The organism is Janibacter alkaliphilus, assembly GCF_013408565.1.
GTDB classification, from domain to species: domain Bacteria; phylum Actinomycetota; class Actinomycetes; order Actinomycetales; family Dermatophilaceae; genus Janibacter; species Janibacter alkaliphilus.
Window position 1 is genome coordinate 1621533 of sequence record NZ_JACBZX010000001.1, and the last position, 56482, is coordinate 1678014.

The following is a 56482-nucleotide window of genomic DNA, read 5'->3' on the forward strand; positions in this document are numbered from 1 at the left end:
GCGACGGCGACCTCGGCGCCACCGTCGACGGCACCGTCGTCATCGACGAGCCGGCCCGCTTCATCCAGGGGTCGCTGCTCGTCCTCGGGCTGCTCGGCCTGCTGGTCATGGCCGAGACCCTGGGCGGCGACAGCTCGGACGGCTTCACCCCGATGGGCGCGGCCAGCCCCGGCTCCGGCCTGGAGCAGATGGCCGCCCGGCAGGGCTTCGCCACCACCGAGGTCTTCCCGCTGGCCCTCTTCAGCCTCGGCGGCATGATGCTCTTCCCCGCCGCCGGCGACCTGCTGACGATGTTCGTCGCGCTCGAGGTGCTCTCGCTGCCGCTCTACCTGCTGTGCGGGCTGGCCCGGCGTCGCCGGCTGCTCTCCCAGGAGGCGGCGCTGAAGTACTTCCTGCTCGGCGCCTTCAGCTCGGCCTTCTTCCTCTTCGGTGCGGCGCTGCTCTACGGCTATGCCGGCTCGGTGCAGCTCGAGGCGATCGCCGAGGCCAGCCGCACCTCCACCGGCGAGATGGAGTCGCTGCTGCTGCCGGGCGTCGGGATGCTCCTGGTCGGGCTGCTCTTCAAGGTCGGCGCGGTGCCCTTCCACGGCTGGACCCCGGACGTCTACCAGGGCGCACCGACCCCGGTGACCGCCTTCATGGCGGCCTGCACCAAGGCGGCCGCCTTCGGGGCGCTGCTCCGGCTGGTCTACGTCGGGCTGGAGACCACCCGCTGGGAGTGGCGCGGCGCGGTCATCGCCGTGGCGGCGCTGACCATGGTCGTCGGTGCCGTGCTCTCGGTGACCCAGACCGACGTCAAGCGGCTGCTGGCCTACAGCTCGGTGGCGCACGCCGGCTTCATCCTCGTCGGGCTGCTGGCCTTCGACCAGAGCGCCGTGCAGGGGGTGCTCTTCTACCTCGTGGCCTACGGCGCGACGACCATCGCCGCCTTCGCCATCGTCAACCTCGTCCGGGAGCGGGGCGCCGAGGCCACCCACCTGTCGCAGTGGGCCGGGCTGGGGCGTACCCACCCGTGGATCGCGGCGGCGTTCGGCTTCCTGCTGCTCGCCTTCGCCGGGATCCCGCTGACCTCCGGCTTCACCGCGAAGGTGGCGGTCTTCGCCCCGGCGGTGGCGCACGGCGGGCTGGCCGGGACCCTGCTCGTGGTGCTCGGTGTGCTGGCCAGCGCGGTCACCGCCTTCGTCTACGTGCGGCTCATCGTGCTGATGTTCTTCACCGAGCCCAGCGGCGAGGTCACGGTCGCCTCCCCGGCGACGATGTCGCTGGTGGCGATCATGCTCGGCACGCTGATCACCCTCGCGCTGGGCGTCTTCCCCGGGCCGCTGCTCGAGCTGGCCCAGTCCTCGTCGATCTTCGTCGTCCCGTGACCGGGGGAGACGCGCGCACCGGTGGCAGCGACGGCGACGACCGCCCCGGGGCGATGAGCGGCGCGAGCGCGCCGACGACGCTGCCGCTGCCCGAGGTGAGCCCGCAGCTCGCGGCGCGGCTGACCGACGGCCTGGAGCGGGTCGAGCGGCTCATCGTCGAGCGCAGCCGGCACGAGGACGCCTTCATCGAGGAGGCCAACCTGCACCTGGCCCGGGCCGGCGGCAAGCGCTTCCGCCCGATGCTCACCCTGCTCGCCGCCGAGCTCGGCGACGGCATCGACGACGCGGTGGTCGCCGCCGCTGCCGGGGTCGAGCTGACCCACCTGGCCAGCCTCTACCACGACGACGTCATGGACCAGGCCGAGCTGCGCCGCGGCGCTCCCAGCGCCAACGCCCGCTACGACAACTCCACGGCCATCCTCGTCGGCGACCTGCTCTTCGGCACCGCGTCGGACATCATCGCCGACCTCGGCCCGGAGGCGGTGAAGATCCAGGCGCAGACCTTCATCCGGCTCTGCTCCGGGCAGATCCGCGACGACCGGCCCTGCCCGCCGGAGCAGGACCCGCGGGCCTACTACCGCGGGGTGCTCGCCGACAAGACCGGGGTGCTCGTGGCCACCGCCGCCCGCTACGGGGCGATGTTCGGCGGCTGCTCGGCGGCCACCGTCGCCCAGGTCACCGAGTTCGGCGAGCGGCTCGGGGTCGCCTTCCAGCTGGCCGACGACCTCATCGACGTCGTCAGCGACCGGGACGAGCTGGGCAAGGAGCCGGGCACCGACCTGCGCGAGGGCAAGCGCACCCTGCCGGTGCTCGGTGCGCTCGCCTCCGACGACCCGGCCGACGCCGAGCTGCAGCGGCTGCTGACCAGCGACCTCGACGACGACGGTGTGCAGCGGGCGCTGCAGCTGCTGCGCCCGCACCCGGCGGTGGCTGCCGCCCGCGAGGAGACGGTCGCGGTCGGCCGCGAGGCGATCGACGCGCTGGCCGAGGTGCCCGACAGCGACGCCAAGCGGGCCCTCGTCGCGCTCATGGAGAGCGTCGTGCACCGGGCGAGCTGACCCGGACACCTCAGATCACCTGCGAACGGCCTCGGCCCGCCCCCGATGACGAGGGCGGGCCGAGGCCGTTCTGCCAGGTCGTGCAGCCCGGCGGTGCTGCCGGGCCGTGCCGATCGGGTCAGCGCTGGCTCTGGTCGCCCTGACGACGACCGCGGCCGTGACCGCGTCGCCGGTCGCGCGTGCGCTTGCGGCGGTCCGGACGCACCTCGACGACACCCGGCCGCGGGCACGGGTCGCCCTTGTACGGGAAGAGGCTGGCCGGAGAGGCGTAGGTCGCCGCGTCCGACTCGCCCGGGTGCTGGATCGCGGCCAGCACGCTGCGCTGGTCGAAGGTGATCAGCGGCCCGCAGCACTCGGCGTAGGCCGGCACCGAGAGGAAGCGCTGCAGGTGCCCCTTCTCGCGGCCCTCCAGCGGCATGAGGTACATCCCGTCGGCGTCGCCGAGGGCGTTGCCGTCGGTGGCGATCCAGAGGTTGCCCTCGCCGTCGAAGGCGACGTTGTCCGGGCAGCTGATCGAGGACACCTCGGAGCGGTCGTAGCCGTTGAAGTAGGTGCCCGGGTCGTCCGGGTCGCCGGCGATGAGCACGAGCTTCCAGGAGAAGGTCGAGCGCACGTGCTCGCCGCGGGTCGGGGTGATCTCCAGGACGTGCCCGTGCCGGTTGTCCGGGCGCGGGTTGGCCTCGTCGATCTCGGCCGCGGTGCGTCGGCTGTTGTTCGTCAGCGCGGCGTAGACCCGGCCGTTGACCGGGTTGACCTCGACGTCCTCGGGGCGGTCCATCTTCGTCGGCCCGACCTTGTCGGCGGCCAGCCGGGTGTGCACGAGCACCTCCTCGACGTTCATCCCCGGGACCTTGCTGCGGTTGTCGACGACCAGCGGGATCCACTCCCCGGTGCCGTCGTTGACCCGGTCCTGCGCGCCGTCCCCGGTGAAGCGGGCGACGTAGAGGTCGCCGGAGGAGAGCAGCTGCTTGTTGTGCCGCCGGGCCCGCCAGCTGTTGCCCTTGCGGTAGCGGCGGTGCGAGACGAACTTGTACATGTAGTCGAAGCGCTCGTCGTCACCCATGTAGGCGACCACGCTGCCGTCGTCGTCGACGGTGACGTTCGCCCCTTCGTGCTTGAAGCGACCCATCGCGGTGTGCTTGACCGGGGTCGAGTGCGGGTCCAGGGGGTCGATCTCGACGACCCAGCCGAGCCGGTTGGCCTCGTTCGGCTCCTGACCGAGGTCGAAACGCGGGTCGATCCGCTCCCAGCCGCGGCCGGTGCTCCCGGCGATGCCGTAGCGCTCCCAGGCCGCGGTCTGCTCCGCGGTGCCGGTGCCCGGCTCCACGAAGTACTGGTTGAAGTTCTCCTCGCCGGAGAGCACGGTGCCCCAGGGGGTCGTCCCGCCGGCGCAGTTGTTCAGGGTGCCCAGCGAGGACGTCCCGTCCGGGTCGGCGCTCGTCCTCAGCAGGTCGGACCCGGCGCCCGGCCCGTCGAAGGTGAAGCGGGTGCCGGTGTGGATGCGCCGGTTCAGCCGGGCCCCCTGGACGTAGGTCCAGCCGCTGGTGCCGTTGCGGCGGCGGACCTCGACGACGGACATGCCGTGCGCGGCCTGGATGATCTCCAGCTGGTCGTCGGTGAGCGAGTCCGGGCCGGTGTAGCCCTCGAACATGAGGTTGTCGTTGGTGTACTCGTGGTTGACGACGAGCACCGCCCGGTGGGGGTTGCGGGTCGGCAGCAGGCCGACGTAGTCGCAGTTGTAGCCGAACTGCCGGCGCTGCGCGGAGGCGCTCTGCCGGTCGACGTCGAAGCGGGGGGTGCCCCGGAAGAGCGGGTCGCCCCAGGCGATGATCGCGTGCCAGGAGAAGCCGTCGGGCACGTCCAGCTCGTCGGTCCCGGCCGGCTGTGGTTCGATCGCGGTGAAGCCGAAGGGGGCCTTGGCCCGCGGGCGACGCCGGCGGCCCTCCAGCTCCTCGGCGGCGGCCGCTGCCGAGCCCTGCCGGCCACCGGTGGTCGCCGCGGCGGCGCTCTCCGGGAGCAGGGTGGCGCCGGTGCCGAGCACGGCGGCGGTGAGGCCGGTGGTGACGACGGCGCGGCGGGTGGCGCTGGCGGCGACGACGTCACCGAAGTAGGGGTTGTCGCTGCGGTTGGGCACCGGCTGGGCGCAGGCGTTGCCGCAGCGGAACTCGCAGGTGGCGGCCTGGCGGCCAGAGGTGTGCTGCAGCGGGGTCAGGGGGATCTGGCGCGGGGGCATGCGTCTCCTCGTGGTTCGTCGTCGCCCGGCTCGAGGGGCGGGAACGCCTAGGGAACCTAGGCGGCGACGGAGACGAGGGGGTGCCGCGAGGGCGACGTCCAGGTGACCTGCCGGTGGCCTCGTCGGGCCCGGATGGTCAAGGAGCGGTCAAGACGGAGCCCGGCCGGGCTCCCGCGGTGCCGGCAGCCCTGGTCCGGCCGATGGGTCAGGGCGGTGGCCAGGCCGGCGGGTCATGCCGGCTCGGCGACGACGACGAAGTTGGCCTTGCGATGCCCGTCCTCACGGAAACCCAGGGTGTCGTCACAGGTCACCAGGACCACCCGGCGGGTGCTGCCGTTGTCGCCCCAGACGTCGGGGTCGGACTGCAGGTCGGTCTTGTCGACCACCTCGGCCCGGGTGATGGCGAAGGTGAGCCGGTCGCCGGAGGAGTAGGTGAGCGTCACGGTGTCGCCGGTGGAGACCCCTTCGAGCGCGGCGAAGCGGTCCGGGCCGTCCTGGTTGACCACGTGCCCGGCGATCACCGAGGTGCCGGTCGCGCCGGGGCTGACCCGGTCGTAGCCGGTGAACCAGATGACCTGGTCGGGCAGCGGGTTGACCTTGCCGCCGCGCAGCCCCTGGGCGACGAGGTCGGTCTGCAGCCCGACCGCCGGGATGCTCAGGTCGGTGGCGACGGCTCCGTCGTCCACCGCGTCCCGGGCCTGCTGCTCCTCGCTGGCGGGCACCGGCTCCGCCGGGCTGGAGGTGATGTCGACCTCGGGATCGGCCCCGCTCGTGGTGGCGGTGCTGCTCGAGGAGCTGCTGGACGAGGCGGTGTTGCTGGTCGGCGTCCTGTTGCTGGTGCCGCTGCCGGTGCCGGTGCCGGTGCCGGAGGGGCTGCCGGCCTGGCCGCCCGTCGGCGCGTCGGCCTCGTCGGCGCACCCGGCGAGCAGCAGGGCGCCGACGCCCAGCGAGGCTGACAGGAGCTGGCGTCGCCCGAGCCCCCGCACGACGGTGACGTCGGCGGGGGCTCGGCGAGGCCGCGAGAGTCGCGTCATCTCAGGAGTCTGACGAGCTCGGGTCAGACGATGTCCGTCTCGACGACCGGGCCGCTGACACCGCTGTCGTCGGAGCCGGTGCCGGAGCCGCTGCCGGCCGCGCCGTCGTCGGTGGCGTCGCCGGAACCGGCCCCGCCGTCGTCGGTCGCGTCGTCACCGGTCGCGTCGTCACCGGTGGTGTCGTCGCCGGTGGTGTCGTCGCCGGTGGCGTCGTCGCCGGTGGCGTCATCCGTCGTGTCGTCGGTGGCGTCATCCGTCGTGTCGTCCGTGGTGTCGTCGTCCGTGGTGTCATCGGGCGTGTCCGCGCCGAGAGCGACGGTGGAGCTCAGCGGGTCCAGGGCCTCACCCTCGGGGTAGAAGCCGTTGCCGTTGTAGGAGAAGACGGTCACGCCCTCCTCGGCGAGCGTGGTGGACAGGTCGGTGACCGTGGCCTCGTCGCCGGAGACGGAGAAGGCCCCGCCGGACACGTCGGCGATGTTGACCTCGCTCGTCGCGCCGTCGGCGTCGGTGTAGGTCACGTCGAGCGTGCCGGTGCCGTCCGCGCCGAGGGTCAGCTGCGGGTCGGCGATGGTGAAGTCGAGCTCACCGTCGTGACCGTAGAAGGCCACCGAGCCGGAGTAGTCGACCTCGCCGGAGCCGTCGTCCTCGACGGTGCCGGTGGCGCTGGTGAACTCGAACTCGCCGCTGCTGAGCTGGCTGGCGCCACTGCCGGTGGTGATCTCGCCGTTGGCGATCGGACCGGCGATGTAGCTGCGGAAGGACTGCTTCACGCCCCAGGTCAGGGTGCCGTCCGAGGCGGTGGCGTCCGCGGCGGCGTTCGCCTGGGTCGCGGCGCCGACCGGGACGGCCAGCGCGGCGGCGGCGACGGCCGCCAGGGTGAGGGTCGTGGTGCGGGACCGGGTGGGGGCTGCGGTGGGCGTCACGGTATGTCTCCTGTCGAAGATTAGGCGTGCCTAACCTAAGTGAAGAGTGTCCGGTCGATCAACACCCGTCCAGGGCGGAGCGCGTCACACCGGCTCGGTCGGCTCCAGCGCCGCGGCCCGTCGGTCGGCGCGCAGCCGGCGCGCGGTGCGCACCGAGTCCAGGCTGAGCAGCGCCAGGGCCACCCAGACGATGGCGAAGCCGGTCCAGCGCTCCGGTGACATGTGCTCCTCCAGCACGGTGACCGCGACCAGCAGCTGCAGCACCGGGGTGATGAACTGGATCAGCCCGATGGTCACCAGCGGGATGCGTCGGGCGGCCTCGGCGAAGAGCAGCAGCGGGATCGCGGTGACCACCCCGGCCAGCACGAGCAGCGCCGGGTGCAGCGGCGCGTCCACGGTGAAGGTGCCGGCGCCCGTGAGGGTGAGCCAGAGCAGGATGCCCAGCGCCGCCGGCAGCAGCGCGGCGCTCTCCGCGGCCAGCGAGTGCAGGGCCGGGAGCGAGGCGCCGAGCTTCTTCTTCGTCAGCCCGTAGAGGCCGAAGGAGCCGGCCAGCACCAGCGCGATCCACGGCAGCCCGCTGCCGGCGACGGTGAGGTAGCCGGCGGCCACCGCCCCGATGGCCACGGCCGCCCACTGCAGCGGTCGCAGCCCCTCGCGCAGCACGACCACCCCGAGCGCGACGGTGATCAGCGGGTTGAGGAAGTAGCCGAGGGCCGCCTCGTTGGTCCGTCCGGTGAGGACGGCGAAGACGTAGACGCCCCAGTTGATCGCGATGAGGTAGCCCGCCACCCCGACCCCGAGGGGCAGCCGTGGGCGGCGCAGCGAGCGGACCAGCGTGCCCAGCTCGTCCCGCCACAGCAGCACGCCGAGGCAGACGACGAAGGTCCAGGTGATCCGGTGGGCCAGCACCTCCCAGGCGCCGGACGGCTGCAGCGCGGTGAAGTACAGCGGGAAGAGCCCCCACAGCCCGTAGGCCAGCCAGCCCGCGGCCAGGCCGCGGCGGTCGGTCATCGACGGGGTCACACCCGGAATCTAGACCCCCGGACCCTCGACCCTCGGGCCGGGGGTGGGCGGTCTGGGTAGCCTCGCACCGTGACCACGTGGGACGAGGCGACGCGCGACCTGGACGCGCCGCTGGCGGTGCTCGACCTCGACGCCTTGGAGGTGAACGCCGCCGACCTGGAGCGCCGCGCCTCAGGGACGCCGATCCGGCTGGCCAGCAAGTCGGTACGGGTGCGCGAGATCGTCGACCGGGTGCTCGCCCGCCCCGGCTGGCGCGGGGTGATGAGCTACGCGCTGGCCGAGGCGCTGTGGCTGGTCGAGCACGGCCACGACGACGTCTTCGTCGCCTACCCCGACCTGGGGCGCGCCGCGCTGGCCCGGCTGGCCGCCGACGAGACGGCGCTGCACCGGATCACCCTGGCGATCGACTCGCTGGAGCACGTCGCGGCGCTGGCCGACCGGGTGCCAGGCGGGACCCCGTTGCGGGTGGCCGTCGACGTCGACGCCTCGCTCCGGCTCGGGCCGGTCCACCTCGGGGTGCGCCGTTCCCCGGTGCGCACCCCGGCCCAGGCCGCCGCCGTCGCCCGGGCCGCGCAGCGCGCCGGCTTCGCCGTCGTCGGGATGATGGCCTACGACGCGCAGATCGCCGGTGTCCCGGACAGCTCCCGCGCGGTGCGGCTGGTCAAGGCGTGCTCGGACGCCTCGCTGCGCCGGCGCCGCTCCCGGGTGCGGGCCGCCCTCGAGGACGTCGTCGGCACGCTCGCCTTCGTCAACGGCGGTGGCACGGGCAGCCTGGAGATCACCGGCGCCGACGCCGCGCTCACCGAGCTCGCCGCCGGGTCCGGGCTGATCGGCCCGACCCTCTTCGACGGCTACGACGCCTTCACCCCGCGGCCGGCCCTGGCCTTCGCCCTGCCGGTGGTGCGCCGACCCGCGGCGGACATCGTCACCGTCTTCTCCGGCGGCTACATCGCCTCCGGCCCGGCCGGCGACAGCCGGGTGCCCTCGGTGCACGCCCCCGAGGGTCTGCGGATGCTCGGCGCCGAGGGCGCCGGGGAGGTGCAGACCCCGCTGCGCGGGCCCGCCGCCGCCTCGTTGCGGCTGGGCGACCGGGTGTGGTTCCGGCACGCGAAGGCGGGGGAGCTCGCCGAGCGGTTCGACCGGTACCACCTGGTGCGCGGCGGCGAGCTGGTCGGCGAGGTGCCGACCTACCGCGGCGAAGGGCGGTGCTTCGGATGAGCCGCTCCTCGTCCACCGCCGGGGCGCGGCCGGGCGCCGCAGGCACCGGTGGCGCCACCTGGCGCAACTGGGCCGGCAGCGTCCGGGCAGCCCCGAGCGCGGTGCTGATCCCGCGCAGCGACGACGAGCTCGCGGCCGCCCTGGCCGCGGCGGCCGCGCGGGGCGGACGGGTCCGTCCGGTCGGGGCCGGGCACTCCTTCAGCCCGGTGGCGCAGCCGGTCGACGCCCAGCTGCGGCTGACCACCTCACCGGCCTGACCGAGGTCGACCGCGGCCGGTCCCGGGTGCGGGTGCGCGCCGGCACCCCGCTGCACGCGCTCACCCGGGCGCTGGCCGAGCACGGGCTGGCGCTGCCCAACCTCGGTGACATCGACCGGCAGACCGTCGCCGGGGCCACCGCCACCGGCACCCATGGCACCGGCGCGGCCCTGCCCGGGCTGTCCGCCGGCATCACCGGGCTGCGGCTGGCCACCCCGGACGGTCGGCTGCGCTGGATCGACGAGGTGCAGCCCGACCTGCTGGCCGCCGCTCAGGTCTCCCTCGGTGCGCTCGGGGTGGTGACCGAGCTCGAGCTGGCGGTGGTGCCCACCTTCGTCCTCCGCGCCACCGAAGGACCGGACCGGCTGGACCGGGCGCTCGCCGACCTCGACGAGCTGGCGGCGAGCCACCGGCACGTCGAGCTCTACTGGTTCCCGCACACCGACCGGGTGCAGGTGAAGATCAACGACCCGTTGGCCCCGGACGAGGCCCCGGAGCCGCTGCCCCGGTGGCGCTACCTGCTGGACGACGAGCTGCTGAGCAACGGTGTCTTCGGCGCGCTCAACGCGGGCCTGTCCCGGGCGCAGCTGCTGATCCCGAGCGTCAACCAGCTCAGCGCGCGGGCGCTCACGGCGCGGACCTACACCGGGCCGAGCCACGAGGTCTTCTGCGCCCCGCGCCGGGTCCGCTTCCACGAGAGCGAGTGGGCGGTGCCCCGGGAGGCGCTCGGCGAGGCCCTGACCCGGCTGCGCCGCTGGATCGAGACCTCGGGGGAGCGGGTCTCCTTCCCGGTCGAGATCCGGCTGGCCGCGGCCGATGACGCCTGGCTCTCCACCGGCTACCAGCGGGAGAACGCCTACCTCGCCTGCCACCACCACGTCGCCCGCGACCCGGCGCGCTACCTCGGTGCCGTGCAGCAGATCATGGCCCCGCTGCAGGGTCGCCCGCACTGGGGCAAGGTGCACACCCTCACCGCGGACGAGCTGGCCGAGCGCTACCCCCGGCACGGTGACGTGGTGGCGCTGCGCGACCGGCTCGATCCCGACCGGGTGCTGAGCAACCCCTACCTCGAGCGCGTGCTCGGCCCCTGAGCGTCCTCGCACCGCGGGTGGAGGTGACACTCAGGTGGAGGTGATGCGGCGGGTGGAGGTGATGGGACGCGCCCTGGCGCGTGCAGATACCTCCACCGCGTGGACGAGCTGCCCCGGTGGAGGTGATGGGACGCGCCCTGGCGCGTCGGGTTACCTCCACCGCGTGGGCGAGCTCCTCGTCCGACGGGGGCGGAGCCCTCAGTCCTCGACGGTCCAGGTGTCGTGCCCGGCCAGCAGCGACTGCAGGTCCGCGTCGGTGGCCGGCCCGCCGGCGGTCTCGACGCTGGCCTCGACCTGGGCGCGCACCTGGTCGTCGTAGGTCGGCTGGTCGACGCTGCGGAAGACGCCCATCGGCACGTAGGTCATGTCGTGCGAGTCCAGCCGGCTCAGCCCGAAGGCCTGGCTGGGGTCCGGGGCCGCCGGGTCGTGCACGACCACCTGCTGCTCCAGCCCGCCGGAGCGCACCTCGGCCTCGGGCAGGAACGTCAGCGAGGAGCCGGTGCGCACCAGCAGCCGCCGCTCGCCGGTGCCCTCGTCGGTCTCCTCGCCGCCGATGGCCACCGGCTCGCCGTCGGTGAGGTGGACCAGCCGCGCCTTCTGCTGCTCGGCGTCCTTGATGAGCCGGAAGGCGCCGTCGTTGAAGATCGGGCAGTTCTGGTAGATCTCCACCAGCGAGGTGCCGCGGTGCTCGGCGGCCGCCTGCAGCACCGAGGTGAGGTGCTTGCGGTCGGAGTCCATGGTCCGCGCGACGAAGGTCGCCTCCGCGCCCAGCGCCAGCGAGACCGGGTTGAAGGGGGCGTCCAGGCTGCCCATCGGGCTGGACTTGGTCACCGTGCCCGGCTCCGAGGTGGGGCTGTACTGCCCCTTCGTAAGGCCGTAGATGCGGTTGTTGAAGAGCAGGATCGTCATGTTGACGTTGCGCCGCATCGCGTGGATGAGGTGGTTGCCGCCGATGCTCAGGGCGTCGCCGTCGCCGGTGACCACCCACACCGACAGGTCCTCGCGGCTGGTCGCCAGGCCGGTGGCGATCGCCGGGGCGCGCCCGTGGATGGAGTGCATCCCGTAGGTGTCGAGGTAGTACGGGAAGCGGCTGGAGCAGCCGATCCCGGAGACGAAGACGATGTTCTCCCGGCGCAGCCGCAGGCTCGGCAGGAAGCTCTGCACCGCGGCCAGCACGGCGTAGTCGCCGCAGCCGGGGCACCAGCGCACCTCCTGGTCGGAGGTGAAGTCACGCTTCTTCTCCTCCGGGGCGTCCTCGGGCAGGGCCGGGACGCCGGCGGTGCCGGGGACGGCAGCGGTGGGGATGCCAAGGTCGATGCTCACTGGACCTCCTCCAGCGCCGAGGTGATGACCTCGGCAAGATCGGCGGTGCGGAAGGGCAGGCCGCGCACGGCGGTGTGGCTGCGCACGTCGACGAGGTACTGCGCGCGCAGCAGCATCGCCAGCTGCCCGAGGTTCATCTCCGGGACGATCACCCGGTCGTAGCCGCGCAGCGCCTCGCCGAGCCCGCGGGGGAAGGGGTTGAGGTGACGCAGGTGGGCGTGGGCGACCGTCCCGCCGGCCCGGCGCACCCGGCGCACGGCGGCCACGCACGGGCCGTAGGTGCTGCCCCAGCCGAGGACGAGCACCTTGGCGTCGCCGGTCGGGTCGTCCACGCTCAGCTCGGGAGCGGTCTCGGCGACCTTGTCCACCTTCGCCTGGCGCAGCCGGACCATGTGGTCGTGGTTGTCCGGGTCGTAGGAGATGTGCCCGGTGCCGTCGGCCTTCTCGATGCCGCCGATCCGGTGCTCCAGGCCCGGGGTGCCGGGGATGGCCCACGGCCGGGCCAGCGTCTCCGGGTCCCGCAGGTACGGCAGGAAGTCCGGCTCGCCCTTCGCGTCGGTGGCGTTGGGCTCGGTGGCCAGCTCGACGGTCAGGTCCGGCAGGTCGGCGACGTCCGGGACCTGCCAGGGCTCGGAGCCGTTGGCCAGGTAGCCGTCGGAGAGCAGGATCACCGGGGTGCGGTAGGTGGTCGCCACCCGCACCGCCTCGATCGCCGCGTCGAAGCAGTCGGCCGGGGTCTGCGGCGCGATCACCGGCACCGGGGACTCGCCGTTGCGGCCGTGGATCGCCTGCAGCAGGTCGGACTGCTCGGTCTTCGTCGGCAGCCCGGTGCTGGGGCCGCCGCGCTGCACGTCGACGATCACCAGCGGCAGCTCGAGGCTGACCGCGAGCCCGATCGTCTCCGCCTTCAGCGCGACGCCCGGACCGGAGGTCGTGGTCAGCCCGATCGCCCCGCCGTAGGCGGCGCCGAGCGCGATGCCGACCCCGGCGATCTCGTCCTCGGCCTGGATCGTGGTCACGCCGTGCCGCTTCTGCGACGACAGCGCGTGCAGGATGTCGCTGGCCGGGGTGATCGGGTAGGAGCCGAGCACCAGCGGGCGGCCGGCCCGGTGCGCCGCGGCGACGAAGCCGAGCGACAGGGCGGTGTTGCCGGTGATGTTGCGGTAGGTGCCGGGCGGGGTCGGGGCCGCGTCCACCTGGTAGGAGACGGCGAAGTCCTCGGTGGTCTCGCCGTAGGCCCAGCCGGCCTTGAGCGCGGCGAGGTTGCCGGCCAGCACCTCCGGCTTGGCGCCGAACTTGGCGGCGAGGAACTCCTCGGTGGAGGTGGTCGGCCGCGAGTACATCCAGGACAGCAGGCCGAGGGCGAACATGTTCTTCGCCCGCTCCTTCTCCTTGCGGCTCAGCCCCTCGAAGTCGGCCAGCGCCTCGACGGTGATGCTGGTCAGCGGCAGCGCGTGCACGTGCCAGCTCTCCAGGGACTCGTCGTGCAGCGGGTTGTCGGCGTAGCCGACCTTCTTGAGGTTGCGGGCGGTGAACTCGTCGGTGTCGACGATGATCGTCGCGCCGCGCGGGGTGTCGGCGAGGTTCGCCTTGAGCGCCGCCGGGTTCATCGCGACGAGCACGTCCGGGGCGTCGCCCGGGGTGAGGATGTCGTGGTCGGCGAAGTGCAGCTGGAAGCTGCTCACCCCGGGCAGGGTGCCCTGGGGCGCGCGGATCTCGGCGGGGAAGTTCGGCAGCGTGGACAGGTCGTTGCCCAGCAGGGCGCTGTCCGCGGTGAACCGGTCACCGGTCAGCTGCATGCCGTCGCCGGAGTCTCCGGCGAACCGGATGATCACCCGGTCACGGCTCTCCACGGTCTTGGTGCTGCTCATACGGGCGGGACCACCCCTGACGGATCGCGGCTCGCCCCCGTCGGTGGGCGGGGGACCTCTCGCCATGGTAGGTGTCCGGACCGATTCAACTCAATTCATGTCGTTATGAGTGAGATAACGCAGAGTTATGCATGAGCATCTGCTTCCCGCCTGGGCCGGTCGGCCGAGGCGGCGGCCCCGGTCACCCGCCTCAGCCGGCAGCTGCCCCGTCGAACGGGGCCCGCTCGTACCATGCCTGCCCGGTGGCGAGGGTCACCCTCAGCCGCTCTCCGGTCGCGAGCGCGGGGAGCAGCGGCAGCAGCAGCTCGATCACCGTGCCGGGCTGGTGGTGGGCGGGCTTGGTCTCCGGGTGCGGGTGGTAGATGAGCCCGGTGTGCTGCTGACCCTCCGGCCCGCCACCGTCCTGGGCCTCGCCAGCGGGAGGGTTCTGGCCAGCGCTGAGGGTCTCGCGGCCGACGGTGCACTCGACGAAGGAGAAGGTCTCGGCGGGGTGGACGTCGGTCCACTCGAGGTCGCGGACCGTCCACCGGGGCTCGTCGAGGACGAGCCGGTGCGGCGCCACGTCGAGGTTGATCGTCGCCAGGTGGTACCCGTGCAGGTCGACCCCGTGCTCGGCGAGCAGCGGCGCCTGCATCGCGATGGTGCCGGCGGGGAAGGGCGAGCTCGTGGAGCGGCCCGAGGCGACCCCGTGGCCGGCGACGACGACTCCGGTCGCCGCCGCCGGCCTGTGGGTCACCGGCCCGTGGGTCACCGGACGAAGGTGGGCGTCAGCGGCGGGTTCCACCACTGGCCCTGGTTCGCCTTCATCGCGCCGATGACGTGGACCACGACGGCGAAGACGAGCGCGGCCGGGTAGGTGATGAACCCGATGAGCACGAACATCAGGGGCACCGAGAGCAGCAGGACGATGCCCGTGATGATCTGCACGTTGAGGCTGTTGGCCGCGTGCGCCCGGACGAAGGGCCCCCGGTCCTTGTAGACGAGGAAGATCACCAGGCTGACGACGAAGCCGGCGGTGCCGGCGCTCAGCGGGAGCAGGATCGCCGGGGCCAGGTGGGCGATCATCCCGAGGTTGCGCTCCTCCTCGGGCGTCACCGACGCTGCTGCAGGGTCGGCGGCGGGTAGCCGCCGGCGGTCGGCTGGTAACCGGGCGGCGGCACGCCCGGCCCGGCGCCGGTGACGGGTTGCTGAGGCCCGGGCTGCGGGCCGCTCGGGCCCCCGGCGCTGGACGGCTGCTGAGGCCCGGGCTGCGGGCCGGCGGACCCTGCCGCGGGGCCTCCGGGCTGGTCGCCTGGCTGCGGCGTTCCCGGCTGCTGGGCGCTCATCTGGGGCGGCGGCACCGGAGTCGTCGGCTCGGCGGAACCGGGCGTCTCGCCGGGGCGAGGGGGAGGCTGCTGGTCGGTCATGTCGAGTACCCCTTCCAGTGGTGAACGACGCATCCATCGTCCCGCGTCCGGTGCGCGATGGCGATAGGGCTCACGCCCGGCCGGAGGTAGGGCCGGCCCCCGGTGATGCGACAGACGGTGCACTCGCATCTCGATGTGGCGTCACCAGAGCGAACGCTGAGATTGCGGCGTGATTTCTGGTCGCGCGGCCCTCGATGGGCCCACGGCCATCACCCGGGCGGAGCTGCCGGTCGCTCTGGTTCGTCACCGAAGGTGATGCTGGCGCGCCCGTCGGGGTGGCGATGCACGCGGTGCCGCATGTCGGTGCGGTCGATCCAGCGGTGGTGGGTGCCGCAGAGCGGGACGGCGTTGTCCAGGTCGGTCCGCCCGTCGGCGTGCCAGGGCTGGAGGTGGTGGATCTCGGACCAGGCGAACGGGCGCTCGCAGCCGTCGGCCGCGCAGGTGCGGTAACGGGTGGCGAGCGCGGCACGCTGGGCGGGTGAGAAGAGCCGTCGTTGGCGGCCCAGGTCGAGCGGGAGGCTGTCGCCGTCGAGGACTGTGGGGATGATCCCGGCCTCGCAGGCGGTGCGGCGGGCCTGGCCGGCGCTGACCGGGTGGTCGGTGTCGGTGGTCGCGGCGCCGGTGCGCTCGCCGGTGAGTGTGGCCAGGTCGAGCGTGACCAGGACGGTGGCGGTGGCCTTGTCGTGCAGGTGGTCGGTGGGCAGGTGGCCGAGCAGCTCGGTGAGGGCGAGGCCGCGGCGGTGCTGCCAGTCGAGCTGGCGCTGCTTCCAGCCCACGTCGCCCGGGCCCTCGTCGCAGGACATGCCGGGGGTGCTGCCGGCGCTGCCGGTGCGGCGCCTCGGCGCGGTCATCGCGTCGATGACCGTGCGCAGCTGGGCACCGGCGAGGGCGGGGACCGTGAAGTGGCCGGTCATGGTGCCGTCGTGGTTGTCCTTGATCCAGAGCTCGGCGCGGTCGTGCGCCGCGTCCTCCTCACGCGTCAGGACCGCATCCTCGTGGGCGTCGACCGCGGCGCGGTCGCCCTCGACGTGCTGCAGCACCCGGCGGGCCACGTGCCGCAGGCGGGCCGGGGTGACGGTCCGCGCGGCTCTCAGCAGCTCGCTCTCGCAGGTGGCTCGCCCGGTGGCGTCGACGCTGGCCGGCAGGTCGTCCAGCGCGCGGGTGATGACCCGGGCGTGCGCGACGGAGATGTCCCCGGCGTCCAGGGCCTGGCCGGTCAGCGTCCGCCCCGGCGTCTCGGGCTCGTCGGTGGTTCCCGCATCGAGCTCGGCGGCCTCTGCCGGCGTCGTGCCGGCCGTGTCGTCGGTCGGCGGTCCGCCCTGGCCGAGCGCTGCCGCGAGGCTCGCGTCGCTCGCCGCCGGCCGACGGTCGCGATGGGTGTGCCGGGACGTCCACGACCCGGCATCGGTGAAACCGCCGCGCTCGGGCACCCCGGCCCGGTCGGCGGCGTCGACCAGCCGCAGGCGCAGCGCGTCGGTGCGCCGACCCAGCCGCTCCACCCGGGTGAGCAGGGCCCTCGCTCTCGCCCCGCTCCACCCTTCGCCCGAGGGGATGCCGGATCCCGGGTGGGGGAGGGACGACCCGCCGGAGGCCAGGCGTGGGTCGTTCATCGCATCCATGGCCGCGCCGAGGGCCGTGTCGCACGCTGCCAGCGCGGCCTCCAGCTGCTCCATCGGATCGGGTGTTGGCGGAGAGATCCGAGGTCCAGGTCGGGACGCCTCGGTCGGCGGCGTTGCACCCGGCGGCGCCGCACCCGTACCTCCCGGGCGGAGCCCGGTCAGCGGAGGGGTGGCGGTCGCTGTCATGGACATACTTTATCGAACATGTGTTCGACAGGCAAGAGGTTGTGCCGGATCTGTGGGCGCACCCGAGCCGTGGTCGCCGGGGCCGTCCGCGGCTAGGTTGGGCCCGTGAGCGGATACGTCGTCCTCGCGGGCGTGCTGGTCGCGAGCCTGCTCGTCGTGCTCGGCGGCGCGCTGGCTCGCCGTGCGCTGGCGCCGGCCGCGCCGACGCCGGCCAAGCTCACCACCTACGAGTCCGGGGTCGACCCGGTCGGCGACCTCTGGTCGCAGACCCGGGTGCGCTACCTCGCCTACGCCTTCCTCTACGTGATCTTCGCCGTCGACGCGGTCTACCTCTTCCCGTGGGCGCTGGTGCTGCGCACCGACCTGGGCCCGGCGAGCCTCGTCGAGGTGGGGATCTTCGTCGGCATCGTCCTCGTCGGGCTGCTGCACGCGGTGCGCCGCGGTCTGCTGAGATGGACGTGATGAACGACCAGCACAGCGACCACGGTCACGACCACCGTCGGCGCGACCACGACCAGCCGCACGCGCACGACGACGAGCACGTCTACGGCACCGCCTACTTCGACGAGGCCGCCGAGACCTGGGACGACGACCCGGCGAAGGTGGAGCGGGCCGAGGCGATCGCCGACCGGATCGCCGCCGAGGTGCCGCTGAGCCGCGACGACCGCGTCATGGACTACGGGGCCGGCACCGGGCTGCTCGGTCGGGCGCTGGCCGACCGGGTCGGTCCGGTGACCCTGGCCGACGCCTCGGCCGGGATGACCGAGGTCAACCAGCGACGGATCGGTGACCAGCCCGGACAGATCAGCGCGCTGCGCCTGGACCTGGCGACCGATCCGGTGCCGCAGGAGCGCTACGACCTCGTGGTCAGCCTGCAGGCGCTGCACCACGTCACCGACGTGCCGCGGGTGCTCGCCGCGCTGCGCGAGATCTGCGAGGGCTGGGTGGCCATCGCCGACCTCGACGCCGAGGACGGCAGCTTCCACGGCGAGGGCTTCCACGGCCCGCACGGCTTCGGCCGGGACGAGATGGCTGCCGCGCTGCGCGAGGCCGGCTTCGGCGACGTCCGGGTGGTCGACGGGACGACGATGACGAAGGAGGTCGACGGCGAGGACCGCGAGTTCGGCCTCTTCCTCGCGCTCGGCCGCGCCGGCTGACCGCTCACCGGCGCTCGCCCGCACCGGCCCACCCTGGTCGGTCCCCCTCGCTAGGGTGACCCGCGTGACGACGGACCTGCCCATGCCCCGAGTCGGGCCGGTCGCCGCGCACGCCCCGAAGCCGATGAAGGTCGTGCTCAGCTGGGGCCGCCGCTACAGCCTCTGGGTCTTCAACTTCGGGCTGGCCTGCTGCGCCATCGAGTTCATCTCCGCCTCGATGGCCAGGCACGACTTCATCCGCCTCGGCGTCATCCCCTTCGCCTCCGGCCCGCGGCAGGCCGACCTCATGGTGGTCAGCGGCACCGTCACCGACAAGATGGCCCCCGCCGTCCGCCGCCTCTACGACCAGATGCCCGAGCCGAAGTACGTCATCTCCTTCGGCGCCTGCTCCAACTCCGGCGGCCCCTACTGGGACTCCTACTCCGTGACGAAGGGGGTCGACCAGCTCATCCCGGTCGACGTCTACGTCCCCGGCTGCCCGCCCCGGCCCGAGGCCCTGCTGCACGGCATCCTCACCCTGCAGCAGCGGATCGCCGACGAGGACACCCAGAGCGACCGTCGCCGCTTCGCCGGGCACCGGGCGGCCGGTGCCGGCGAGGTGCAGCGCGACCTGGTCCGCCCGCCGACCTCCCAGGACGGGGACCGCCGTGGCTGAGCGGCGACTCGACGTCGAGCTCGCCGACTGGGTGAGCGCGGTGGCCGCCGCCCGGGACGAGGGATACACCTTCTTCGACTGGCTCAGCGCGGTGGACGAGACCGACCGTGACCCCGCACCCGGCCTGGACGTCTGGTGCCACCTAGTCGACCCCGCGCCGCGCGACGACCGCGACCAGGCGACGCTGCTGCTGCGCACCACCGTGCCGGAGGGCGCCGCCCTGCCCAGCCTCACCGGGGTCGTCGCCGGGGCAGCCTGGCACGAGCGCGAGACGCACGAGATGTTCGGCCTGGCGATCGACGGCTTCGACGACGGCAGCGGTCGCGGGCTGCGGCCGCTGCTGCTGCCCGAGGGCTTCGAGGGCACCCCGCTGCGCAAGTCTTTCGTGCTCGCCGCCCGGGCCACCAAGCCCTGGCCCGGCGGCAAGGAACCGGGCGAGGGCCACGGCGGTCGCCGCTCGCCGAGCCGGCGCCGGGTCTCTGCGCCGGGCGTGCCCGGACCCGACTGGGGTCCGCACCCCGCCGGGACCGCGCCTACCGACGACCCGGCAGAGCCAGCACAGCCGACACAGCCGACACAGCCGTCAGAGCCGACACAGCCGTCAGAGCCGGGTGAGCCGCGATGAGCCTGACCGAGGTCACCATCCGCTCGCTGGCCGCGGTGCTCGCGGTCCTCGTGCTGCCGCTGCTCGTCGGCCAGACCGAGCACAAGGTCATGGCGCACATGCAGGGCCGGGTGGGCCCGATGTACGCCGGCGGCTTCCACGGCTGGGCCCAGCTGATCGCCGACGGCGTGAAGTTCGTGCAGAAGGAGGACATCACCCCGGCCGCCGCGGACCGTCCGCTCTTCCGCTGGGCCCCCGCCGTCGCCCTCGTGCCCTACATGGTCGCGGTGGCCGTGCTGCCGATCCACCCCGGCCTGGCCGCCGCGGAGGTGCCCGCCTCGCTCGTCTTCGTCCTCGCCGCCGCGGGGGTCGGGGTCCTCGGCACCCTCATGGCTGGCTGGGGCAGCGCCAACAAGTACGCCCTCGTCGGCGCGATGCGCTCGGTCGCCCAGCTGCTCTCCTACGAGCTGCCGCTCATCCTCACTGTCGCCTCGGTGGCGATGGCCGCCGGCACCCTCTCCCTCGGCGGGGTCGTGCAGGCGTGGAGCCCCTGGTGGCTGCTGTGGCAGCTGCCCGGCGCGCTTGTCTTCCTCGTCGCCGCGCTCGCCGAGCTGCAGCGCCCGCCCTTCGACGCCCCGGTCGCCGACAGCGAGGTGGTCATGGGACCGTGGACCGAGTACACCGGGCTGCGCTTCGCCTTCTTCCTGCTCGCCGAGTACGCCGGCATCGTCGTCATGTCCACCCTCTTCGCGGTGCTCTTCCTCGGCGGCTGGCGCGGCCCGGCCGCCGACCACCTGGGCTGGCTGTGGACGCTGGCCAAGGCGGCTCTCGTCGTGCTGCTCATCCTGTGGGCGCGGATGAGCTGGCCGCGGATGCGCGAGGACCAGCTGCAGCGCCTCGCCTGGACCTCGCTGGTGCCGCTCGCCCTGCTGCAGGTCGCGCTCACCGCGGTCGGGGTGGTGGTCACCGCATGACCGAGCGCTTCGTCCCCGGCCTGCTCAAGGGCATGGCCACCACCGCCCGCCAGCTGGCCAGCCCGACGCACACCCACGAGTACCCCGACGTCGCCCCCGACCTGCCTGCGCGCAGCCGCGGCGTCATCGCCCTCGTCGAGCAGAACTGCACCTCGTGCATGCTCTGCGCCCGCGAGTGCCCGGACTGGTGCATCTACATCGACTCCCACAAGGAGGAGACGCCGCCGGAGCGCGAAGGGGGCCGGGCCCGTCAGCACAACGTCCTGGACCGCTTCGCCATCGACTTCTCGCTGTGCATGTACTGCGGGATCTGCATCGAGGTGTGCCCCTTCGACGCGCTCTTCTGGAGCCCCGAGTTCGAGTACGCCGAGACCGACATCCGCGACCTGCTCCACGAGAAGGACCGGCTGGGGGAGTGGGCGGCGCAGGTGCCGCCGCCCCCGCCGCTGGACGAGCGGGCCGCCGAGGCGCCGGAGATCGCTGCTGCGGAGAAGCCGGACCGTCGCCGAGGGCGCCGGTGACCGGCCACGAGATCGCCTTCGCCGCCGCCGGCACGCTGACCGTGGCCGCCGGCGCGCTGGCGGTGACCAGCCGGCAGGTGGTGCACGCCGCGCTCTGGCTGGTCGTCTCCCTCCTCGGCCTGGCCGGCTGCTACCTCGTCCTCGGCGCCGAGCTCGTCGCGCTGGTGCAGGTGCTCGTCTACGTCGGCGCGGTCGTCGTGCTCGTCGTCTTCGCGCTCATGCTCACCCGGGCCCCCACCGCGACCAACGACGACGCCAGCGTCGGCCCGGTGCAACGGATGCTCGCCGCGGCCGTGGCCGCCGGCACCACCAGCCTGCTGCTCAGCGTGCTGCTGCCGGTGGCCCGCCGCCAGCGGATCCGCCAGGCCGGCAGCGAGACCATGGCCGAGCAGATCTTCTCCACCTGGGTGTGGCCCTTCGAGCTCATCTCGGTGCTGCTCATCGCCGCCCTCGTCGCCGCGCTGGCGATCACCCGGGAGCGCTCGTGATCCACAGCGCCGGCCCGTACCTCGTCGCCAGCCTGCTCGTCGGGCTGGGCCTCTACGGCATCCTCACCCGCCGCAACGCGGTGCTGCTGCTCGTCGGCGTCGAGCTCGTCCTGGCCGGTGGCGGGCTGCTGCTGGTCACCGCCGGCGCGCTCGCCCAGGACCCGACCTGGTCGGGGCAGGTGCTCACCCTCTTCGTCATCACCATCGCCGCCGCCGAGGTGGTGCTCGCCCTCGCGGTGATCGTCGCCGCCTACCGCCGCCGCGGCCACGTCGACCTCGCCGCCGAGGCCGCCGACCCGGACCCGACGACCACCGGCCGCACGGACCTCGCACCGCCCGGCCAGGACGGCCGCCGATGACCTGGGCGCTCGTCGGCCTGCCCGCGGTCACCGCGGTGCTCGCCCTGGGCTCCCGACGCTCCGGCCTGGCGTCGCTGGTCGCCCTGCTCGGGGCGCTCGCGACCACCGTCGTCGCCGCCCTCGGGCTGGCCGAGGTGGGGCCGGCGCCCGCGTCGGACCCCTTCGCCGACAACGCCGCCCGCCCGGTGCCGGGGGGCGGCTACCCCTTCGGTGACCTCGACCTGCCGCTGACCACCGCGCTCAGCCCGACCAGCGCCCTGCTGGCACTGCTCGTCGCGGTGATCGTGCTCGCCGTGCAGACCTACGCCGTGTGGTCGCTCGGCGACGACGACCGGCGCCGCTCCTTCCACGCCACGGTCGCTCTCTTCGCCGCGGCCATGCTGCTGCTCGTCGTCTCCTCCGACCTCGTCCTCACCCTCGTCGGGTGGGAGGTCATGGGCTGGTGCTCCTACCTGCTCATCGGGCACTGGAGCCGCCGAGAGGCGCCCCGGCGAGCGGCGCACAAGGCCTTCCTCGTCACCCGGCTGGCCGACGTCGCGCTCGTCCTCGGGGTCACCCTGCTCGTCGCCGAGGCGGGCAGCACCGCTCGGGCCGCGGTGCTGGACACCTGGACCGGGGACGAGGTCTCCCCGGCCCTGCGCTCGACGGCGCTCGTGCTCGTCGTCGTCGGGGTGCTCGGCAAGTCCGCGCAGCTGCCCTTCCAGGACTGGCTGGCCGACGCCATGGCCGGGCCGACCCCGGCCTCGGCGCTGATCCACGCGGCCACCATGGTCGCCGCCGGCACCGTGCTGCTCGCCCAGCTGCTGCCGCTGCTGCTGCTCGCCGAGCCGGCCCGGCTGCTGCTCGCGCTCAGCGCCGGCCTGACCATGGTGCTGGCGGCCCTGCTCGCGCTGCTGCAGCGCGACCTCAAGCGGATGCTCGCCTGGTCCACGGTCAGCCAGGTCTCGCTCATGCTGCTCCCGCTGGCCGCCGCCGGTGCCGGGGTGGCCGCCGGGGCCGCGCTGCTGCACCTCTACGCCCACGCCATCGCCAAGGCGCTGCTCTTCCTCACCCTCGGCTGGCTGGTCGCCACCCGCGGCGGCACAGGCGCCGAGCGTCTCGTCGGTGCGGCCCGGCAGCACCGCGCCGCGCTGGCCGGCTGGGTCCTCGGCCTGGCCTCCATCGCCGGGGTGCCCCTGCTCGTCGGCGGCATCTCGAAGGAGCGGATCGTCGCCTCGGTGCAGGTGAGCGACGCTCCGACCGCCTCCGGCCCGGTGCTCGTGGCCATCCTGCTCAGCGCGGTGCTCACCGCCGCCTACGCCACCCGCGCGCTGCTCGTCGCCACCGCCGACCCCGCCAGCCACGACGGCACCCGGCAGCAGGCGGTGATGCCGCGCGCGGTGGCGCTCGTGCTGCTCGTGCTGACCGCGCTCACCGTCATCGGCGGCTGGGTGCTCGTCGACGACGCGCTGCCCGAGGCCGCCCACGCCGGGCTGCCGCTGATCGCCGGGGTGGTCGTGCTCGTGCTGCTCGGTGCCGCCCTCGGCTGGCTGGTCCACGCCGACCCGCGGGCGCACCGGCTGATCACCGGCCGGGTCGGTGACGTCGCCGCGGCCGGGCTGCACGCCGACCACGCCTACCGGCGGCTCGTGGCCCGACCGGTGCTCGCCCTCTCCGGGCTGGTGCGCTTCCTCGACCGCGAGGTGCTGGAGAGCTACGTGCACGCCGTCGGCTGGGGCGCCCAGGGGACCGCCGGCCTCGGCGAACGCAGCCAGCGCCGCGGGCGACCGGCCACCGGCGTGCTGCTCGTCGGCGCCGGCGCCCTCCTCGTGGTCACCCTGGGGGTGATCTGGTGACCGGCGCACTCATCGCGGCGGCCGTCGGGCTGCCGCTGCTCGTCGGGCTGGTCGCGCTGGCCACCCCCGAGGCACGGCACGCCCGGCTCACCCTCGTCGCGGCGCTCACCGCGCTGACCAGCCTCGGGCTGCTCGCGCTCGCCTGGGCCACCGGTGACGTGCTCGACGTGCCTTGGCTGCCCGCGCTCGGGCTGCGCCTGCACCTCGCCCTCGACGGGATCAGCGGACCGCTGGCGGTCCTGGCTGCCGCGGTCACCGCCGGAGCGGCGCTGGCCGCCCGGCGGCGCCCGGTCGACGGGGGGCGGTCGGCCACCTTCGTCGCCTGCCTGCTCATCACCCTCGGTGGGGCGCTGGCCGCCTTCGCCGCCCGGGACGCGCTGCTCTTCGTCGTCGCCTTCGAGACCGTGCTCGTGCCGGTGTGGGTGCTCATCACCCGCTTCGGCGACGCCCGCGACCCGGCGGCCCGGCGCGAGGCCGGGATGCGCTTCGTCCTCTACACGGGGCTCGGCTCGACGCTGCTGCTGCTCGGCGTGCTCGCGCTGATCGCCGCCGCCGGGACAGCCGACCTGGGGGTGCTCGCCGCCCGCAGCGGCGACCTCGACCGGACCACGCAGACTGTGGTCGCGGTCCTGCTCACCGCCGGGCTCGCGGTGAAGGTGCCGCTCTGGCCGCTGCACTCCTGGCTGCCGGCCGCGCACACCACCGCCCCGACCGCGGGATCGGTGCTGCTCGCCGCGGTGCTGCTCAAGCTCGGCACCTACGGGCTGGTGCGGCTCCCCCTGGCCACCGTGCCGGACGGCTTCGCCCGGCTGGCCCCGGTGCTCGCCGTGCTGGCCGTCACCGGGATCGTCTGGGGCGGGCTGGTGTGCCTGCGCGAGCGGGACCTCAAGCGGCTGGTGGCCTGGTCCTCGATCGCGCACATGGGCTTCGTCGTGCTCGGGCTGGCCTCCGGCACCGAGACCGGGGTGGTCGCGGCGCTCTACGGCAACCTGGCGCACGGGGTGATCTCGGCGCTGCTCTTCGTGCTCGTCGGCGGGCTCAAGGCGCGCCGCGGTGACGACGACCTCGCGCTGGCCTGGCCGGCGCTGCGCGAGGTTGCGCCGCGCACCGGGCTGCTGCTCATGGTCGGGCTCGCGGCGAGCCTCGGGCTGCCCGGGCTGGCCGGCTTCTGGGGAGAGATGGGTGCGCTGGTCGCCGCCTGGCGACCCGCACCGGACCGGGCCGAAGGGGTCTTCGTCGGCGCGGTCGTGGTCGCCGCCCTGGGCGCCGCGCTGGCTGCGGCGTACGCGCTGCGGGTGGCGCGGATCGTGTGGTGGGGCGAGCCGGAGGGTGGCGCGTCGGGGGAGGCTCGCGACCGGGTCGCCGCGTCGGAACACCTCCACCCAGGGACCGCCGCGCTCGGTGGAGGTGATGGGGCGCGCTCTGGCGCGTCGGAACACCTCCACCCCCCGCATCACCTCCACCCCGCGCACCGCCTCCTCCCCGACGGCGAGCTGGATCGTGACGAGCTCGTGCCGGCGACGGGGCTCGCGCTCGCCGTGATCGTCCTCGGCGTCGCGCCCGGGCTGGTGCTCGCGGTCACCGACCCGGCCGTGGCCACCCTCATGGGCGGTGGGGCCGGATGACCCCCGAGCTCGACCCCTTCATCGCCGGCCCGGCCCTGGTCCCGGCCGTCGCCGCCGTGCTCGTGCTGCTGCTCGACGCGCTGCTGCCCAGGGCACACCGGCTGCCGCTCATCGTCGGCGCCCTCGCGCTGGCCGGTGGCGCCCTCTCGGCCGTCGCGCTGCGGGTGCGTGCGGCATCCGGCGAGGTGCCGCAGACGCTGTGCTTCGAGGGTGACCGGGCGCTGACAGTGCCGCTGCCGACCGGACCGCAGACCGGCACCTGTCTCATGCAGGTCAGCCCGAGCGACGCGCTGCTGCAGGCGGTGGCGCTGCTGGCGGGACTGGCCGTGCTCGTGCTGCTGCTCGGCGGCCGCGGCCCCGAGCGCAGCGATGGACGCGAGGCTGGTGGCGTCGATGGGGGCCACACGGCTGAAGGGAGCGGCAGCGTCAGCGCCGGGCGGGACCCCGCGGTCGAGGCCGCGCTGCTGTTCGCCGCGGTCGCCGGAGCCGCCGCGCTGCCCGCGGCCGCCGACCTGGCCACCTGGCTGGTCACCCTCGAGCTGGCGACCCTGCCGATCGTCGGCCTCGTCGCCCTGCGCGGCGAGCGGCACGAGGGCGGGGCGATGCCGCTGCTGACCACCTCGCTGACCTCCTTCGCGCTGGCCGTCGTCGGCGCCGGGCTGTGGGTGACGGTGACCGGCAGCCTCCGCCTCGACGCTGCTGCCGCCTGGTCGGCGACCCAGGCCCCCGACGACGCCCGGATCCTCGCCGCGGCCGCCGCCTTCCTCGTGGCGGGTGTCGCCTTCAAGCTCTCGCTCGTCCCCTTCCACGCCTGGACCCCGACCACCTACCCCAGCGCCGGCCCACGCCTCGCGCTGCTGCTGGCCACCGTCTCCACCGTCGCCGCGCTGGCGGCGCTGAGCGCCGTCGTCGAGGCGGCGGCCGCGGTGCTGCCGACGCTGCAGCCGGCCCTGGGCGTGCTGGCCGTCGCCTCCCTGCTCGTCGGCGCCGTGGTGGCGCTGCGGCAGCAGGACCCGGTCCGGCTGCTCGCCTGGTCCGGCATCACCCAGGCCGGGTGGGTGGTCGCCCCGCTCGTCGCCGGTGACACCGCCGCCGCGACCGGCTACCTCGCGGTCTACGCGGTCGCCGCGCTCACCGCCCTCGCCGCGGTGTCGGCCCTCGGCCTGGCCGGTCGGGAGCTGGCGGAGCACCGCGGCCTGGCCCGCCGCGAACCCCTGGTGGCCGGATCGCTCGTGCTCGCCCTGCTCACCTTCGCCGGTCTGCCGCCCGGCATCGCCGGGCTCCTCGCAAAGGTCGCGGCGCTGCGACCGCTGGCGGCCGACGGACTGTGGTGGGTGGCGCTGCCCGCCGTCATCGCCGCGGTGGTCGCGCTGGCGGTCTACCTGCGCTGGGTGGCCTTGCTGCTGGCCCCTGAACGGGAGGAGCGCGAAGGGGAGCCGCAACGCCTGCCGGCGGTGGTCGCCACCTGCGGCGGGGCGCTCCTCGTCGCGGCCACGGTCGCCCCGGCGCTGCTGCTGGGCGTGCTGTGACCGCGTCGGCGCAGGCACCGAGCGGGAAGAGCCGGGCCCGGCAGTACGTTGGACGTAGCGGAACCTGAGCACCTGAGAGGACGTTGACCAGGTATGCACAAGCACTACAACGGGCTGAAGACCGCGGCCCTCTTCGGCGGGATCTGGGCGCTGCTCCTCGGCGTGGGGGCGCTCGTCGGCAACGGCCGCTTCATCTGGCTCTTCGCCCTCTTCGGCCTGGCCACGACCGCCTACACCTACTGGAACTCGGCCAAGCTCTCGATCCGGGCGATGAAGGCGCAGCCGGTCACCCCGCAGGAGCAGCCGGCGATGTACCGGATCGTCGAGGAGCTGAGCCAGAAGGCGAACAAGCCGATGCCGCAGCTCTACGTCTCGCCGACCATGGCGCCGAACGCCTTCGCCACCGGCCGCAACCCGGAGAACGCGGCGGTCTGCTGCACCCAGGGCATCCTCGAGCTGCTCGACGAGCGCGAGCTGCGCGGGGTGCTCGGCCACGAGCTCATGCACGTCTACAACCGCGACATCCTCACCGGCTCGATCGCCGGCGCCATCGCCGGTGTCATCTCCTCGGTCGCCCAGATGGCGCTCTTCTTCGGCGGCAGCAGCGAGGACCGGCCCAACCCGATCGCGCTCATCGCGATGGCGCTGCTGGCGCCCTTCGCCGCGATGATCATCCAGATGGCGATCAGCCGCACCCGGGAGTACGACGCCGACGAGGACGGCGCGAGCCTGACCGGCGACCCGCTGGCGCTGGCCTCGGCGCTGCGCAAGCTCGAGCGCGGCACCCAGCAGGCGCCGCTGCGCCCGACCCCGCAGCTGGAGAACCAGGCGCACATGATGATCGCCAACCCCTTCCGGGCCGGCGACGTCAAGAAGTTCTTCTCCACCCACCCGCCGATGGACGAGCGGGTCGCCCGGCTGGAGCAGATGGCCTACGGCCACCGCCTCGGCTGACGCGTCGGCCCCCTCGCCGGTCACCCCGACCTGCCCCGCCCGCCACTCCGGCGCACCCTGAAGAACCCGGCTACCACGCAGTAGGTGTCGTGATCACAGCACTTACTGCGTGGTAGCTCGCGCTGCAGGGACGTTGCGGGGGGCTGGGGGGCGGCGTATGGGCGGCGAGCGCGGGGCTCGAAGGGAGGATCCGCGCCACCTTTGACACGATGAGGGGCGTGCCCTCCCTCACCCTCGACGAAGCCCGTGACCGCACCGATCTGCTGACCGTCCGCCGGATGGAGGTCGACCTCGACCTCGACCGCGGCGCCGAGCACTTCGGCTCCACGACCCGGATCCACCTGACCGCCTCGCGGGACGGCGAGACCTTCGTCGACGTCGCGCCGGTCACCCTGCACCGGGCGACGCTCGACGGCGTCGAGCTCGACGCGACCAGCCTCGCCGAGCGGCGCCTGCCGGTCAGCCTCACCCCCGGCGAGCACGTCGTCGAGGTCGAGGCGACGATGGCCTACAGCCACGACGGCGAAGGGCTGCACCGCGCCAGCGACCCTGCCGACGGGAGCGACTACGTCTACGGGCACATGTTCCTCGACGCCGGCCCCACCGTCTTCGCCTGCATCGACCAGCCCGACCTCAAGGCCCCCTACGTCGTCACCGCCCGTGCCCCGCAGGACTGGGTGGTCATCGGCAACGGTCGCGCCACCCAGGACGCCGACGGGCTGTGGCGGCTGCGCGAGACCCAGCCGCTGGCCACCTACTACGTCAGCATCTGCGCCGGCCCCTACGTGCAGGTCCGCGAGGAGCACGACGGCATCTCCCTGGGCATGTACGCCCGGGCCAGCCTGCAGGCCGAGCTGGAGCGGCACGCCCCGGAGATGATGGCGGTCACCCGGGCCAGCTTCGACTACTTCCACTCGATCTTCGGGATCCACTACCCCTTCGACGACTACGACCAGGTCTTCGCCCCGGAGTTCAACGCCGGCGCCATGGAGAACCCGGGCTGCGTCGTCATCCGGGACAGCTACCTCTTCCGCGGGGCGGCCAGCGACGACGAGGTGCTCACCAGGGCCAACACGATCAGCCACGAGATGGCGCACATGTGGTTCGGCGACCTGGTGACGCTGCGCTGGTGGGACGACCTGTGGCTCAACGAGTCCTTCGCCGAGTACATGGCGCACCGCTGCCTCGTCGCGGCCACCGGCTACGACCAGGCCTGGGTGGACGCCACCGTCGCCCGCAAGGCGTGGGGCTACAGCGCCGAGCGCTCGCCGAGCACCCACCCGGTCGCCGGCTCCCCGGCCCCGGACGCGAAGTCGGCACTGGCCAACTTCGACGGGATCTCCTACGCGAAGGGGGCAGCCGTCCTGCGCCAGCTCATCGCCTGGATCGGGGACGACGCCTTCCTCGAAGGGATCCGCGACTACCTCGGCGGGCACGCCCACGGCAACGCCACCCTCGCCGACTTCCTCGGCGCGATGCAGCGGGCCAGCAGCGACGAGCTCGACGTGGCCGCGTGGAGCGCCGCCTGGCTGGAGACCTCCGGGGTGGACGTCATCGCCGTCGACCGGCAGGGCACGATCACCCGCACCCCGCCGCAGGACCGGCCCGCCGACCGGCCGCACGCGATGGACGTCGCCACCTACAGCGACGGCGCCCGTACCTCGCGGGTCGAGCTCACCCTGGACAGCCCGAGCGCCCAGGTCGAGGGGCTCGACCTGGCGGCGCCGCTGATCATCCCCAACGCCGGCGACCTCACCTGGGCCACCCCGCAGCTCGACGGCACCACCCTGGACGCGCTGCCCGGCCAGCTGCCGCAGGTCACCGACGCGCAGGCCCGGGCGGTCGTCTGGGTCGGTCTGCGAGACGGGGCGGCGCTCTCCCTCGTCGACCCGCGCCGGCTCGTCGAGCTCGGCGAGGCGGCGCTGCCGGTCGAGGACGACGACTCGATCTTCAGCCGGATCGGGATGCACCTGACGAACCGGGTGATCCGGGTGCTGCTGCCCGAGGACGAGCAGGACGAGGCGCGTGCCCGGATGGCCGCGGTCGGCGAGCAGGTGCTGGCGGAGGCCGAGCCGGGCAGCAGCCGGGCGCTGCACGCGGCGCGGCTCATCGCCCGCACCACCGAGGACGTCGACGGGCGGCTGCGCCCGTGGGCCGACGGGCGTGGGCTGCCGAGCGGGCTGGAGGGAGACCAGGACTTCCGGTGGATCGTGCTCGGCCAGCTGGCCCGCCGCGGGCTGCTCGACGAGGCGGGCATCGACGCGGCGCTGGCCCACGACCGGACGATGACCGGCGCGCTGGGGGCGCTCACCGCCAGGGCGGCCATCCCGACCCCGGAGGCGAAGGAGGCGGCCTGGCGCGAGCTGACCACGAGCCGCGAGCTGAGCAACTACGAGCTGGTGGCGCTGGCCGCCGGCTTCTGGGGACCGGCCGACCGGGACCTTGTGCTGCCCTACGTCGAGCGCTACTTCGCGGACGTGCCGGCCATGTCCGGCTGGATCGGCGAGGACGCCCTCTCCCGGGTGGCGCTCATGGCCTACCCGTCGCGGATCGTCACCCCGGAGACGCTGCGGCTGAGCCGGGCGACCCTGGAGCGGGCCGACCTGCCGCAGGGCGTGCGGCGCTCGATGGTCGACGCCCAGTCCGAGCTCGAGGAGGCGCTGCTCAGCCGGGAACGCTTCGCCCGCTGACCCCCCTTCTCCGCAACTGCCCGGGCAGTTGGCGACTGCCGGTGATTTGCCCGGGCAGTTGCGGAGGGTCGGGCGAGTTTGCCCGGGCAGTTGGCGACTACCGGTGAATTTGCCCGGGCAGTTGCGGACTACCGGTGATTTGCCCGGGCAGTTGCGGAGGGTGGCGCGAATTTGCCCGGGCAGTTGCGGATGGGGGGGAGGGTCAGTCGGCGGTGATGACCATGCGGCCGGTGGTGCCGCCGCTGGCCAGCGCGGTCAGCGCCCGCGGCACCTCTCCGAAGGGGAGCTGCTCGCCGAGCAGCGGCGCGATCTGCCCCACGTCGGCCAGGCGCACCAGGTCCTCGTGGCACTCGCCCACGACCTCCGGCGCGCGGGTGCGGTAGAGGTTGAGGTGCAGCCCGAGGATGCCGTAGTTCTTCACCATCGCGTGGTTGAGCCGGGCCTCGCTGATCCGGCCCCCGGCGAAGCCGACGACGACGATCCGCCCCTCGAAGGCGATGCACCTCGTGCTCTGGTCGTAGGCCGGTCCGCCGACCGAGTCGTAGACGACATCCGCCCCGTGCCCCTCGGTGATCTCCTTGACCCGCGTGACGAGGTCCTCCTCGCGGCGGTCGATGACCACGTCGCAGCCGAGCTCGCGGGCGATCGCCACCTTGTCTGAGCCGCCGACGACCCCGATGACGTGCGCCCCGGCGGCCCGACCGAGCTGGACGGCGGCCGAGCCGACCCCACCGGAGGCGGCGTGCACGAGCAGGTGCTCGCCGGCCTGCAGGTGCGCGCGACGGTGCAGCCCGAGCCAGCCGGTGTGATAGCTCACCAGCAGCGCCGCCGCCGCGGCGTCGTCCAGCCCCTCCGGCGCGGCGAAGGTGGCGACCGCCTCGAGCAGGCATTCCTGCGCGAACCCTCCGTGCGGCAGCGCGGTCGCCCCGAGCACCCGGTCGCCGACCGCGACGTGGTCGACGTCCGGCCCGGTGGCCGTCACTCGTCCGCAGACCTCCAGACCGGGGGAGAAGGGGAGGTCCGGGCGCACCTGGTACTCGCCGCGGCAGAGCAGCACGTCGGCGAAGTTGACCGCCGTCGCCGACACCGCGACCCGCACCTGGCCCGGGCCCGGCTCGGGCACGGCGACGTCCTGGGCCAGGGCGAGCACCTCGTCCGGCTCGCCGTGAGCGGTGACCTGCCAGGCGCGCATCGTCATGAGCGAGAGGCTAGCCGCCGGGGTCGAGGTGATACCCGCCTCGTCCTGCGGCGTGGATCACCTCGACCCGCGCGCGACGGCAGGCGCGTCGTCTCGATCTCACAGATCCGTCGGCCGCGGCGTCCTCAGGGCATGATCGACACCGTGGACACCCCGACCACCCGGCACACCGTCGCCAGCACCACCCTCGGCGACCTGACCCTCGTCCTCGACGGGGACGCGCTGACCGGCATCTACTTCCCCGGCCACTGGACCCGCCCCGAGCGGGCCGAGGCCGGCCGCCAGACCGACCTGGCCGACGACCCGCTGGCCACCGAGGTCCGCGACCAGCTGGTCGCCTACCTCGCCGGCGAGCGGACCACCTTCGACCTGCCGCTGCGCCTGGACGGCCCGGCGCTGCACCAGGCGGTGTGGACCCGCCTGCAGCAGATCCCCTATGGCGAGACGACGACCTACGGCGCGCTCGCCGAGGAGCTCGGTGCCGCGCCGCAGGCCGTCGGTCAGGCGGTCGGGGCCAACCCGGTCTCGGTCGTCGTGCCCTGCCACCGGGTGCTCGGCGCCGACGGCTCGCTCACCGGCTACGCCGGCGGCCTGGAGCGCAAGCGCGCGCTGCTGACCCTCGAGGAGCCGGCGGCCACCGACCGTGGCGCCCTCTTCTGAGGACGCTGATGAGCCTGGCCCCCTTCGAGCAGGTCGTCGACGACCACGGCGCCCGCGTGCTGCGGCTGTGCCGCGGGATGGTGGGCCCGGACGAGGCCGACGACGCGTGGAGCGAGACCTTCCTCAAGGCGCTGCGCGCCTGGCCCGACCTGCCCGACGACCTCGACCCCGAGGCTTGGCTGGTCACCGTGGCCCGACGCACCTGCCTGGACGTGCTGCGCGCCCGCGGCCGCCGGGCCCTGCCCACCGACGAGCTCCCCGAGCGGGCGACCGGGCCGACCGGGCCGACCGAGACCGCCGGGACCAGCGAGAGCCCCGAGACCATCCTGACCAGCGAGAGCGGGGTCTGGGCCCACGTGGCCGCGCTCCCGCGCAAGCAGCGCGAGGTGGTCACCTACCGCTACCTCGGCGGGCTCGGCTACGGCCACATCGTCGAGCTCGTCGGTGGCACCGAGGCGGCGGCCAGACGAGCCGCCGCCGACGGACTGAAGACCTTGCGGCAGAAAGAGATCCGATGAACCAGCAGCACACCGACCCGACCCCGCGTACCGACCTGACCCCGCGCGACGACCTCGCCCCGCGCGACGAGCTCACCCGGCTGCGCGCCGACCTGGCCCGCCGCGCCGAGGCCAGCGGCGACCTCGACATCAGCTACCGCGAGGTGGACGGCCCGCTCGGTCGCCTGCTCGTGGCAGCCACCCCGACGGGCCTGCTGCGGGTCGCCTTCCCCGGCGAAGGGGTGGACGCGGTCCTGACCGACCTCGCCGCCCGGGTGAGCCCACGCATCCTCGCCGGCGGCCGCCGGCTGGACGAGCCCGCCCGCGAGCTGGAGGAGTACCTCGACGGGCGTCGACGCTCCTTCGACCTGCCGCTCGACCTCAGCCTGCTGCACGGCTTCCGCCGCGAGGTGGTGGCCTCGGCGCTGCCGCGGATCCGCTACGGGCAGACCGCCTCCTACGCGCAGGTGGCCGCGCTGGCCGACCGGCCCCGGGCGGTCCGTGCAGTGGGCACCGCGTGCGCGCGCAACCCGCTGCCGCTGGTGCTGCCCTGCCACCGGGTGGTGCGCAGCGACGGCACCCCCGGTGCCTACCGTGGCGGCCCGGAGGCCAAGCGGCAGCTGCTCGACCTGGAGGCGGCCGCGGGGTAGCGCGCCCCGGCCACCGACCGCGACGTCGGCGACGGTCGGCTCAGCGGAAGACCGGCGGCCGCTTCTCGACGAAGGCGCGCACGGCCTCGACGTGGTCCTCGCTGAGCCCGCACTCCTTGTGCCGCTGCACCTCTCGCTCCATGGACTCCTCCAGGCTCAGCCCGGGCGCGTCGACGAGGTTGCGCTTGATGTGGCCCAGCGCCGGCCGCGGCCCGGCCGCCAGTCGCGCGGCGAGGTCGTGCGCGGCACCGGCCAGCTCGTCCTCCGCGACGAGCTGGTTGACCAGGCCCAGCTCGAGGCAGCGCTGCCCGTCCAGCCGTGGGTTGAGCAGCAGCAGCTCACGGGCCACCGCGGGGCCGACCAGCCGGTCCAGCAGCCAGGCCACCCCGTAGTCGCCGGAGAGCCCCACGGTGGCGAAGGCGGTGGCCACGACGGTCCGCGGGGTGCCGATCCGCAGGTCGGCGGCCAGGGCGAGCCCGAGGCCGGCGCCGGCGGCAGCGCCGGGCAGGGCGGCGACGACCGGCTGGGGGAGGGTGTGGATCCGGCTGACCGTCGCCCGCTGCTGGGCGACCTGCAGCGCCACCGCGTCGGGGTCGACCTCGGTGGCGCCGCCCCCTTCGCCCCCGTCCTCGTCGAACTGCTGGACGTCGCCGCCGGCGCAGAAGGCGCGCCCGGCCCCGGTGAGCACGACCGCCCCCACCGTGTCGTCGCCGGCGGCCTGCTCGAGGTGCTCGGCGAGGCCCTCGACCATCTCGCGGGACATGGCGTTGCGCCGCTCCGGACGGTTCAGGGTGATCGTCAGCACCCCGTCGCGCCGGTCGGTCAGGACGTGCTCGGTGGGGCTGGTCGTCTCGCTCACGTCGCTCCCTCGTAAAAGATGAATCTGGGTTCAGGTAGGACGCTAGGTCAGCCGGTGGGGGCGGTCAAGGCCCGGCGGCTCGGCCCGACGAAGCTCAGCGCTCCCAGCGCCGGGATGATCGCGAGCACGAGCAGCGAGCCGGTGGTGCCGATCTGGCTGGTCAGCCCGCCGACGACGGCAGCACCGAGGCTGCCGCCGGCGAGGAAGAAGAGGGTCATCAGCCCCAGCGCCCCGCCGCGGGTGCGGGCCGGGACGGCGTCGGCGATGAGCCCGCTCATCGCCGGCTGGCCCAGGCCGAAGGAGAGCATCAGGGTCAGCGTGGCCAGCACCAGCGGCGGTGCCGAGACCGCGGCGGCGCCGACCGCCGCCAGGCACAGCGCGAGGGTGGAGCCGGTGAGCGCGACGAGCTGGCTGCGCACCAGCCCGAAGCGGGCCAGCATCGGCGAGGTGATCCGGGAGGCGACCAGGCCCAGCACGGCGCTGGGCACGAGGATGAGCCCGATCTGCACCCCGCTCCAGCCCGCGTCGGCCAGCCGGGTGGGGATGGCCACGAGCATGCCGAACCAGGCCGAGCTGAGGCTCACCGCGGTGAAGAGGCTGCGTCGGGCGGTCGGGTGGGTGACCATCGCCGCGGTGATGATGCCCTCCGGCCGCCAGCGCGAGCGCGCCACCGCCCACGGGGCGGCGATCAGCAGCGCGACCAGGCCGGCCACGGCGATCGTCGGCCCGAGGGTGGCGAACTGCAGCGCGAGGATGGCGCCGCTGGCGGCGATCCCGACCAGCGCCGCCCCGGGCAGGTCCAGCCGGGCGTCCGGCTCCGGGGTGCTGGGCAGGGCGCTCCAGACCACCGGCAGCACGAGCAGCGAGGCCACCGGGATGGCCACCACCGGCCGCCAGCCCAGCGGTCCGACGATCATCGCGCCGATCACTGGCCCCAGGGCGTTGACCGTCGCGCCGACCCCGGAGTAGGTGGCCATCGCCCGGTCCCGGCCGGCCCCGGCGAAGCGGGAGTGCACCGCCGCCAGGGTGAGCGCGGGGATCGCCGAGGCGCCCAGGCCCTGCACCACCCGGGCGGCGATGAGCGCCGGCAGCGAGTCCACGGTGGCGCCGACGCTGGCGGCGACCACCATGACGACGAGGCCGGTGACCAGCGGGCGACGGATGCCGTAGATGTCGCCGAGACGTCCCATCACCGCGCTGCCGACGGCCAGGCTGAGCGCGTAGGCGCTCACCACGAGCGCGGCCCGCCCCGGGGTGGCGTCGAGGCTGTCGGCGAGCACCGGCAGCGAGACCGCCACGGCGGCGCTGCCCAGGCCGGTCACCCCGAAGAGGGCGGCCAGCGCCGCGGCCACGCCCTGCCCCGGCGCAGCCGGTGGCGGGTCGGTCGGTGCGCTCACTGAGCCTCGCCCTCGCCTTGAATCTGAATCAGCATTCAAGTATACCTGTCCACGACGAGGTGGGAAGGGTGGTGGGCGATGACGACCACGACGCAGGCCGACGGGAGCAGCTCCCGGGCCGACGCGGTGCTCATCGACTACGGCGGCGTGCTCACGCTGCCGATCAAGGACGCCTTCGCCGACTTCTCCGCCGAGCTCGGCCTGCCGCCGGACACCGCCCTCCGGCTGGTCGCCGAGCACGAGCCCACCCGCCGCGCCCTCGTCGACCACGAGAAGGGGCTGCTCGACGACGCCGGCTTCGAGCACGCCTTCGCCGCCGCCCTCTGCGGCGGGGGAGCCGACGTCCCGGCCGAGGGTCTGCTGACCCGGCTCGGCCAGCGGCTGGACCTCGACGAGGCGATGATCGACTGGGTGCGCGACCTGCGCCGTCGCGGCGTCCCGGTCGCCATGGTCTCCAACTCGCTCGGTCGCGACTGCTACGCCCGGATCGACCAGGACGAGCTCTTCGACGTCTCGGTGATCTCCGCGGAGGTGGGGGTGCGCAAGCCCTCCCGCGAGATCTACCGGATCGCCACCGAGCGCCTCGGGGTGGCCCCCGGCCGCTGCGTGCTCGTCGACGACCTGCAGCACAACCTCGACGGCGCCGCCCGGCTGGACATCCTCGGGGTGCGCCACCGCGACGCCCGGGAGACCATCAGCCAGGTGGAGTCCCTCCTCGCCGGCGCCGCCGTGGCGCCCGGCCCGACCAGCACGACGAAGGAACGGTGACGATGTTCTCGCTGAGTGAGCGCGGTCAGGACTATCGCGAGCGGCTGCTCGCCTTCATGGACGAGCACGTCTACCCCGCGGAGGCCACCTACCGCGAGCAGATGATCGCGTCCGGCAACCCCAACCACCAGCCGCAGGTGCTCGAGGACCTCAAGGCCGAGGCCCGCAGCCGCGGTCTGTGGAACCTCTTCCACCCGCACGCCGAGTGGGGCCCGGGCCTGACCAACCTCGAGTACGCCCACCTCGCCGAGATCACCGGGCGCAGCATCGAGATCGCCCCGGAGGCGATCAACTGCAACGCCCCGGACACCGGCAACATGGAGGTGCTCACCCTCTTCGGCACCGACGAGCACAAGGAGCGCTGGCTGCGCCCGCTGCTCGACGGCGAGATCGCCTCCGCCTTCGCCATGACCGAGCCGGACGTCGCCAGCTCGGACGCCACGAACATCGAGACCTCGATGGTCCGCGACGGCGACGAGTACGTCATCAACGGCCGCAAGTGGTGGACCTCCAACGCGCTGCACCAGAACTGCAAGGTGCTCATCGTCATGGGCAAGACCGACCCGGAGGCGCCCACCCACCGGCAGCAGTCGATGATGGTCGTGCCGCTGGACACCCCCGGCGTGCGCGTCGTGCGCGGCCTGCCGGTCTTCGGCTACCAGGACCGCGAAGGGCACGCCGAGGTCGTCTTCGAGGACGTCAGGGTGCCCAAGGAGGCGCTGCTCTCCGGCGAGGGCGACGGCTTCACGATCAGCCAGGCTCGCCTGGGCCCGGGCCGGATCCACCACTGCATGCGCGCCATCGGTGTGGCCGAGCGGGCGCTGGACCTCATGATCGACCGGGCCCGCTCCCGGGTCACCTTCGGCGAGCCGGTGGCGAACCGGGCGAACGTCCAGGACTGGGTGGCCGAGGCCCGGATCGACATCGAGATGGTCCGGCTGCTCACCCTCAAGACGGCCTACCTCATGGACACGGTCGGCAACCAGCAGGCCCGCACCGAGATCGCGGCGATCAAGGTCGCCGCGCCGAACGTCGCCCTCAAGGTCCTCGACCGGGCGATCCAGGTGCACGGCGGCGGCGGCGTCAGCGACGACTTCCCGCTGGCCCAGTGGTACGCGCACATGCGCACCCTGCGCCTGGCCGACGGGCCGGACGAGGTGCACAAGCGCACCATCGCCCGGCAGGAGTACCGTCGGCGCGACCCGGAGCGGGCCGGCGGCCGCTGAGCCGCCCGCCCCGCCCGTCGCGATCCCGCACCGAGAGGAAGCCGTCCCCATGACCGCAGAGCAGCAGTCCCCGGAGGGCCTGGACGTCGGTCCGGTCACCGACTGGATCGTCGGCCTCGGCATCGGCGCGCAGCCGCCGCTGACCTTCGAGCGGGTCGGGCTGGGCCAGTCCAACCTCACCTTCGCGGTCAGCGACACCGCCGGTCACCGGTGGGTGCTGCGCCGGCCCCCGCTGGGCGAGCTGCTGGCCTCGGCGCACGACGTCGCCCGGGAGCACCGCATCCTCAGCGGCCTGCAGGGCACCGGGGTGCCGATCCCGGACATCCACGGGCTGTGCGAGGACCCGACGGTCACCGACGTGCCGCTGATGCTCATGTCCTGGGTGGACGGGGCGGTGCTGGACAGCCGGGAGGACGCCGAGGCGCTGCCGATGGCCGCGCGCGCCGCGGTCGGCCCGTCGGTGGTCGACGCCCTGGCCCGCATCCATGCCGTCGACCTTGAGGCCACCGGGCTGGCCGACCTGGCCAGCCACAAGCCGTACGCCGCGCGGCAGCTGCGGCGCTGGTCCGGGCAGTGGGAGAAGTCCAAGACCCGCGAGCTGCCCGAGCTGGACCGGCTGACCGCCCGGCTGCACGAGATCGAGCCGGAGCCGGGGGAGATCACCCTCGTGCACGGCGACTGCCATGTGCGCAACGTCATCATCGACCCCGAGGACGCCACCGTGCGGGCCGTGCTCGACTGGGAGCTGTGCACCCTGGGCGACCCGTTGGCCGACATCGGCACCCTGCTCGGCTACTGGCCGCAGCCGGGCGACCCGCCGACGATGCGCTTCGACGCCTCGACGGTCGAGGGCTTCGTCACCCGCGAGGATCTGCTGCGCGAGTACGCCGAGGCCACCGGCCGGGACGTCTCCGCGGTGCCCTTCTGGCACGCCCTGGGCGTGTGGAAGCTGGCCGTGATCATCGAAGGGGTGCGCCGTCGCCAGCTCGACGACGAGCGCAACCTCTCGGCCAGCGGGCACTTCCCTCCGGAGGTGGTCGACGGCCTGGTGGCCTACGCGCACGGCGTCCTCGACGGCCAGCACTAGGCTGGGGCGGATGAGCACCACCTCCGCCGGGCCGACCGATCCCGAGCTGCCCTCCTTCGTCGACCCCGCCCGGGTGGGCACGCAGCCGGCCACCGCCCGGGGCCAGCGCACCCGTGACGCGCTGATCGCGGCCGCCCGCAAGGTCTTCGAGCGGGACGGCTACGTCGAGTCCCGGCTCGTCGACATCGTCGCCGAGGCGCGCTGCTCGATCGGCAGCTTCTACACGTGGTTCGAGGGCAAGGACGAGGTCTTCGCCGCGGTCGTCCAGCAGGCGCAGAACGACATGCTGCACCCGGGGATCGCCCGGGTGGAGTCCACCGACGACCCGGTGGAGATCATCGCCGCCAGCAACCGGGCCTACTTCGCCGCCTACGAGCGCAACGCCCGGCTCAACCAGCTCCTCGACCAGGTCGCCGCGGTCGACCCCTCCTTCCGCTCGCTGCGCCGGGCCCGCTCGCAGGCCTTCGTCGAGCGCAACGCGCGGGCGATCCGTGACCTGCAGGCGCGCGGCCTGGCCGACCAGGGGGTCGACCCGACGGTGGCCGCGATGGCGCTCTCCGGGATGGTCAGCCGCCTGGCGCAGGGCGCCTTCCTCCCGGACGGGCCTTACGTCATCGAGGTGGCCCCGGAGGACCTGGTGTCGGCGGCCACCCGGCTGTGGACCAACGCGCTCGGCCTCACCCAGCCGCAGCTGGGACGCTGATCGGGCCGGTGGCTCCGCAGAACCACCGGCCCGACCCACGCGCTCGCGTTCGCCGCGCGCTCGCGTCGCCGACCGATCAGCGGTTGATGGTCACCCCGCCGTCGACGACGAGGGTCTCGCCGACGACGTAGTCACCGGCCCGCGAGGCGAGGTAGACCGCCGCGCCGGCCATGTCCTCCGGCACCCCGATCCGCCCCGAGGGGATGTCCCCGGCGATCTCGTCGCCGCGGTCGCGGGCGTCCTTGTTCATCGTCGAGGCGAAGGCGCCCGGCGCGATCGCGCTGACCACGATGCCCTCGGGGGCCAGGCGCACCGCCATCCGACGGGTCAGGTGGATCACCCCGGCCTTGCTGGCGTGGTAGCTGTAGGTCTCCAGCGGGTTGACCGAGAGGCCGTCGATGGAGGCGGTGGTGATGACCTTCGACGGCCGGCCGCTGCGCTCCCGGGCGGCCAGCAGCAGCGGCTTGGCCGCCTGGGTGAGGAAGAAGGGGGCCTTGACGTTGAGGTCCATGACCTTGTCCCAGCCGCTCTCCGGGAACTCGTCGAAGGGGGCGCCCCAGGCGGCGCCGGCGTTGTTGACGAGGATGTCCAGGCTGTCCTCGTGCTCCCGGTAGGCGGCCAGCAGCCCGTCGATGCCCTCGCGGGTGGAGACGTCGGCCGGCAGCGAGACGCAGTGCCCGAGCTCGGAGAGCTTCTCGGCCGTGGCGTCGCAGTGCGCGGCCTTGCGGGCGGAGATGTAGACCCGCGCGCCCTGCTGCAGGAAGCCCTCGGCAATCATCCGGCCGATGCCCCGGGAGCCCCCGGTGATCAGCGCGGTGCGCCCCTCGAGGGAGAAGAGCGAGCTCATGTCCATGGGTGTGTGCCTCTCGTCGGGGCCGGCGTCGGGGCCGGCCGGTGGTCGACTCTGACCATCCGGACCTGATGTTGAGGTCGGATTCAGGTTAGGATCATCGTGCCCGAACCCGGTCGTGGGCGCAACGCTGCGCCACGGCCCGACCTCAAGGAGGATCGATGAGCTGGTCGTCGACCCAGGTGACGCTCGCTGCCCGCCCGACGGGATATCCCGACGAGAGCACCTGGGAGGTGGCCACCACCGAGGTGCCCGAGCCCGGTCCCGGCCAGGTCGTGGTGCGGGTGGACCTGCTCTCCCTCGACCCGGCGATGCGCGGCTGGCTCAACGACGTGCGCTCCTACGTGCCCCCGGTCGGGATCGGTGAGGTGATGCGCGCCTTCGGCTCCGGCGAGGTGGTCGCCTCCGCCCACGACGAGATCGCCGTCGGCGACGTCGTCAGCGGCGTCTTCGGGGTCCGCGAGCACGCGCTCGTCGACGGCGCCGAGGTCACCCGGCTGGACACGGACCTCGCCCCGCCGTCCACCTGGCTCGGTGCTCTCGGCATGCCGGGCATGACCGCCTACTTCGGGCTCGAGGACGTCGGCCGCGCCCAGCCCGGCGACACCGTCCTCGTCTCGGCCGCCGCCGGCGCCGTCGGCAGCACCGTGGTGCAGCTGGCGAAGGCGCGTGGCTGCCGGGTGATCGGCATCGCCGGCGGCCCGGAGAAGGTCGCCTGGGTCGAGGAGACCGGTGCCGACGTGGCCATCGACTACAAGGCCGGCGGTCTGCTCAAGCAGATCCGTGCCGCCGCCCCGGACGGGGTCGACGTCTACTTCGACAACGTCGGCGGCGAGGTGCTTGACGCCGCCCTGGCCTCGCTCGCCCGCGGTGCCAGGGTGGTGCTCTGCGGCGCGATCTCCGGCTACAACGACGAGACCCTGCCCGACGGCCCGCGGCGCTACATGTCGCTGCTCGTCTTCCGCGCGTCGATGACCGGCTTCGTCGTCTTCGACTACGAGGACCGCTACCCCGAGGCGGTCGCGGCGATCGGCGAGCTCATCACCAGCGGCCGGATGCAGCCCCGTGAGACCGTGCTGACCGGAGGGATCGAGGCCTTCCCGGAGGCGCTGCTCGGCCTCTACCGCGGCGTGAACACCGGCAAGCTGCTGCTGCAGGTCTCCGGCTGACGCCGCCTGCCCCGACCGACCCCCGAGAGAGGAACCGACACATGCGAGCCGTCCACATCAGCACCCTCGACGGGCCCGAGGCGATCGAGCTGGTCGACCTGCCCGACCCTTCTGCCGAGGGCCTGGTCACCATCGCCGTCAAGGCCGCTGGGGTGGCCTTCCCCGAGCTGCTGCAGACCCGCGGTCTCTACCAGATGAAGCCGGACCTGCCCTTCGTCCCCGGCGCCGAGGTCTCCGGGATCGTCGAGAGCGCCCCCGAGGGCAGCGGCCTGAGCGCCGGTGACCGGGTGGCCGCGCTGCCGCTGCTCGGCGGCTTCGCCGAGAAGGTGCAGGCCAGGCCCGACCTCACCTTCGCGCTGCCGGACGAGGTCTCCTTCGAGGAGGGGGCCTCCTTCCTCTTCAACTACGCCACCGCCTACTTCGCGCTGCTCGAGCGGGGCGGCCTGGCCCAGGGCGAGACCGTGCTCGTGCACGGCGCCGCCGGCGGCATCGGCACCGCCTCGATCCAGGTGGCCAAGGCCTTCGGTGCCGGCCGGGTGATCGCCGTCGTCTCCACCGAGGAGAAGGGGGAGGTCGCCCGGGCGGCCGGGGCCGACGAGGTCGTCCTCGCCGACGGCTTCAAGGACACCGTCGGCAAGTCGGTGGACATCGTCGTCGACCCGGTCGGCGGGGACCGCTTCACCGACTCGCTGCGCACCCTGCGCGAGCACGGCCGGCTGCTGGTCATCGGCTTCACCGCCGGCTCCATCCCCGAGGTCAAGGTCAACCGGCTGCTGCTGAACAACGTCGCCGTGCTCGGGGTCGGCTGGGGCGCCTACGCGATGAGCCGCCCGGGGCACGTCGGCACCGAGTGGGAGGCCATGCTGCCGCACCTGCGCAGCGGTGCGCTGCGCCCGATCGTCGGTGCGGTGCACCCGCTGGCCGAGGCCAGCGCCGCGCTGCAGTCGCTGGAGGGGCGGACGGTCACCGGCAAGGTGGTGCTCACCCCGTGAGCCGGCCGGAGCTGCCGAGCGTCGCCGAGATCGACGAGCTGGCACCGGTGCACCGGCAGGTGGCCGGCCCGGAGTGGGAGGACGGCAACGGGCACGTCAACGTGCGCCACTTCTACGACCTGCACTGTGCCGGGGCCGAGATCGGGCTCACCCGGATCGGTCTGGGCGACGAGTACCGGCAGCAGAGTCGCTGCGGGGTCTTCAGCGTCGAGCAGCACCTGCGCTTCCTCTCCGAGGTGCGCATCGGCGAGGAGGTCAGCGTGCACGTGCGCTGGCTGGGTCGCGGCGCCAAGGTCTTCCACGCGGTCTCCGTCGTGGTGAACCGCAGCACCGGTCGGGTGGCCAACACCCTCGAGCTGCTGGAGGCGCACGTCGACCTCACCACCCGGCGGGCCGCCCCCTTCCCCGCGGACCTCGCCGGGGTGATCGACGCCGAGGTGGCCGAGCACGCCCGGCTGGGCTGGCAGCTGCCGCTCACCGGCCACATGGGCGTGCGCCGCCCGGCCGATCAGCCCGCCGGCTGACCTGCTGGCCCGCCGACCTGGGCGAAACTGCCCGGGCAGTTGCGCAGGAGTGCGAATTGCCCGGGCAGTTGCGCAGGGGAGTGTGATTTGCCCGGGCAGTTGCGCACGGGAGTGTGATTTGCCCGGGCAGTTGCGCCAGGGAGTGTGATTTGCCCGGGCAGTTGCGGGGGGAGAGTGTGATTTGCCCGGGCAGTTGCGGGGGAGAGAGCCGGGCGGACGACGAGCCCGGGGTGTCTCGTCGCCCGTCCGGCGGTTCTGGGGTCAGCCGTTGCTGAAGCGGCCGATCGAGTCGGCCACGACGATCGGCTTCTCGATGCCGTCGGCCTCGACCGTCAGCCGGGTGACGACGTGCACCTGGCCGGGCTTGACCTCGTCGGCGGAGGCGATCTCGGCGCGCAGCCGGATCTGCGAGCCGACCGGCAGCGGGTGGATGAAACGCACCTTGTCGTAGCCGTAGTTGAGGCTGTGCGCGAAGCCGTCGAAGGCCATCAGCTCCTCGAGCAGCGCCGGCGTGCGGGAGAGGCTGTAGAGCCCGTGCGCGATGGTCGTGCCGAAGGGGCTGTCGGCGGCGCGCTCGGGGTCGACGTGGATCCACTGGTGGTCACCGGTGATGTCGGCGAAGCCGTCGATGGTCGCCTGGTCCACCGGGTGCCACCCGGTCGGGCCGAGCTCGACGCCGACGAGCTCCTGGAGGTCGGCGACGGACGTGGGGCGCTGCTTCTCGGCCATGGTGGCTCCTTCGTCGTGGCGCCCGTGGGCACCCGTCGGGGTTCGGTTGCGGCATCTCGTCACCGCGCACGGGTCCCTCCGGCGGGTGTCCAGATGCCGTCGACCGTAGTTGAACTTGAAGGCGGGTTCAAGTAGCGTCGCGAGGGCACGACGCCGACGAAGGAGAACGCACCACATGTCTGTTCAGCGCACCGCGATCGTGTCTGGAGCTGCTCGGGGGATCGGGGCGGCGGTGGCGCGTCGGTTCGCGGCGGACGGTCATCGGGTGGGGGTGCTGGATCTGGATGAGTCGGCGTGCCAGGTGGTGGTGGAGGAGATCACGGCTGCGGGTGGGTCGGCGCTGGCGGTGGGGGCGGATGTCTCGGACGCGGAGCAGGTGGATGCCGCGGTGGCTCGGGTGGCCCAGGAGCTGGGGGCGCCGACGATCCTGGTGAACAATGCGGGGATCATCCGGGACAACTTGTTGTTCAAGATGAGTGTGGAGGACTGGGATGCGGTGATGGGGGTGCATCTGCGGGGGGCGTTCAACCTGTGCAAGGCGGTGCAGGCGTATCAGACGGTGGAGAAGTATGGGCGGGTCGTGAATCTGTCGAGCACGTCGGCGTTGGGGAATCGTGGTCAGGTGAACTACTCGGCGGCGAAGGCGGGGATGCAGGGGTTGACGAAGACGTTGGCGATCGAGCTGGGTCGGTTCGGGGTGACGGCGAACGCGATCGCGCCGGGGTTCATCCAGACGGAGATGACGGCGGCGACGGCGGAGCGTGTGGGGGTGGGGTTCGAGGACTTCATCGCGTATGCGGCCAAGGAGATCCCGGTGCAGCGGGTGGGGCAGCCGGAGGACATCGCGGCGACGGCGTCGTTCTTGTGCAGCGAGGAGGCGGGGTTCGTCTCGGGTCAGGTCATCTACGTGGCCGGCGGACCCAAGGACTGACCCGCCGCCCGCCGCACGGCGGGCGAGCAGGTCGCGTGCAGCAGCAGCCGGCGACAGCGCCGGGCAGGGACTCGAAGGAGAGTGCGGATGGACGTCAACCAGAGCGTGGCGATCGTCACCGGCGCGGCCGGCGGCATCGGTGAGGCGGTGGCCCGGCGGCTGCTGGAGCGTGGCGCGCAGGTGGTGATCACCGACCTGGACCAGGCCCGCGTGGACGCCGCCGTGCAGCGCCTCGAGACGGTCTCGCCGGGCAACGTGCGCGGCGCCGCCGGTGACGCCTCCGCCGAGGCCGACATCGCCGCCGCGATCACCCTGGCCCAGGACGCCTTCGGCCCGGTCGACCTCTACGTCGCCAACGCCGGCATCGGCGACGGCGAGGGCCTCGAGGCCAGCGAGGAGCAGTGGAGCCTGGCCCTGGACGTCAACCTCATGGCGCACGTCCGGGCCGCCCGGGCCCTGGTGCCCGGCTGGGTCGAGCGCGGCCACGGCTACTTCGTCAGCACCGCCTCCGCGGCCGGGCTGCTCACCCAGATCGGCTCGGCCACCTACTCGGTCACCAAGCACGGCGCGGTCGCCTTCGCCGAGTGGCTCTCGGTCACCTACGGCGCCCAGGGCGTCGGGGTCAGCTGCCTGTGCCCGATGGGAGTGGACACCGACATGCTGCGCTCGGGCATGACCTCCCGCGAGGACGACGGTCAGAAGGCGGTCGCCGCGGTCACCGGCGCCGGTGACGTGCTCGAGCCGCTGACCGTGGCCGACGACGTGCTCGCCGCCATCGCCGAGGAGACCTTCCTCATCCTCCCGCACGCCGACGTCCGGGAGTTCCTGCGCCGCAAGGTCGACGACCACGACCGCTGGATCCGCGGCATGCAGCGCTACCAGTCCAGCCTGTCCTGACGCTCGCCCAGACGAGGAGAGACGAGACCATGAGCAACGCCGCCCACCTGGTCCGCGACCACGCCGAGAGCCGGCCCGACGCCCTCGCCCTGCGCGAGGGGGAGCGGGAGTGGAGCTTCGCCGCGCTGCACGCCTCGGTCGGTGACGCCGTCGCCCAGCTGCGCGAGCGTGGCGTCGGGCCCGGCGACCGGGTGCTCATGGTCGTCCCGACGAGCGCCGAGTTCGTCATCGCCTACCACGCGGTGCTCTCGATCGGTGCCACCGCGGTGACCGTCAACCCGCTGTGCACCGCCCGCGAGCTGGGCTACTTCCTCGAGGACTCCGGGGCCACCACCGCCCTCGGCTGGCACGAGAGCGCGCCCCCGGTGCAGCAGGCCGCCGACGAGGCCGGGGTGAGCACCTGGCTGCTGGAGTCCGGCCTCTTCGGCGAGGGCGAGCCGGTCGAGCCGGCCCCCGCCGAGACCGACGCCGCCGCCGTGCTGCTCTACACCTCCGGCACCACCGGACGGCCGAAGGGGGCCGTGCTCACCCACGGCAACCTGCTCTCCTGCGGCGCCGCCCTCGCCGAGTCGCTGCAGCTCGTGCCCGAGGACGCCATGGGCACCGCGCTGCCGCTCTTCCACGTCTTCGGCCAGGCCGCGGTGATGTACTCCGCCTACTCCGTCGGGGCCAGCCTCACCCTGGCCCGGCCCTTCGACCCGGCGACGATGCTCGCCCTCGCCGCCCGGCACCGGCTCACCGCCCTGGCCGGGGTGCCGACGATGTGGAACGCGATGCTGCACGCCGAGACCGAGGTGACCCGCGAGGACCTCGCCGACCTGCGGCTGGCCTGCTCCGGCGGGGCGGCGCTGCCGCTGGAGATCGCCCGCGCCTTCAAGGAGCGCTTCGGCGCCACCGTCCTCGACGGCTACGGCCTCAGCGAGACCACCGGGGCGGCCACCTTCAGCTCGGCCGCCTTCCCGCGCAAGGAGATGAGCGTCGGGCGGGCCCTGCCCGGGCTGGAGCTGGCCATCCTCGGCGACGACCGCGAGCCGCTGCCCCCGGGCGAGACCGGCGAGGTGGCGATCACCGGACCGGTCGTCATGCGCGAGTACTGGAACCGCCCGGAGGCCACCGCCGAGGTGCGCCACGGCCGGTGGTTCCTCACCGGCGACATCGGCCGGATGGACGCCGACGGCGACCTGTGGATCGTCGACCGCAAGAAGGACCTCGTCATCCGCGGCGGCTACAACGTCTACCCCCGCGAGGTCGAGGAGCTGCTCTTCGCCCACCCGGCGATCCGCGAGGCCGCGGTGATCGGCGTCCCCGACGAGCGGCTCGGCGAGGAGCTGGCCGCGGTGGTCGCCCTGCAGCCCGGCCAGCAGGTCGAGCCCGCGGAGCTGCGTGCCTGGCTCGGCGAGCAGCTCGCCGACTACAAGGTGCCGCGGATCTACACGGTCGTCGACGAGCTGACGAAGGGGGCCACCGGCAAGATCCTCAAGCGTGGCCTGGACCGCGACGAGATCTCCCGTGACGGGGTCCGCCCGCCGCGCACCACCGGCTGACCGCCGACCCCACCGCGCGCCCCGACCGAAGACCGAGCCACCGACCACCGACCCCCCGACCACCCGGACCGCACCAGGCCCGCCAGGAGCAGGAGCAGGAGCATGGACTTCGCCCACGACGAGACCACGAAGGCGCTGCAGCAGACGCTGACCGCCTTCATGGACGAGCACGTCTACCCGGCCGAGCCGGCCTACCAGGAGGCGGTCGACGCCGCCCCCGAGCGGTGGGCCCCGCCGCCGCTCATCGAGCCGCTGAAGGAGGAGGCCAAGCGGCAGGGGTTGTGGAACCTCTTCCTCCCCGGCGAGGACGGCGCCGGCCTGACCAACCTGCAGTACGCGCCGCTGTGCGAGATCCTCGGCCGCAGCCTGCACATCGCCCCGGTGGCGACCAACTGCGCGGCGCCGGACACCGGCAACATGGAGGTGCTGCACATGTTCGGCACCCCCGCCCAGCAGGAGCGCTGGCTGCAGCCGCTGATGCAGGGCGAGATCCGCTCCGCCTTCGCCATGACCGAGCCGCGGGTGGCCAGCTCGGACGCCACGAACATCGAGACCTCGATCACCCGCGAGGGCGACGAGTACGTCATCGACGGACGCAAGTGGTACATCTCCGGCGCGATGAACCCGGCCGCCGAGATCTTCATCGTCATGGGCAAGACCGACCCCGGCGCCGAGCGGCACCGGCAGCAGTCGATGATCCTCGTCCCGCGGGACACCCCCGGCGTCGAGGTGCGCCGCGGCATGAAGGTGCTCGGCTACGACGACCGCGACCACGGCGGCCACGCCGAGATCGACTTCACCGGCGTGCGGGTGCCCGCCGAGAACCTCATCTCCGGCGAGGGCGAGGGCTTCGCCATCGCCCAGGCCCGGCTCGGCCCCGGCCGGATCCACCACTGCATGCGGCTCATCGGCATCGCCGAGCGCGGCCTGGAGCTGATGATCGCCCGCGCCGCCGACCGGGTCGCCTTCGGCAAGCCGCTCTCCGAGCAGGGCGTCATCCGCGACTGGATCGCCGAGGCCCGGGTGCGGATCGAGCAGATCCGGCTGCTCACCCTCAAGGCCGCCTGGCTCATGGACACCGTCGGCAACAAGGGTGCGCACACCGAGATCCAGGCGATCAAGATCGCCGCCCCGGCCACCGTCGAGTGGATCATGGACAAGGTCGTCCAGGTGCACGGCGCCGGCGGCCTCAGCCAGGACTTCCCGGTCGCCGAGTGGTTCGCCCAGGTGCGCACCCTGCGCTTCGCCGACGGCCCGGACGAGGTGCACAAGAACGCCCTGGCCCGTCACGAGATCCGGAAGGCCACCGCCGATGCCTGACCTGGACCAGGCGGTCAGCGAGCTGCTCGCCGCGCACGACCCGAGCACCACCGCGCCGGCCGACTTCCTCGGTGCCCGCTTCGACGCCGGCCTGGCCTGGGTGCACTTCCTGCAGGGCCGCGGCGGGCTCGGCGCCCCCCGCGGCGAGCAGGAGCGGGTGGACGAGCGGCTCGCCGCCGCCGGCGCCCCGGAGCCGGACCGCGGCCGCAACAGCATCGGCCTCGGCATGGCCGCCCCGACGCTCATCGCCTTCGGCACCGAGGAGCAGCAGCAGCGCTACCTGCGGCCGCTCTTCACCTCCGAGGAGATCTGGTGCCAGCTCTTCAGCGAGCCCGGCGCCGGCTCCGACCTCGCCGCGGTCGCCACCCGGGCCGTCCCGGACGGGGACGGCTGGGTCGTCGACGGGCAGAAGGTGTGGACCTCCGGCGCGCACAACGCCAGCCGGGCCATCCTCGTCGCCCGCACCGACACCTCGGTGCCCAAGCACGCCGGCCTCACCTACTTCGTCGTCGACATGAGCGACCCCGGCGTCGAGGTGCGCCCGCTGCGTCAGGTCACCGGCGAGGCCGAGTTCAACGAGGTCTTCCTCACCGGCGTGCGGGTGCCCGACAGCGACCGCATCGGCGCCGTCGGCGAGGGCTGGAAGGTGGCCACCACCACCCTGAACAACGAGCGGGTGGCGATCGGCGCCGGCAGCGAGCGCGAGGCCGGCCAGATCGGCCTGGTCACCCAGACCTGGCGCGAGCAGCCGGAGGTGCGCACCCCCGGCGCCCACGAGCAGCTGATGCGGCTCTGGGTCGAGTGCGAGGTCACCCGCTACGCCGGTGAGCGGCTGCGCCAGCAGCTCGAGGTCGGCCAGCCCGGACCGGAGAGCTCGGCGATGAAGCTCGCCTTCGCGCAGCAGGCCCAGGAGATCACCGGCTTCGCCCTGGAGCTGCAGCCCGAGGCCGGGCTGGGGTACGACGACTGGACCATGGTCCGCTCCGCGGCCGCCGACTTCCTCGGCCGCGGCCCTGGCTTCCGCTACCTGCGGGCCAAGGGCAACTCGATCGAAGGGGGGACCAGCGAGATCATGCGCAACGTCGTCGCCGAGCGCGTCCTCGGCCTGCCCCCGGAGCACCGCCCCGACAAGGGCATCCCCTTCAAGGACGTACCGCGATGACCGACCTGCTCTACACCGACGTCGAGGAGGCGCTGCGCGACAGCGTCCGCAGCACCCTCGCCCGGCACCTGGACGACGGGCTGGTCGCCCGCCTCTACGACGAGCCCGGGACCGATCTCAGCGCGCTGTGGCGCGCCCTGGCCGAGCAGCTCGGCCTGGCCGGCCTGCTCGTGCCCGAGGACCTCGGCGGCGCCGAGGCCGGCCCGCGCGAGGCCGCCGTGGTGCTCGAGGAGCTGGGCCGCGCGGTCGCGCCCACCCCCTTCCTCACCAGCGCCGTCATCGCCACCACCGCGCTGCTGCGGGCCGGCGCCGCCGAGGCCGTGACGAGCCTCGCCGACGGCTCCCGGACCGCCGTGCTCGTGCTGCCCTGGACCGCCCGCCGCGGCGCCTGGAGCCCGGTCGCCGGGGCGGTGTCGCCCGTCGCCGGCGCGCTGCAGGCCGACCTCTTCGTCGTGCCGGCCGCGGTCGACGACCGGGTCGAGCTGCGGCTGCTGACCCGCGACGAGGTCGAGCTCGAGCCGATCACCTCCCTGGACATGAGCCGCCCGCTGGCACAGGTCACCCCGACCGGCCCGGGCCGCACCCTGGCCACCGGCGAGCCGGCCGAGGCGGCCGTCGACGCCGCGCTCGGCGCCGGGGCGGCGCTGCTCGCCTCCGAGCAGCTCGGCCTGGCCCAGCACTGCCTGGAGACGACCGTCGCCTACGCCAACGAGCGGGTGCAGTTCGCCCGCCCGATCGGCTCCTTCCAGGCGATCAAGCACCGGCTGGCCGACCTCTACCTCGAGGTGGTGCAGGCCCAGGCCGCCGCCCGCCAGGCCGCGGCCACGCTCGCCGAGGCCGACCCGGACGCCCCGGTCGCCCAGGCGGTGGCCGGCTCGTGGTGCTCCGACGTGGCCGTGCACGCCGCCGAGGAGGCGCTGCAGCTGCACGGCGGCATCGGCATGACCTGGGAGCACCCGGTGCACACCTACCTCAAGCGCGCCAAGGCCGACCAGCTCGCCCTCGGCACCCCCGAGCGGCACCGGGCCGACCTGGCCGGGCTCGTCGACCTGCCGCCCGCCACCCCCTGACCCCACCCCGGTCGGGCCGGTGATCCACACTGACAACGACCGATCCGCACTTCCAGCAGAAGGAGATCCACCATGCGCGAGGCCGTCATCGTCTCGACCGCCCGCACCCCGATCGGCAAGGCCTACCGGGGCGCCTTCAACAACACCCAGCCGCAGGAGCTCATCGGCCACGCCGTGCGGCACGCCGTCGAGCGCGCCGGCGTCGAGGGCGAGCAGATCGAGGACGCCGTCATCGGCGCCGCGCTGCAGCAGGGTGCCCAGTCGATGAACATCGGTCGTCAGGCGGCGCTGCGCGCCGGTCTGCCGGTCTCGGTGGCCGGCATGTCGATCGACCGGCAGTGCGCCAGCGGCCTCATGGGCATCGCCACCGCCGCCAAGCAGGTCGTCCTCGACGGCCAGGAGATCGCCGTCGGCGGCGGCGTCGACTCGATCTCGCTGGTGCAGAACGAGCACATGAACACCTTCCGCGCGCAGGACCCGTGGCTGGTCGAGCACGTCCCGGCGACGTACATGTCCATGCTCGAGACCGCCGAGGTCGTCGCCCAGCGCTACGGGATCTCCCGCGAGGCGCAGGACGAGTACGCCCTCAGCTCGCAGCAGCGCACCGCCGCCGCGCAGCAGGCCGGCCGCCTCGACGCCGAGATCGTGCCGCTGACGAGCATCCAGATGGTCAAGGACAAGGCCACCGGCGAGGTCTCCGAGACCGAGGTGACCCTGGCCCAGGACGAGGGCAACCGCCCCAGCACCACCATCGACAACCTCTCCGGCCTCTCCCCGGTGCTGGCGAAGGAGGCGGGCGGCCCCGAGTCGATCACCGCCGGCAACGCCTCCCAGCTCTCCGACGGCGCCTCCGCCGCCGTCGTCATGAGCGCCGAGGAGGCCGAGCGTCGCGGCCTGCAGCCGATGGGCGTCTACCGCGGTATGGCGGTCGCCGGCTGCGAGCCGGACGAGATGGGCATCGGTCCGGTCTTCGCCGTCCCGAAGCTGCTCAAGCAGCACGGCCTGACCGTCGATGACATCGACCTGTGGGAGCTCAACGAGGCCTTCGCCGTGCAGGCGCTCTACTGCCGTGACCGCCTCGGCATCGACCCGGAGAAGTACAACGTCGACGGCGGCGCCATCTCCATCGGCCACCCCTACGGCATGAGCGGCGCCCGGATGGTCGGCCACCTGCTCATCGAGGGCAAGCGCCGCGGCGCCCGCTACGGCGTCGTGACGATGTGCGTCGGCGGCGGCATGGGTGCCGCCGGTCTCTTCGAGATCCTCTGACCGACCGCCGCCCGCCCGTCCGCTGATCGAGGGAGATGAGCCCGTGACCGTCGTCGTCGCCAACCGCGGGGAGGTGGCGGTCCGGGTGGTGCGAGCGGCCCAGGAGCTGGGCCGCCGCACCGTCGCCCTGGTCACCGCGGACGAGCGGGACGGCCTGGCCGCCCGCCTCGCCTCGGCCAGCGCGCTGCTGCCGGGCGAGGGGGCGGCGCCCTACCTCGACCCCGGGCTGGTCACCGCGACCGCCCGCGAGCACGGCGGGGAGGGCCCGGTGCTGCTGCACCCGGGCTACGGCTTCCTCAGCGAGCGCGGCGACCTCGCCCGGGCCTGCGCGGACGCCGGGCTCACCTTCGTCGGCCCTGACGCCGGGCTGCTCGACCTCTTCGGCGACAAGGGCTCGGCCCGCGAGGCGGCGGTCGCGGCCGACGTGCCGGTCCTGCCGGCCACCGCGGTCGACCCGGACGAGGCGACGCTGCTCGCCTTCGCCCAGGAGCAGCACCCGGCCGGGGTGATGATCAAGGCGGCCGGCGGCGGTGGCGGCCGCGGCATGCGCGCGGTGCCGGCCGGTGAGGACCTGCCCGCGGCCTGGACGCGGGCCGCCTCCGAGGCCGCCCGCACCAGCGGATCCGCGGCGCTCTTCGCCGAGCGCCACGTCGCCCGCGCCCGGCACGTCGAGATCCAGGTGATCGGCGACGGCCGGGACGTGATGGCCCTCGGCGACCGGGACTGCACGCTGCAGCGCCGCTTCCAGAAGGTGCTCGAGGTCGCGCCCGCCCCCGACCTGCCGAGCCGGGTCCGCGACGAGATGCACGCCGCCGCGGTGCGGCTGCTGGCCGGCCGCGGCTACCGGGGGCTGGCCACCGTCGAGCTGCTCGTCGACGCCGACGACCCGTCGCGCTGGTGGTTCATCGAGGTCAACCCGCGCCTGCAGGTCGAGCACCCGGTGACCGAGATGGTCACCGGCGTCGACCTCGTGCTGGCGCAGCTGCGGCTGGCCGAGGGTGCCAGCCTGGCCGACCTCGGCCTCGGCGCGTCGCCGCCGGTGCAGGGGAGCGCGGTCGAGCTCCGGGTGGCCGCCGAGCGCACCACGAGCAGCGGGGTGCTGCCGGCCCACGGGGTCGTCGAGGAGCTGGTGCTCCCCTCCGGCCCCGGCGTGCGGGTGGACACCTGGCTAGAGCCGGGAACCCGCGTCGGCGACGGCTTCGACTCGCTGGTGGCCAAGGTCGTCGCGCACAGCGCCGCCGGCCACGACGCGGCCCTGGCCAAGGCCCGGGCTGCGCTCGGCCAGACCAGGATCGGTGGCCTGCCGACCAACCTCGACCTGCTCGGTGAGCTGCTGCAGCACGAGGCGGTGACCGGCTGGGGCGTGACGACCGGCTGGTTCGACGCCAGCGGGCTCGGCGAGCGCGCCGCGCAGGCCGGTGACGGCCCGGCCGGGGAGGTGACCGCGGCCAGCAGCGGCACGGTCGTCGAGGTGCTCGTCGCCGACGGCCAGCAGGTCGCCGCCGGCGCGCCGCTGGTCGTGCTCGAGGCGATGAAGATGGAGCACGTCGTCCCCGCCCCGGGCAGCGGGCAGGTCCGGACGGTGCACACCGAGACCGGCGCGACCGTGGCCGAGGGCGTCCGGCTGGTCACCCTCGACCTCGACGCCGACCAGAGCACCGACGGCGCCGGCGCTGAGGAGATCGACCTGGACGCCCCGCGCGCCGACCTGGCCCGGGTCGAGGAGCGCCGCGCCCATCAGCGCGACGCGGCCCGGCCCGAGGCGGTGGCCCGCCGGCACGAGCGCGGCCGGCGCACCACCCGGGAGAACCTCGCCGACCTGCTCGATCCCGGCAGCCTCGTCGAGTACGGCGGCTTCGCCGTCGCCGCCCAGCGGGCCCGGCGCAGCGAGGAGGACCTCATCGCGGCGACCCCCGCCGACGGCATCGTCACCGGGATCGGCCGCGTCGGCGGCGACGACGAGACCCCCGGGACCCGGTGCGCGGTGCTCGCCTACGACTACACCGTGCTCGCCGGCACCCAGGGCTACCTCAACCACAAGAAGACCGACCGGGTGCTCGAGCTGGCCCGGGAGCAGCGGCTGCCGGTGGTCCTCTTCGCCGAAGGGGGCGGCGGTCGCCCCGGCGACACCGACACCACCACCGCCAGCGGGCTGGACGTGCCCACCTTCGCCACGATGGGCTCGCTCAGCGGGCTGGTGCCCACCGTGGGCATCGCCGCCGGTCGCTGCTTCGCCGGCAACGCCGCCCTGCTCGGCTGCTGCGACGTCATCATCGCCAGCCGCGACTCGACCATCGGGATGGGTGGCCCGGCGATGATCGAGGGCGGCGGCCTGGGCCGCTACCGGCCCGAGGAGGTCGGCCCGATCGAGGTCCAGGGCAGCAACGGCGTCGTCGACGTCGTCGTCGAGGACGAGGCGGAGGCGGTGGAGGTCGCCCGCCGCTACCTCGGCTACCTGCGCGACGCGCCGACCGAGGGCTGGCAGGTCCCGGACCCGCGGCGGCTGCGGCACGTCGTCCCGGAGAACCGGGTGCGCGCCTACGACGTGCACCAGGCGATCACCGGGATCGCCGACGAGGGCTCGGTGCTCGAGCTGCGTGCCGGCTTCGCGCCCGGGGTGGTCACCGCCTTCGTGCGGGTCGAGGGGCGGGCGATGGGCCTGGTGGCCAACAACCCCCGGCACCTCGGAGGGGCGATCGATGCGCCGGCCGCGGACAAGCTGGCCCGCTTCCTGCAGCTGTGCGACGCCTACGGGCTGCCGGTGATCTCGCTCTGCGACACCCCCGGCTTCATGGTCGGACCGGAGCACGAGGCGACCGCGACGGTCCGCCACTTCGCCCGGCTCTTCGTCATCGGCGCGCACCTGCGGGTGCCGCTCATCACGATCGTGCTGCGCAAGGCCTACGGGCTCGGGGCGCAGGCGATGGCGGCGGGCAGCTTCCACCGCTCGGCGGCGACCATCGCCTGGCCCACCGGCGAGGTCGGCGGGATGGGCCTGGAGGGCGCGGTGCGGCTGGGCTACCGGCGCGAGCTGGAGGCGGTCGCCGACCCGGCCGAGCGGGCCGCGCTGGAGCAGCGGCTGCTGGCCGACCTCTACGAGCGCGGGCGCGCGGTGAACGCAGCCGCCGTGGTCGAGCTCGACGACGTCATCGACCCGGTGGACACCCGCCGCTGGATCGTTACCACCCTCGCCGGCGACCCCCCGCCGACCACCACGGAGACCGGGCGCTACGTGGACACCTGGTGACCCGACAGTCCTAGGACAGTCGCCCAGGCCCGCGCGCGCAGGCGGTCCACGCGGACATCGGCGGTCCCCGGGCGCGCACCCTTCGACATCGCACCCCTCGACATCGCACCACGACGAAGGAGCACCCATGGACCGCGAGCAGGCCCTCGCCGACCTCCGCGCCCGGCAGGAGCGGGTCCGCCCGGCCGCCACCCCGCGCACCGTGCAGCACCCGCTGGGGGAGCGCACCGTGCCCGGGTACGTCGACGCCTGGGCCGAGCGTGCCCCGCAGCGCACCGCGGTGGTCCGCGTAGACGCCTCCGGCGCCGAGCAGTCGCTGACCTATGCCGACCTGGCCCAGGCGCACGCCCGCTGGGCCGGGTGGCTGCGCTCCGCGGGGGTGGCCCCCGGTGACCGGGTGGGCCTGCACCTGGGCAACGCCGCCGAGTTCGTCGTCGGCATGCTCGGCACCCTGCGCGCCGGGGCGGTGCACGTCCCGGTGAACCCGATGTTCCAGCACGCCGAGCTGGTGCACGAGCTGCGCGACTCCGGTGCCACCGTCGTGCTGACCCTCGCCCCGCTCGCCGAGCGGCTCTGCGCCGCCGCGGCCGAGGCGGGCACCGGCACCGTCGTCGTCCTCGGCGGGCAGAAGGGAGCGCTGCCGCAGGTCGACGGGATCGCCGTGCACACCTGGGAGGAGGCGATGGCGTCCGAGCCGCTGGCCGCCGACGAGGGCGACCTGGACCGGCTCGCCGCGCTGAACTACACCGGCGGCACCACCGGGGTGCCGAAGGGGTGCGAGCACACCCAGGGGCACATGGTCTACACCGCGGTGAGCGCGGCCGGGGCCAACGGCTTCGCCCCCGAGGAGATCGTCTCGCTGTGCTTCGTCCCGGTCTTCTGGATCGCCGGCGAGGACCTGGGCATCCTCATCCCGCTCGTCATGGGCGGCACCTCGGTGCTCATGGACCGCTGGGACCCCGCCCTCGTCGTCGACCTCGTCGAGCGGCACCGGGTCACCAGCACCGCGGCCACCGTGGAGAACTTCCTGGCCATCCTCGACCTGCCAGGGATCGAGCAGCGCGACCTCGGCTCGCTCACCTCACCGCTGACGATGTCCTTCATCCAGAAGCTCACCCCGGCCATCCGGCGGCGGTGGTCGGAGGTCGTCGGGCCCGGCTCGGTGCTGCGCGAGGGCGCCTACGGCATGACCGAGACGCACACGGTCGACGTCGTCCCCTTCGGCTTCGCCGAGGACGATCACGACCTGCGCACCCAGCCCGTCTTCTGCGGGGTGCCGGTGCCCGGCACCGACGTGCTCGTCGTCGACCCGGAGACCGCCGAGCCGCTGCCGGTCGGGGAGCGCGGCGAGATCATCATGCGCAGCCCGTCGATCATGACCGGCTACTGGCGCAACCCGGAGGCCACCGCGGCGCAGCTGCGTGACGGCTGGCTGCACACCGGGGACAGCGGCTATCTCGACGAGGACGGCTGCCTGCATTTCCTCGCCCGGTCCAAGGAGATGATCAAGGTGAAGGGGATGAGCGTCTTCCCCGCCGAGGTGGAGATGCTGCTGGCGCAGCACCCCGAGGTGGGCTCGGTCGCGGTGGTCGCGGCGGACGACGCCGAGACCGGGCAGCGACCGGTCGCCTTCGTCACCCCGGCCGAGGGCGCCAGCCCGGACGCCGAGGCGCTGGCCGCCTGGGCCGCGGAGACGATGGCCGGCTACAAGGTGCCGCTGGTGCAGGTGCTGG

51 protein-coding genes (2 of these 51 only partly in view) are annotated in these 56482 nt (G+C 73.9%); 37 read left to right on the top strand and 14 right to left on the bottom strand.

Features of this window, described 5'->3' with window-relative positions:
- Positions 1-1367, top strand: the 3' portion of a protein-coding gene (nuoN, locus tag BJY28_RS07885; protein ID WP_179462530.1) for an NADH-quinone oxidoreductase subunit NuoN. It extends 184 nt beyond the left edge of the window; only the last 1367 of its 1551 coding nucleotides appear in the window; the start codon falls outside the window, past its left edge; the stop codon is at positions 1365-1367.
- Between the two features lie 53 nt (positions 1368-1420).
- Positions 1421-2425, top strand: a complete 1005-nt coding sequence (locus tag BJY28_RS07890) for a polyprenyl synthetase family protein (RefSeq protein ID WP_179464005.1) — start codon at positions 1421-1423, stop codon at positions 2423-2425.
- A gap of 118 nt (positions 2426-2543) precedes the next feature.
- Here BJY28_RS07890 and BJY28_RS07895 read toward each other — a convergent pair whose 3' ends face one another.
- The 4 genes from BJY28_RS07895 to rarD all read right to left on the bottom strand — a co-directional run bounded on the left by BJY28_RS07895 (position 2544) and on the right by rarD (position 7638).
- Positions 2544-4658 carry a PhoX family protein gene (locus tag BJY28_RS07895; RefSeq protein ID WP_179462531.1) on the bottom strand — a complete coding sequence of 705 codons (2115 nt, stop codon included), beginning with the start codon at positions 4656-4658 and terminating at the stop codon, positions 2544-2546.
- Positions 4659-4888: 230 nt separating this feature from the next.
- Positions 4889-5692 carry a class F sortase gene (locus BJY28_RS07900; RefSeq protein WP_179462532.1) on the bottom strand — a complete coding sequence of 268 codons (804 nt, stop codon included), beginning with the start codon at positions 5690-5692 and terminating at the stop codon, positions 4889-4891.
- A gap of 23 nt (positions 5693-5715) precedes the next feature.
- Entirely contained in the window at positions 5716-6615 is a 900-nt protein-coding gene (locus tag BJY28_RS07905) for an HtaA domain-containing protein (protein ID WP_179462533.1), read from the bottom strand.
- 84 nt (positions 6616-6699) lie between these two features.
- Positions 6700-7638 (bottom strand): EamA family transporter RarD, encoded by a 939-nt coding sequence (gene rarD, locus BJY28_RS07910; RefSeq protein ID WP_343037015.1) that lies wholly within the window; start codon positions 7636-7638, stop codon positions 6700-6702.
- 69 nt (positions 7639-7707) lie between these two features.
- Between rarD and BJY28_RS07915 the strand changes: the two genes are divergently transcribed.
- From BJY28_RS07915 to BJY28_RS07920, 3 genes are read left to right on the top strand one after another with little or no spacing between them, the layout of a single operon-like run.
- Complete coding sequence (locus BJY28_RS07915) at positions 7708-8856, top strand: alanine racemase (RefSeq protein ID WP_179462534.1); 1149 nt, start codon at positions 7708-7710, stop codon at positions 8854-8856.
- Complete coding sequence (locus BJY28_RS16840; protein WP_343037016.1) at positions 8853-9113, top strand: FAD-binding protein; 261 nt, start codon at positions 8853-8855, stop codon at positions 9111-9113. The genes BJY28_RS07915 and BJY28_RS16840 overlap by 4 nt, the downstream gene beginning before the upstream one ends.
- 32 nt (positions 9114-9145) lie before the next feature.
- Positions 9146-10204 carry a D-arabinono-1,4-lactone oxidase gene (locus BJY28_RS07920; RefSeq protein WP_343037017.1) on the top strand — a complete coding sequence of 353 codons (1059 nt, stop codon included), beginning with the start codon at positions 9146-9148 and terminating at the stop codon, positions 10202-10204.
- A gap of 198 nt (positions 10205-10402) precedes the next feature.
- On the opposite strand, the gene BJY28_RS07925 is transcribed toward BJY28_RS07920, so the two are convergent.
- The 5 genes from BJY28_RS07925 to BJY28_RS07945 all read right to left on the bottom strand — a co-directional run bounded on the left by BJY28_RS07925 (position 10403) and on the right by BJY28_RS07945 (position 16477).
- Complete coding sequence (locus tag BJY28_RS07925) at positions 10403-11527, bottom strand: thiamine pyrophosphate-dependent enzyme (protein ID WP_179462535.1); 1125 nt, start codon at positions 11525-11527, stop codon at positions 10403-10405.
- On the bottom strand, positions 11524-13398 hold the full coding sequence (locus BJY28_RS07930) for a 2-oxoacid:acceptor oxidoreductase subunit alpha (RefSeq protein WP_179462536.1): 1875 nt from the start codon (positions 13396-13398) through the stop codon (positions 11524-11526). The genes BJY28_RS07925 and BJY28_RS07930 overlap by 4 nt, the downstream gene beginning before the upstream one ends.
- A gap of 190 nt (positions 13399-13588) precedes the next feature.
- Positions 13589-14134, bottom strand: a complete 546-nt coding sequence (locus tag BJY28_RS07935) for a hypothetical protein (RefSeq protein ID WP_179462537.1) — start codon at positions 14132-14134, stop codon at positions 13589-13591.
- Positions 14135-14145: 11 nt separating this feature from the next.
- The gene (locus BJY28_RS16845) at positions 14146-14493 is read right to left on the bottom strand and encodes a DUF4870 domain-containing protein (protein ID WP_343037018.1); all 348 of its coding nucleotides are present in this window, start codon (positions 14491-14493) and stop codon (positions 14146-14148) included.
- A 520-nt stretch (positions 14494-15013) separates the two neighbouring features.
- A complete protein-coding gene (locus BJY28_RS07945) occupies positions 15014-16477 on the bottom strand; it encodes an HNH endonuclease signature motif containing protein (protein WP_179462538.1) in 1464 nt (487 codons plus the stop codon).
- A 237-nt stretch (positions 16478-16714) separates the two neighbouring features.
- Here BJY28_RS07945 and BJY28_RS07950 point away from each other — a divergent pair, with 237 nt between their 5' ends.
- The 13 genes from BJY28_RS07950 (at position 16715) to pepN (ending at position 30000) form a co-directional block, all read left to right on the top strand.
- Entirely contained in the window at positions 16715-17071 is a 357-nt protein-coding gene (locus tag BJY28_RS07950) for an NADH-quinone oxidoreductase subunit A (RefSeq protein WP_179462539.1), read from the top strand.
- Positions 17071-17766 (top strand): class I SAM-dependent methyltransferase, encoded by a 696-nt coding sequence (locus BJY28_RS07955; protein ID WP_179462540.1) that lies wholly within the window; start codon positions 17071-17073, stop codon positions 17764-17766. The genes BJY28_RS07950 and BJY28_RS07955 overlap by 1 nt, the downstream gene beginning before the upstream one ends.
- A 64-nt stretch (positions 17767-17830) precedes the next feature.
- Positions 17831-18421 carry an NADH-quinone oxidoreductase subunit B gene (locus tag BJY28_RS07960; protein WP_425485701.1) on the top strand — a complete coding sequence of 197 codons (591 nt, stop codon included), beginning with the start codon at positions 17831-17833 and terminating at the stop codon, positions 18419-18421.
- Entirely contained in the window at positions 18414-19046 is a 633-nt protein-coding gene (locus tag BJY28_RS16615) for an NADH-quinone oxidoreductase subunit C (protein WP_179462541.1), read from the top strand. The genes BJY28_RS07960 and BJY28_RS16615 overlap by 8 nt, the downstream gene beginning before the upstream one ends.
- Positions 19043-19999 carry a complex I subunit 1/NuoH family protein gene (locus tag BJY28_RS07970; RefSeq protein ID WP_179462542.1) on the top strand — a complete coding sequence of 319 codons (957 nt, stop codon included), beginning with the start codon at positions 19043-19045 and terminating at the stop codon, positions 19997-19999. Before BJY28_RS16615 ends, BJY28_RS07970 begins: the two co-directional genes overlap by 4 nt.
- Positions 19996-20520, top strand: coding sequence for a NuoI/complex I 23 kDa subunit family protein (locus BJY28_RS07975; RefSeq protein ID WP_179462543.1), 525 nt, complete (start codon positions 19996-19998; stop codon positions 20518-20520). The genes BJY28_RS07970 and BJY28_RS07975 overlap by 4 nt, the downstream gene beginning before the upstream one ends.
- Complete coding sequence (locus tag BJY28_RS07980; protein ID WP_179462544.1) at positions 20517-21008, top strand: NADH-quinone oxidoreductase subunit J; 492 nt, start codon at positions 20517-20519, stop codon at positions 21006-21008. Before BJY28_RS07975 ends, BJY28_RS07980 begins: the two co-directional genes overlap by 4 nt.
- Positions 21005-21367, top strand: a complete 363-nt coding sequence (nuoK, locus tag BJY28_RS07985) for an NADH-quinone oxidoreductase subunit NuoK (protein ID WP_179462545.1) — start codon at positions 21005-21007, stop codon at positions 21365-21367. The genes BJY28_RS07980 and nuoK overlap by 4 nt, the downstream gene beginning before the upstream one ends.
- A complete protein-coding gene (locus tag BJY28_RS07990) occupies positions 21364-23202 on the top strand; it encodes an NADH-quinone oxidoreductase subunit 5 family protein (RefSeq protein ID WP_179462546.1) in 1839 nt (612 codons plus the stop codon). The genes nuoK and BJY28_RS07990 overlap by 4 nt, the downstream gene beginning before the upstream one ends.
- A complete protein-coding gene (locus BJY28_RS07995; protein ID WP_343037019.1) occupies positions 23199-24827 on the top strand; it encodes a complex I subunit 4 family protein in 1629 nt (542 codons plus the stop codon). The genes BJY28_RS07990 and BJY28_RS07995 overlap by 4 nt, the downstream gene beginning before the upstream one ends.
- Positions 24824-26356, top strand: coding sequence for a proton-conducting transporter transmembrane domain-containing protein (locus BJY28_RS08000; protein ID WP_179462547.1), 1533 nt, complete (start codon positions 24824-24826; stop codon positions 26354-26356). Before BJY28_RS07995 ends, BJY28_RS08000 begins: the two co-directional genes overlap by 4 nt.
- Positions 26357-26449: 93 nt before the next feature.
- A complete protein-coding gene (htpX, locus tag BJY28_RS08005; protein ID WP_179462548.1) occupies positions 26450-27310 on the top strand; it encodes a zinc metalloprotease HtpX in 861 nt (286 codons plus the stop codon).
- 209 nt (positions 27311-27519) lie between these two features.
- Entirely contained in the window at positions 27520-30000 is a 2481-nt protein-coding gene (gene pepN, locus BJY28_RS08010) for an aminopeptidase N (RefSeq protein WP_218875250.1), read from the top strand.
- A 202-nt stretch (positions 30001-30202) separates the two neighbouring features.
- Here pepN and BJY28_RS08015 read toward each other — a convergent pair whose 3' ends face one another.
- A complete protein-coding gene (locus tag BJY28_RS08015) occupies positions 30203-31198 on the bottom strand; it encodes an NADPH:quinone oxidoreductase family protein (protein WP_218875251.1) in 996 nt (331 codons plus the stop codon).
- Between the two features lie 132 nt (positions 31199-31330).
- On the opposite strand from BJY28_RS08015, the gene BJY28_RS08020 reads away from it, so the two are divergent.
- From BJY28_RS08020 to BJY28_RS08030, 3 genes are read left to right on the top strand one after another with little or no spacing between them, the layout of a single operon-like run.
- Positions 31331-31858, top strand: a complete 528-nt coding sequence (locus BJY28_RS08020) for a methylated-DNA--[protein]-cysteine S-methyltransferase (RefSeq protein ID WP_179462550.1) — start codon at positions 31331-31333, stop codon at positions 31856-31858.
- 8 nt (positions 31859-31866) lie between these two features.
- Complete coding sequence (locus BJY28_RS08025; RefSeq protein WP_179462551.1) at positions 31867-32376, top strand: RNA polymerase sigma factor; 510 nt, start codon at positions 31867-31869, stop codon at positions 32374-32376.
- A complete protein-coding gene (locus tag BJY28_RS08030) occupies positions 32373-33005 on the top strand; it encodes a methylated-DNA--[protein]-cysteine S-methyltransferase (RefSeq protein ID WP_179462552.1) in 633 nt (210 codons plus the stop codon). The genes BJY28_RS08025 and BJY28_RS08030 overlap by 4 nt, the downstream gene beginning before the upstream one ends.
- Positions 33006-33045: 40 nt before the next feature.
- On the opposite strand, the gene BJY28_RS08035 is transcribed toward BJY28_RS08030, so the two are convergent.
- Together BJY28_RS08035 and BJY28_RS08040 are read right to left on the bottom strand one after the other, a co-directional pair.
- Positions 33046-33864, bottom strand: coding sequence for an enoyl-CoA hydratase-related protein (locus tag BJY28_RS08035; RefSeq protein ID WP_179462553.1), 819 nt, complete (start codon positions 33862-33864; stop codon positions 33046-33048).
- Positions 33865-33911: 47 nt separating this feature from the next.
- Positions 33912-35261: an MFS transporter gene (locus tag BJY28_RS08040; RefSeq protein WP_343037020.1), complete on the bottom strand. Its 1350-nt coding sequence runs from the start codon at positions 35259-35261 to the stop codon at positions 33912-33914.
- Between the two features lie 78 nt (positions 35262-35339).
- Here BJY28_RS08040 and BJY28_RS08045 point away from each other — a divergent pair, with 78 nt between their 5' ends.
- From BJY28_RS08045 to BJY28_RS08060, 4 genes are read left to right on the top strand one after another with little or no spacing between them, the layout of a single operon-like run.
- Positions 35340-36029: an HAD family hydrolase gene (locus tag BJY28_RS08045; protein WP_179462554.1), complete on the top strand. Its 690-nt coding sequence runs from the start codon at positions 35340-35342 to the stop codon at positions 36027-36029.
- A gap of 2 nt (positions 36030-36031) precedes the next feature.
- Positions 36032-37255, top strand: coding sequence for an acyl-CoA dehydrogenase family protein (locus BJY28_RS08050; protein ID WP_179462555.1), 1224 nt, complete (start codon positions 36032-36034; stop codon positions 37253-37255).
- Between the two features lie 49 nt (positions 37256-37304).
- Positions 37305-38342, top strand: coding sequence for a phosphotransferase family protein (locus BJY28_RS08055; protein WP_179462556.1), 1038 nt, complete (start codon positions 37305-37307; stop codon positions 38340-38342).
- Positions 38343-38352: 10 nt separating this feature from the next.
- A complete protein-coding gene (locus BJY28_RS08060) occupies positions 38353-39045 on the top strand; it encodes a TetR/AcrR family transcriptional regulator (RefSeq protein ID WP_179462557.1) in 693 nt (230 codons plus the stop codon).
- A 76-nt stretch (positions 39046-39121) separates the two neighbouring features.
- On the opposite strand, the gene BJY28_RS08065 is transcribed toward BJY28_RS08060, so the two are convergent.
- Positions 39122-39892, bottom strand: a complete 771-nt coding sequence (locus BJY28_RS08065) for an SDR family oxidoreductase (protein ID WP_246313370.1) — start codon at positions 39890-39892, stop codon at positions 39122-39124.
- Between the two features lie 164 nt (positions 39893-40056).
- Here BJY28_RS08065 and BJY28_RS08070 point away from each other — a divergent pair, with 164 nt between their 5' ends.
- From BJY28_RS08070 to BJY28_RS08080, 3 genes are read left to right on the top strand one after another with little or no spacing between them, the layout of a single operon-like run.
- Positions 40057-41064: an NADP-dependent oxidoreductase gene (locus BJY28_RS08070; protein ID WP_179462559.1), complete on the top strand. Its 1008-nt coding sequence runs from the start codon at positions 40057-40059 to the stop codon at positions 41062-41064.
- A 41-nt stretch (positions 41065-41105) separates the two neighbouring features.
- Complete coding sequence (locus BJY28_RS08075) at positions 41106-42056, top strand: NADPH:quinone oxidoreductase family protein (protein ID WP_179462560.1); 951 nt, start codon at positions 41106-41108, stop codon at positions 42054-42056.
- On the top strand, positions 42053-42580 hold the full coding sequence (locus BJY28_RS08080) for a thioesterase family protein (RefSeq protein WP_179462561.1): 528 nt from the start codon (positions 42053-42055) through the stop codon (positions 42578-42580). The genes BJY28_RS08075 and BJY28_RS08080 overlap by 4 nt, the downstream gene beginning before the upstream one ends.
- A gap of 261 nt (positions 42581-42841) precedes the next feature.
- Here the strand turns inward: BJY28_RS08080 and BJY28_RS08085 are convergent, their stop codons facing one another.
- Positions 42842-43309 (bottom strand): MaoC family dehydratase, encoded by a 468-nt coding sequence (locus BJY28_RS08085; protein ID WP_179462562.1) that lies wholly within the window; start codon positions 43307-43309, stop codon positions 42842-42844.
- A 175-nt stretch (positions 43310-43484) separates the two neighbouring features.
- Here BJY28_RS08085 and fabG point away from each other — a divergent pair, with 175 nt between their 5' ends.
- The 9 genes from fabG to BJY28_RS08130 form a co-directional block, all read left to right on the top strand.
- A complete protein-coding gene (fabG, locus tag BJY28_RS08090; protein ID WP_179462563.1) occupies positions 43485-44240 on the top strand; it encodes a 3-oxoacyl-ACP reductase FabG in 756 nt (251 codons plus the stop codon).
- Positions 44241-44327: 87 nt separating this feature from the next.
- Positions 44328-45137 (top strand): SDR family oxidoreductase, encoded by an 810-nt coding sequence (locus BJY28_RS08095; RefSeq protein WP_179462564.1) that lies wholly within the window; start codon positions 44328-44330, stop codon positions 45135-45137.
- Positions 45138-45166: 29 nt separating this feature from the next.
- Positions 45167-46681, top strand: coding sequence for an AMP-binding protein (locus tag BJY28_RS08100; RefSeq protein WP_179462565.1), 1515 nt, complete (start codon positions 45167-45169; stop codon positions 46679-46681).
- Positions 46682-46783: 102 nt separating this feature from the next.
- A complete protein-coding gene (locus BJY28_RS08105) occupies positions 46784-48001 on the top strand; it encodes an acyl-CoA dehydrogenase family protein (protein WP_179462566.1) in 1218 nt (405 codons plus the stop codon).
- Positions 47994-49163: an acyl-CoA dehydrogenase family protein gene (locus BJY28_RS08110; protein WP_179462567.1), complete on the top strand. Its 1170-nt coding sequence runs from the start codon at positions 47994-47996 to the stop codon at positions 49161-49163. Before BJY28_RS08105 ends, BJY28_RS08110 begins: the two co-directional genes overlap by 8 nt.
- Positions 49160-50233, top strand: a complete 1074-nt coding sequence (locus tag BJY28_RS08115; protein ID WP_179462568.1) for an acyl-CoA dehydrogenase family protein — start codon at positions 49160-49162, stop codon at positions 50231-50233. Before BJY28_RS08110 ends, BJY28_RS08115 begins: the two co-directional genes overlap by 4 nt.
- A 72-nt stretch (positions 50234-50305) precedes the next feature.
- On the top strand, positions 50306-51502 hold the full coding sequence (locus BJY28_RS08120) for an acetyl-CoA C-acyltransferase (RefSeq protein WP_179462569.1): 1197 nt from the start codon (positions 50306-50308) through the stop codon (positions 51500-51502).
- 43 nt (positions 51503-51545) lie between these two features.
- Complete coding sequence (locus tag BJY28_RS08125) at positions 51546-54749, top strand: carboxyl transferase domain-containing protein (protein WP_343037021.1); 3204 nt, start codon at positions 51546-51548, stop codon at positions 54747-54749.
- Positions 54750-54876: 127 nt separating this feature from the next.
- On the top strand, positions 54877-56482 hold the 5' portion of the coding sequence (locus BJY28_RS08130) for an AMP-binding protein (protein ID WP_179462570.1). 89 nt of this gene lie beyond the right edge of the window; the window shows 1606 of its 1695 coding nt (coding positions 1-1606); the start codon lies at positions 54877-54879; its stop codon lies off the right edge, out of view.

What these genes read in the sequence shown, in the direction of transcription:
- BJY28_RS07890 (WP_179464005.1), top strand. Translation starts at nt 1,421, where the DNA reads ATGAGCGGCGCGAGCGCGCCGACGACGCTGCCGCTGCCCGAGGTGAGC.
- BJY28_RS07895 (WP_179462531.1), bottom strand. Translation starts at nt 4,658, where the DNA reads ATGCCCCCGCGCCAGATCCCCCTGACCCCGCTGCAGCACACCTCTGGC.
- BJY28_RS07900 (WP_179462532.1), bottom strand. Translation starts at nt 5,692, where the DNA reads ATGACGCGACTCTCGCGGCCTCGCCGAGCCCCCGCCGACGTCACCGTC.
- BJY28_RS16840 (WP_343037016.1), top strand. Translation starts at nt 8,853, where the DNA reads ATGAGCCGCTCCTCGTCCACCGCCGGGGCGCGGCCGGGCGCCGCAGGC.
- BJY28_RS07930 (WP_179462536.1), bottom strand. Translation starts at nt 13,398, where the DNA reads ATGAGCAGCACCAAGACCGTGGAGAGCCGTGACCGGGTGATCATCCGG.
- BJY28_RS07945 (WP_179462538.1), bottom strand. Translation starts at nt 16,477, where the DNA reads ATGGAGCAGCTGGAGGCCGCGCTGGCAGCGTGCGACACGGCCCTCGGC.
- BJY28_RS07955 (WP_179462540.1), top strand. Translation starts at nt 17,071, where the DNA reads ATGAACGACCAGCACAGCGACCACGGTCACGACCACCGTCGGCGCGAC.
- BJY28_RS07970 (WP_179462542.1), top strand. Translation starts at nt 19,043, where the DNA reads ATGAGCCTGACCGAGGTCACCATCCGCTCGCTGGCCGCGGTGCTCGCG.
- BJY28_RS07975 (WP_179462543.1), top strand. Translation starts at nt 19,996, where the DNA reads ATGACCGAGCGCTTCGTCCCCGGCCTGCTCAAGGGCATGGCCACCACC.
- BJY28_RS07990 (WP_179462546.1), top strand. Translation starts at nt 21,364, where the DNA reads ATGACCTGGGCGCTCGTCGGCCTGCCCGCGGTCACCGCGGTGCTCGCC.
- BJY28_RS08000 (WP_179462547.1), top strand. Translation starts at nt 24,824, where the DNA reads ATGACCCCCGAGCTCGACCCCTTCATCGCCGGCCCGGCCCTGGTCCCG.
- htpX (WP_179462548.1), top strand. Translation starts at nt 26,450, where the DNA reads ATGCACAAGCACTACAACGGGCTGAAGACCGCGGCCCTCTTCGGCGGG.
- pepN (WP_218875250.1), top strand. Translation starts at nt 27,520, where the DNA reads ATGAGGGGCGTGCCCTCCCTCACCCTCGACGAAGCCCGTGACCGCACC.
- BJY28_RS08015 (WP_218875251.1), bottom strand. Translation starts at nt 31,198, where the DNA reads ATGACGATGCGCGCCTGGCAGGTCACCGCTCACGGCGAGCCGGACGAG.
- BJY28_RS08020 (WP_179462550.1), top strand. Translation starts at nt 31,331, where the DNA reads ATGATCGACACCGTGGACACCCCGACCACCCGGCACACCGTCGCCAGC.
- BJY28_RS08025 (WP_179462551.1), top strand. Translation starts at nt 31,867, where the DNA reads ATGAGCCTGGCCCCCTTCGAGCAGGTCGTCGACGACCACGGCGCCCGC.
- BJY28_RS08030 (WP_179462552.1), top strand. Translation starts at nt 32,373, where the DNA reads ATGAACCAGCAGCACACCGACCCGACCCCGCGTACCGACCTGACCCCG.
- BJY28_RS08045 (WP_179462554.1), top strand. Translation starts at nt 35,340, where the DNA reads ATGACGACCACGACGCAGGCCGACGGGAGCAGCTCCCGGGCCGACGCG.
- BJY28_RS08050 (WP_179462555.1), top strand. Translation starts at nt 36,032, where the DNA reads ATGTTCTCGCTGAGTGAGCGCGGTCAGGACTATCGCGAGCGGCTGCTC.
- BJY28_RS08055 (WP_179462556.1), top strand. Translation starts at nt 37,305, where the DNA reads ATGACCGCAGAGCAGCAGTCCCCGGAGGGCCTGGACGTCGGTCCGGTC.
- BJY28_RS08060 (WP_179462557.1), top strand. Translation starts at nt 38,353, where the DNA reads ATGAGCACCACCTCCGCCGGGCCGACCGATCCCGAGCTGCCCTCCTTC.
- BJY28_RS08065 (WP_246313370.1), bottom strand. Translation starts at nt 39,892, where the DNA reads ATGAGCTCGCTCTTCTCCCTCGAGGGGCGCACCGCGCTGATCACCGGG.
- BJY28_RS08070 (WP_179462559.1), top strand. Translation starts at nt 40,057, where the DNA reads ATGAGCTGGTCGTCGACCCAGGTGACGCTCGCTGCCCGCCCGACGGGA.
- BJY28_RS08075 (WP_179462560.1), top strand. Translation starts at nt 41,106, where the DNA reads ATGCGAGCCGTCCACATCAGCACCCTCGACGGGCCCGAGGCGATCGAG.
- BJY28_RS08085 (WP_179462562.1), bottom strand. Translation starts at nt 43,309, where the DNA reads ATGGCCGAGAAGCAGCGCCCCACGTCCGTCGCCGACCTCCAGGAGCTC.
- fabG (WP_179462563.1), top strand. Translation starts at nt 43,485, where the DNA reads ATGTCTGTTCAGCGCACCGCGATCGTGTCTGGAGCTGCTCGGGGGATC.
- BJY28_RS08095 (WP_179462564.1), top strand. Translation starts at nt 44,328, where the DNA reads ATGGACGTCAACCAGAGCGTGGCGATCGTCACCGGCGCGGCCGGCGGC.
- BJY28_RS08100 (WP_179462565.1), top strand. Translation starts at nt 45,167, where the DNA reads ATGAGCAACGCCGCCCACCTGGTCCGCGACCACGCCGAGAGCCGGCCC.
- BJY28_RS08105 (WP_179462566.1), top strand. Translation starts at nt 46,784, where the DNA reads ATGGACTTCGCCCACGACGAGACCACGAAGGCGCTGCAGCAGACGCTG.
- BJY28_RS08110 (WP_179462567.1), top strand. Translation starts at nt 47,994, where the DNA reads ATGCCTGACCTGGACCAGGCGGTCAGCGAGCTGCTCGCCGCGCACGAC.
- BJY28_RS08115 (WP_179462568.1), top strand. Translation starts at nt 49,160, where the DNA reads ATGACCGACCTGCTCTACACCGACGTCGAGGAGGCGCTGCGCGACAGC.
- BJY28_RS08120 (WP_179462569.1), top strand. Translation starts at nt 50,306, where the DNA reads ATGCGCGAGGCCGTCATCGTCTCGACCGCCCGCACCCCGATCGGCAAG.